Source organism: Sunxiuqinia sp., from assembly GCF_055140945.1.
This window is the reverse complement of the sequence record NZ_JBSQYS010000039.1, coordinates 1-46,134: the sequence shown is the minus strand read 5'-3', so window position 1 is coordinate 46,134 and position 46,134 is coordinate 1. Positions and strand designations below refer to the sequence as shown.

Here is a 46,134-nt window from a genome sequence, read left to right as displayed (position 1 = left end):
CCCCTGCTTCGCCAACAGGCGAAAAGCTCGGCCTACGAAGGTTTTGAACTAGAAAACAAGGGAAGGAAAGTCGCAGTGTACAGTTACAGTATTCAGTAGTGGTTCCCCCACTTCGCCAATAGGCGAAAAAGCGATGGCCGTCAAAACGCCCGGCCGAGGGTTCGGTTTGACTTGATTTTTCTTTGTTTCGTTTCTTTTCATCTAAGGAAAAGAAATGAAATCCCGTCCGGAAGGACAAAACAAAAAGGAACTGGGGCTTGGGGCAACGCCCCAACACATGCAATGAGAACAAGACGTTAGATAGTAGACTTTAGATCCAAGAATAAAGAACCAAGAGCCAAGAGGGTGAGATAGCAGTAATCAGCTGAATGATTGCTTCACTTTGTTCGCAATGACGCAAGTGAAAAACGTCATTGCGATAGAGAAACGACCGAAGCAATCTTCCCCGGACAATATTGGAGCAATTCTTTGAAAGATCCGGAAGCAAGTTCAGGAAAAGGAGTCTTGACAGAAGGACAATAAAACTGGCAGACGGTGACCGAACTTTTACGAATCAATTTGATCAATTCCTGAAAAATCAAATTGCTTGAAAGAATTCTTGGTCAATCAATAACTTCGTCGTTTAAATTCCGAACAACAAATTGCCGTAGCCGTAGCTACATTTAACGACTCGGAGCCATCACCATTTGTAGCAAACGAAGGGATGTGAATTTTGTGTTCAATCTTTCTGGTAATCGCAGGTGAAATTCCATTTCCTTCATTTCCCATAACTAAAATACCTTTGTTTGAAAGACTTGATTGGTAGATGTTTTCACCTTCCAGGAAAGTGCCATAAACAGGCAGTTGAACTTGGTTCGCTTTTTCAAGCCATTCTTCCAAATCAATATAATGAACGTTTACCCGTAAAATAGCGCCCATGCTTGCCTGAATGACCTTTGGGTTGTAGCAGTCTACCGTATCTGTTGAACAGAGGAGGTGTTCAATCCCAAACCAATCGGCCATTCGAATAATGGTTCCCAGGTTACCCGGATCCTGAATAAAGTCGAGAGCAATAGAAAGCTGGTTGGTAAGTTGGTTTATACGCAAGACATTGTTTGGCATGTGCACGACAGCCATTGCCTGCTGAGGAGTTTGGAGCATGCTGGCCTTCTTAAGTTCCTCTGCTGAGCATTCAATGACTTCCTCCGCTAAGTTGCAGTCAAGCTCGGTCAGCTCATAAAAATCGGGAGTAGCAACCAATAGTTTTAGAGGTAGTTTGGAACTAATTGCTTCCAGAACCAATTTATTTCCTTCAACCAAAAATAACTTTTCGTTTTCTCTCGTTTTTTTTCGATTGAGCGAGTGGATGAATTTTATTTTATTTTTACTTAGCATCGCGATTGGCAAACATTTTTGTAAAAATAAAAAGCCTAATCGATTTGTTTGCGTTCGATAGTGTTTATTTTTGTGTAAACTGCGTTAAGGTCACGGACCTATTTGATATTTTCGGTTTCGCTTCTATCACAAATTGTTAAAGACTCGAAACATGACACTAAATTATTCGCACTACTTAGATGGAAAAAATGAGAAAGGAAAAATTGTTTTTATTTTTGATTGAACTGTTGATAACGGTCTCTTTCTTCTCTTGTTCTTCCACTAAATTTGTTCCCGACGACAAGTATTTACTGAATGATACCGATGTTGAAATTGACAATCGGTCAATCAATAAAGAAGAATTGCGGACTCAGATTCGTCAAAAGGAAAACCTCAAAATTTTGGGCTTCCTAAAATTTCACCTCGGCTTGTATAATTTATCATCTGAAAAGAAAGAGGACGGGTGGTTTAAGCGAATTGGTGAAGCTCCGGTAATTTACGACGAGTTTATGATGGAGCGTTCGAAAGAGCAGCTCAAGCTTTACTTAAAGAATAAAGGGTATTACGATGCTGAAGTTAGCTCGAGCGTTCGTTACAAAGAGAAAAAGCAAAAGGTTAACGTTACCTATCACATTGAACCGGGAATTCCTTACCGGATTCGAAACTATACCTATCAAATTCAGGATAAAAATATTGAGTCCCTGATTTTAAGGGATACGACAGATCAGCTGATTGGCGGCGGGAATATTTTTGATGTTGATGTGTTGAACAACGAACGGACCCGCATTGCCAATCACTTAAAGAACTTCGGCTATTACTATTTTTCAGAAAATTATATTACTTACCTGGCTGATACGAGTTTGACAGGAAACCCTAAGTTGGTAGATCTGCTTATTGAAGTTGCCGACAACGATCTGGAGGATGAGGTCGACTCGATTCAACCACACAAAAAATACCGGGTCGAATCGTATTCGATTACTCCTGACTTTGTGCCGGTGCCATTGGGCGGCTCAAAAGAAACAACCGATCAGGATACCTTGCTTGACCCACCTTATACTTTTTTATATCACGATAAACTGAAGCACAAGCCCGAGCTTTTTTACAATATCAATCGAATTGAGGATGATCCTTACTACTCGCTGTCTAACGTGGAAAAAACCTATCGCTCGTTGGTTCAGCTTCGGCAGTTTCGGGTTGTGAATCTTAGCTTCGAAGAGGTTGATACGCTTGTGAATGATACCGTCGGCATATTGAAAAGTAATTTTCAGTTAACTGCACTACCCCGGCAAGGTTTTTCGGTTGACTTGGAAGGTACGAACTCGTCGGGAAATTTAGGAGTAGCCGGAAATTTGAATTACCAACACCGGAATTTATTTCGGGGTGCCGAGATATTTAACCTAAATTTAAAGGGTGCGGTTGAGAGACAACAACGCTTTGGCGATGATGGAAACCTGGACTTTAACACCCGGGAATTTGGTTTGGAAGGATCGTTAACACTCCCGAAGTTCTTAAATCCGCTTAAACGCGGTCGCTTGTTTAGCTATCAGGTTCCTCAAACAATTTTTAGCCTGGGGTTTAATTACCAACGGCGGCCTGACTATACACGAACCATTACTAATTTGAAATATGGCTACAACTGGAAATCGTCGCCCGTTCGGTCGCATTTTCTGAATGTTCTTGATTTCAACTTTGTAAACTTATACGAATTCAACGACGACTTCATTAATTCGATTAGGGATTTATACATCAAAAGTAGTTTTACCGACCACTTGATTTTCGCATTAAACTACACGCAGGTCAACAACAATCAAAACCTGAAACGAAGGTCTGATTATAGCTACATGAAATGGTCGTTTGAATCTGCCGGTAATATGCTTTCTGCTTATTCGAATTTATTAAATCGCACCAAAGAAACTTCAGTAGATACCATTTTTGGTGTGGAAAGAAGCTATCACGAAATGCTGGGAGTGAGATACGCTCAATATCTGAAAGGTGATTTTGAGTATCGGTATGGGCACATGATTGATGATTACAATACCGTTGTTGGACGTGCATTTATAGGAGTTGCTATGCCTTACGGCAATTTTGACGTGTTGCCTTTTGAGAAAAAGTATTTTTCGGGTGGAGCCAACGGTATTAGGGCTTGGCAGGTTCGTTCGTTGGGCCCGGGAACCTACGATGCACCGAGCGATGCTTATCCGAACCAGTCGGGAGATATTAAACTGGAAGCCAATCTGGAATATCGTTATCGTTTTGTTTGGCGAATTGAAGGTGCGTTCTTTCTGGATGCCGGAAATATTTGGGCCATCAATAAAAAGGACAACCGCCCCGGGGCTCAGTTCTATTTTGATAGTTTTTATAAGCAAATTGCCGTTGGAACAGGAATGGGACTTCGGTTCGACTTTACTTATTTCATTTTCAGGTTAGACTTGGGAATGAAGCTTCGCGATCCTTCATTGCAAGCAGGTAAACGTTCCATTATTGGGAATTATCCAATCTCTTCTGAGCATTTTAACCTGACCTTCGCCATTGGCTATCCGTTTTAACCTGCAATTAATATAGCTGCTCCGTTTTTTGTTTTTTTATTCTTAAATTTGCAGCCGATCAAATAATTAAGATTTCAAATTGAAATTATCCCGTTTAATTTTTTAATAAAATAATAGCTATGAGCGAAAAACTTTTTGATAACATCAAGCCAGGTGTAGTAACCGGAGACGACTTGCAATATTTATTTAAAGTTGCAAAAGAAAAGCAATTTGCAATGCCTGCAGTTAATGTAACTACGTCAAGTACGATTAGTGCCGTATTAGAATCTGCTAAGGTTGTTGACTCTCCAGTAATTATTCAATTCTCGAATGGTGGCGCACAATTTTTTGCCGGTAAAGGTTTAAAATTAGAAGGACAAGCAGCACCAATTGCCGGAGCTGTTGCCGGAGCTAAAGCAATTCACCTGTTGGCCGAAGCCTATGGTGTAAAAGTTGTTTTACACACAGACCACGCTGCAAAAAAATTACTTCCTTGGATTGATGGGTTGTTAGATGCCGGTGAAAAGCATTTTGCTGAAACAGGTAAACCTTTATTTTCTTCTCACATGCTTGATCTTTCAGAAGAGCCTCTTGAAGAAAATATCGCAATCTGTAAAGAGTATTTGAAAAGGATGAGCAAAATCGGTATGACCCTGGAAATTGAACTAGGTATTACTGGTGGTGAAGAGGATGGAGTTGATAACTCTGATGTTGATAACGCATTGCTTTACACGCAGCCCGAAGAAGTTTGTTATGCTTACGAGCAGTTGAGCGAAGTTTCACCTAATTTCACTATTGCTGCTTCATTTGGTAATGTACATGGTGTTTACAAACCTGGTAATGTTGTTTTGAAACCAGCTATTTTGGATGCTTCTCAAAAATACATTTCTGAGAAATTAGGCTTGGGCGAAAAACCTGTGAATTTTGTTTTCCACGGTGGATCTGGTTCATCAAATGCCGAAATCCGTGAAGCTATTTCATACGGTGTAATCAAAATGAATATCGATACTGATACGCAGTGGGCATATTGGGATGGCGTTCGTGAATTCGAAGCCGCTAATCGTCCATACTTGCAAGCTCAAATTGGTAATCCTGAAGGGGAAGAAAAGCCAAACAAAAAGTATTACGATCCACGTGTATGGCTTCGTAAAGGCGAAGAAGCAGAGATTGCACGATTGAAAAGTGCTTTCGAAGATTTGAACTGCATTGGAAGAAACTAATTTCTACCAGATAGTTATAAAGGCCCTTCATTTTTGAAGGGCCTTTTTTTATATCATTAATTTCCATTGCCAATACACTTGTTTTTTTTGTGTGAAAGGAAATATTTTGCATTTTTACCGCTAATCAGATTAGTAAACACATACTTCCATTTTATTTATCGTTTATGTCAAAGCAGTCGAAAAAAGGTCGGGCAGAGTTTTCGAGTTCATTTGGAGTAATAGCAGCAGCAGCAGGTTCGGCTGTAGGCCTGGGTAATATTTGGAAATTTCCTTACATAACCGGAGTTTATGGTGGAGCAGCCTTTTTGTTTGTTTATCTCGGGTTTATTTTGGCAATTGGCTTGCCGGTCATGCTTTCCGAGTTCATCATTGGACGTAAGTCACATCGCAATGCATTCGGTGCCTTCAAAAAGCTGGCTCCAAAATCTCTTTGGCAATATGTTGGAATATTAGGTGTTGGGGCTGCTTTCATGATTCTGGCATTTTATGGGGTGGTTGCCGGCTGGAGTGTTGATTATATCGTCACAGCGCTTTCAAATGGGTTTGCAGATCAAAGTCCGGATCAATTGGCTGTTATGTTTACGAGCTTCATTGAATCTCCGGTACAGCCTGTTTTGTATCAACTTCTCTTTATGGTGCTAACTGGCGCTATTGTGATGCTCGGGATTAAAGATGGGATCGAACGCAATGTGAAAGTAATGATGCCTGTTTTAGTGGTGATTATCATCGTTTTAAATATTCGGGCAGTCACTTTACCGGGAGCAGGAGAGGGGCTTCGCTTTTTGTTTCATCCAGACTTCTCAAAATTAACGGGGGAAGGGGTTTTAAGTGCATTAGGACATGCATTCTTTTCGCTCAGTTTAGGGATGGGAACCCTAATCACCTACGGATCTTATATCGACAAGAAGAATAATCTACTCAATACTGCGATTAAAGTTACGATAGCCGATACCTTGATTGCTATTTTAGCAGGAGTGGCTATTTTCCCTGCGGTGTTTGCTTTTGGTATCGAACCCAGCAGCGGGCCGGGACTTGTATTTATAACTCTTCCCAATGTTTTTCAGCAAATGCCGGGTGGCTACATTTTTGCAATCCTTTTCTTTTTATTATTGACGGTTGCTGCCTTAACGTCATCAATTTCTATTTTAGAAGTTGTTGTCGCTTATTTTCACGAAGAACTGAAATTGAAAAGAAAGATTGCAACGATTTTTGCCACAGCACTTATTGCGTTGTTGGGGGTAATTTGCTCTTTGTCGATGGGGATTTTCAAAGATTATACATTTTACGATCTGAACTTTTTCGACCTGTTGGATTGGATTTCGGCAAACTTACTTTTACCATTGGGTGGTCTTTTTATTTCACTGTTTATCGGCTGGAAATTTGGACGTAAAAAGATACGAACTGAGATTGAAAATGGTGGAAGTATTTCTCAATTAATGCTTTCTGGCTTTATCTTTCTCGTGAAGTTTATTGCGCCCATTGCGATTGCCATTGTGTTTCTTAGTGGAATAGGATTACTGAAAATATAGCTTTTATTCTAAATATTTTTATTGTAACTTTTGAAAAGATTTTGTTATTCAGCTGACGAAAGCTAAAGTCTGATCAAAAGAATATCCTAGTGAAACTACACCGCATAATTCTGGAATATTTTACGTTTACCAAAAATGAGCGACGTGGCTTGCTTGTCCTTTTATTTTTGATTTTATTTTTTCTACTGGCCAACCAACTCATCTTTTATTTCGAGACTCCCGGGGAAGCCGATCCTGAAAAGTTTAAGAGGCTCATTGCGATGCTCGAGGAAAACGAGAAAAATGAAATACCGGAAACCGGAAAGCTTTTTCTGTTTGATCCCAATACGATCGATTCTATTCAGTTGGATAGCTTGCGCTTACCGCATCAGGTCAAGCAGAATTTACTGAAGTATCGACAAAAAGGAGGGCGCCTTTATCAAGCTGAAGATATCCGGAAAATATATGGGATGAATGATTCTATTTTTGAGGCAGTTTATCCTTATGTCTCCATTAAAAAGAAGCAAATTGCAAAAAAAGAGAACGCGAATTCCTTCTTTTCTGAGAAGGCTGAGGTTGGCACAGTCGTAAAAGAAGCTCCTCCTATTGTTGAGATTGAAAGAACATTTGAAATAAATTCAGCAACAGCGAAAGATCTCAAATTGTTAAGTGGTATTGGCAGTGTATTGTCGAAACGAATTGTAAAGTACCGGGAACTTCTTGGCGGTTTTTATACGTTGGAGCAACTTCATGAAGTTTATGGCTTGAAACCGGAAACCATTAATAACATACTTCCGTATTTGAAAATAGACACTACGGCTATTCGAAAGATAAACGTTAATTTTGCAGATGCTGCTGAGATTGCAGGACACCCATACGTAAGCTGGGATCAGGCAAACGCCATTGTAGACTTCCGTTCGAGAAACGGATTTATTAAAGATGTTAGAACGATACGATCAAACAATTTGATGAATGAGGAAGACTTCAAAAAAATCACCCCCTATTTGAAAACTAAAAACTGATTGAAGTTGTTTAATTACTAGCCGATTAAGAGCAGTACGATTTAAATGTTTATTTTTTTATGAGATTAATTTGAATACTATCATAGAATTCATAAATTTGCGGCTCGAAATTTAAACAGCTTAAAATTAAAATTATATGATCGTTATTCCTGTTAAAGAAGGCGAAAATATCGAAAGAGCCCTTAAGAGATTCAAGAGAAAGTTTGAAAAAACTGGCGTAATCAAAGAGTTACGTGGAAGACAAGCCTATGTAAAGCCTTCAGTAGAAAGAAGAGCTGAAGTGAAAAAGGCTATCTATATTGAACAATTGCAACGCGAAGAAGACTAGATTACTTTAGCCTGATTCCCTTTGCAATAAAAAAAGACGTTTTTAAATGTCAAATCGGGAATCATTTCTGAAATACTTGAAATTCGAGAAAAGGTGTTCAAAGAATACCGTTGTAGCATATGAAAAAGACCTCGATCAGTTTGAAGAGTTTGTCTTCAGTACGGTCGGGGATTTTGATGTTAAAACGGTAGATACAAAATTGATCAGAAGCTGGGTGGTTTATCAAATGAGTCAAGGGCTAACGGCAAAAACGGTAACTCGAAAAGTTACTTCGCTTAAAGCTTTTTACAAATACTTGCTACGGCAAGAGATTATTCCGGCAAGCCCTGTTGATGGAGTGATAACACCTCGTGTTCCCAAAAAGCTCCCGATTTTTGTTGACGAGAATAGCTTGCACCATTTGTTGGATGACGGTTATTTTTCGAAAGACTTTGAAGGAGTTCGCGACAAGCTTATCCTGAGCTTGTTTTATGGAGCTGGGATTCGACTTTCAGAATTGGTTAATTTAACCCGTGGGCAGATTTTTCTTTCGGAATACCTGATAAAGGTGTTGGGAAAAAACAACAAGGAAAGAATTGTACCCTATCCAAGAAGCTTGAATACCTTGATTGAAGAGTATTTAGTTTTGAGGGAATTGGAGTTCGGCGAAGGAATGTCATATCTCTTCGCAACGAAAAAGGGGAAGAAGGTTTACGAGAAATTGGTATATCGCGTCGTAAAAAAGTACCTAACATTGGTAACAACACTTGAAAAAAAGAGTCCGCACGTACTTCGACACAGCTTTGCAACGCATTTGTTGAATCGGGGAGCGGATCTGAATGCCGTTAAAGAGCTGCTGGGACATAGTAATCTTGCTGCGACCCAGGTTTATACTCATACAACAACGGACAAACTTCAAAGCATTTACAAACAAGCTCATCCGAGAGCCTAAATTAAAGGAGGAAAAAACATGAACATTAATTTGAATGCAGTTCATTTTACACCAGATCAGAAATTAGTCAGTTTTGCAAATAAAAAGCTAAATAAACTGGACACCTTTTTTGAGGGAATTATATCCGCAGAATTAATTTTAAAGGTGACCAAACCTGAGGCAGTCGATAACAAGATGGCAGAGATCAAACTTTCGATACCTTCTAATGGATATTTGTTTGCTAAAAAAGAAGCTGCGACTTTTGAAGAAGCTATTGATTTAGCTGCTGATGCCATTCGTAAACAACTTACTAAATTCAAAGAAAAGAAGAAGGAAAAATAATTTCAAAAAAAGCTTTAATTCTTGTGAGTTTTTTAAAAATATTCATACATTTGCAAACCCTTTTTGGGCAAGTCTCTGGATAGTCAGGGCTTGGACATGATAAACCTCAGTAAACATACGAAATTGATCGTTTGCCGGGGTTTTGATTTGACCAAAAAAATGGGGAGAAGATGTTGCCGAATTAGCTCAGTTGGCCAGAGCACGTGATTTGTAATCTCGGGGTCCTCAGTTCGAATCTGAGATTCGGCTCGTAACGTTCTAAAAATATTGTAGGGGAGATACCAAAGCGGCCAACTGGGGCAGACTGTAACTCTGCTGACTTATGTCTTCGTAGGTTCGAATCCTGCTCTCCCCACAACTCTTTTAATATAGTTTCCGAATAACCGCGGTTTTAATTTGGAATTCTGAATTAGGAAGCTGATATTTACGGGGTTTTTTGCGGGAGTAGCTCAGCTGATAGAGCATTAGCCTTCCAAGCTAAGGGTCGCGAGTTTGAATCTCGTCTCCCGCTCAATTTTTTAAAACGAAATTATTCGTTGCCGGGGTAGCTCAGGGGTAGAGCGCATCCTTGGTAAGGATGAGGTCACGAGTTCAATTCTCGTCCTCGGCTCACTGATAAATAAATAGAAAAAAGATAATTAATAATTATTACGAGTTATGGCTAAAGAACATTTTAATAGGGATAAAGACCATGTGAACATTGGTACTATTGGCCACGTTGACCATGGTAAAACTACCCTGACAGCTGCTATTACAACAGTATTAGCAAAAAAAGGTTTCTCTGAGATTAAATCATTTGATTCAATCGACAGTGCTCCTGAAGAAAAAGAACGTGGTATTACTATTAATACTGCTCACGTTGAGTATCAAACTGCTACGCGTCACTATGCGCACGTAGATTGTCCGGGTCACGCCGATTACGTTAAGAACATGGTAACTGGTGCTGCTCAGATGGACGGAGCTATTATTGTAGTAGCTGCAACTGATGGTCCTATGCCACAAACACGCGAACACATTCTGTTAGCTCGTCAGGTAAACGTACCAAGATTGGTTGTTTTCATGAACAAAGTTGACATGGTAGAAGATCCAGAATTGTTGGAATTGGTTGAAATGGAAATTCGTGAATTATTAGATTTCTATGAATTTGACGGTGACAATGCTCCTGTTATTCAAGGTTCAGCTCTTGGTGCTCTTAACGGAGAACCAGAATGGGAAGAAAAAGTTCTTGAGTTGATGGATGCTTGTGATACTTGGATTCCACTTCCTCCTCGTGATATTGATAAACCATTTTTAATGCCGGTTGAGGATGTATTCTCAATTACAGGTCGTGGTACTGTAGCTACTGGTCGTATTGAAACAGGTGTTGTTCATACTGGTGATGAGCTTCAGTTGATTGGTTTAGGTGCTGAAGGTCGTAAGACTGTTTGTACTGGTGTTGAGATGTTCCGTAAGATTTTGGATGATGGTCAAGCTGGTGACAACGTTGGTTTGTTGCTTCGTGGTGTTGACAAAAAAGAAATCAAACGTGGACAGATTTTGGCTAAACCAGGTTCAATCACTCCTCACACAAAGTTTAAAGCTGAGGTTTATGTATTGAAAAAAGAAGAAGGTGGACGTCACACTCCATTCCATAATAAATACCGTCCTCAGTTCTACCTGCGTACGCTTGACGTAACTGGCGAGATTACATTAGAAGAAGGACGCGAAATGGTAATGCCTGGCGATAACGTAACAATCAACGTAAGCTTGATTTATCCAGTGGCATTGAATACTGGTCTACGTTTTGCAATCCGCGAAGGTGGACGTACAGTAGGTGCTGGTCAGGTAACTGAAATTGTAGAATAATACAAGAAAAAATAAGAAGTAGGATGTCCCGGACCGAAGGGTTCGGGACTCTTTACGGATGAAACTCACTAGGGAGTTTTTTATGCTTTTATAAAGTAGGTTCGATTTCCTGCCATCTGACAACTTAAAACACAATATTGATGAAACTTAAACTATACTTAGAAGAAGCTTATAATGAGCTTGTTCATAAAGTTTCTTGGCCAACTTGGAAAGAGTTGCAAAACAGTGCATTTATCGTTATGGTTGCTTCCTTTATTATAGCACTTGTTGTATTCGTAATGGACATCTCTTTTGAGAACATTATGAACTTTGTGTACAGTTTATTTTATTAATACGATTGGAGAAACTACATGAGCGAAATTGTAAAAAAATGGTATGTTCTTAGGACTATTGGTGGGAAAGAAAAGAAGGTAAAAGAATATATCGAAAGCGAAATTGCAAATGCTGGGCTTCAAGAGTATGTTTCACAGGTACTAATTCCAACTGAAAAGGTCTATCAAATCCGTAACGGGAAAAAGGTGAGCAAAGAGCGTAACTTCTTTCCTGGTTATCTTTTGTTAGAGGCTGCTCTGGTAGGTGAGATTCCACACATGTTGAAAAGTATTACCAACGTGATCGGATTCTTAGGTGACACCAAAGGAGGAGATCCTGTACCAATGCGTCAGACTGAAGTTAACCGTATCTTAGGTAGGGTTGATGAAATGGCTGAAAATGACGAGGAAATGAACATTCCTTATGTTGTTGGTGAAACTGTGAAAGTTACTGATGGTCCTTTTAACGGATTCAACGGAATCATTGAAGAAATCAATGAGGAGAAGAAGAAGTTGAAAGTGATGGTCAAAATTTTTGGACGTAAAACACCCTTGGAACTTAGCTTTATGCAAGTTGAAAAGGAGTAGTTAAATTTTTATTGATTTTATTATGGCTAAAGAAGTTGCTGGATTAATTAAGTTACAAATTAAGGGGGGTGCAGCTAACCCTTCACCTCCGGTAGGACCAGCATTAGGTGCCAAAGGGGTTAATATCATGCAGTTCTGCAAACAGTTTAACGGGCGGACACAAGACCAGGCTGGTAAGGTGCTTCCTGTAATTATTACTGTTTATGCGGATAAATCGTTTGATTTTGTAATTAAACAACCCCCAGTGGCCATTCAATTGCTCGAAGCCGCTAAATTGAAATCAGGATCAGCTGAACCACATGTTAAAAAAGTGGGTAAAGTAAGCTGGGATCAGGTAAAAAAGATTGCAGAATCTAAAATGTCTGATTTAAACTGTTTCACAGTGGAGTCTGCTATGAAAATGGTTGCTGGTACTGCCAGAAGCATGGGAATTAACGTAACAGGTCAATTTCCATCAAATAACTAATTAAAATTTTAAAAATGGGCAGAATTACAAAAAATAGAAAGCTTGCTCAGGAGAAACTTGAAAAGGATAAAATATATTCACTATCTGATGCTGCATCTTTGCTGAAGGAAATTACTTTTACAAAGTTTGATGCGTCAGTTGATATTGATGTCCGTTTAGGAGTAGACCCGAGAAAAGCCAATCAGATGGTTAGAGGCGTTGTATCCTTACCCCATGGAACTGGTAAAGAAGTCCGTGTATTAGCGTTGGTTACGCCTGACAAAGAGGCAGAAGCCAAAGAAGCTGGTGCTGACTTTGTTGGTCTTGATGAGTACATCGAGAAAATCAAAGGCGGATGGACTGATTTCGATGTGGTAATTACCATGCCTCCAGTTATGGGAAAGGTTGGCCCGTTAGGTCGGGTTTTAGGACCCAGAGGCTTGATGCCTAATCCAAAAAGCGGAACCGTGACTATGGATATTGGCAAAGCTGTCGGTGAAGTTAAACAAGGTAAAATTGATTTTAAAGTAGATAAATTTGGTATTATTCACACTTCAATTGGTAAAGTTTCCTTTACTGCTGAAAAGATTGTTGAAAATGCCCATGAGTTTATCAACACCATTGTCAAATTGAAACCGACTGCAGCGAAAGGAACTTACGTTAAAAGTATTTCCCTGTCAAGCACAATGAGTCCTGGAATTCAAGTCGAATTAAAGTCAGTTACTGACTAGTAAAATATTGCAAGATGAAAAGATCAGAAAAATTAACGATTATTGACAATCTGACTGAGCAGATCAATTCTTACAATCACTTTTACCTGGCGGATATTGCTGACCTTAATGCAGAAGACTCTAGTAGTTTAAGGCGCCTATGTTTTACCAAAGATGTAAAGCTGGTTGTAGTTAAGAATACACTATTAAGAAAAGCGTTAGAAAATTCTGAAAAGAATACAGACGAGCTTTTCGACTCTCTCAAAGGTAATACTTCAATCATGTTTTGTGAAGTTGGAAATACTCCGGCTAAACTGATTAAAGAGTTCTCAAAAATACATAAAAAGCCATTATTGAAGGCTGCTTATGTTGAAGAATCAGTTTATGTTGGCGAAAACCAATTAGAAGCATTATCAACAATTAAGTCTAAGGATGAATTACTTGGAGATTTGGTTGCCCTGTTACAATCACCAATGAAAACAGTTATTGGTCAATTGCAATCAGGAGGAAACAAAATTCATGGAATCCTTCAGACACTTTCAGAAAAAGAATAAATTTAGTTACAATTTTATAGCATAAAAATTAAGAAGAAATGGCAGATTTAAAAGCACTTGCAGAAGAGTTAGTAAACTTGACTGTAAAAGACGTCAATGAATTAGCTGACATTTTAAAAGAAGAATATGGAATCGAACCTGCAGCAGCTGCTGTAGCTGTAGCTGGACCTGCCGCTGGTGGTGGTGAAGAAGCTGAAGCTGCTGAGCAAACTGAATTCGACGTAATCTTAAAAGCAGCTGGTGGTTCAAAACTTGCAGTTGTGAAGTTAGTTAAAGAATTGACTGGCTTAGGTCTTAAAGAAGCAAAAGCTGTTGTAGACGAAGCACCTAAAGCAATCAAAGAAAAAGTTTCAAAAGACGAAGCAGAAGCATTAAAAAGTCAGTTAGAAGAAGCTGGAGCTGAAGTTGAACTTAAATAAGAGACTTAAGACCTTTAAGAATGGTCTGAATAATGGTTTAGAACCTCACATAAGTGGGGTTCTAAGCCTTTTTGTATATTGATGTATTAAGTTCACTTAATTTTGTTGATACATGTCGTTAAATACTGAAAATCAGAGAATTAGTTTCTCTTCCACAAAAACTAAATTTGATTATCCTGATTTCCTGGAAGTTCAAGTAAAGTCATTCATCGATTTCTTTCAGTTGGTAACAACTCCTGAAAACAGAACCGTTGAAGGCCTATACAAGGTTTTCGAAGAAAACTTTCCAATCACGGATACTCGAAATAATTTCGTTCTTGAATTTCTAGACTACCAGGTTGACCCGCCAAGGTACGCGATTGAAGAATGTATTGAACGAGGTTTAACCTTTAGCGTTCCGCTTAAGGCAAAATTAAAGTTGTACTGTACTGATCCTGAGCACGAAGATTTTGACACGGTTATTCAGGATGTGTATCTGGGAACTGTTCCTTACATGACTGAAAGAGGAACTTTCGTTATTAACGGAGCCGAACGTGTTGTTGTTTCGCAGCTACATCGTTCTCCGGGGGTTTTCTTCGGGCAAAGTTTGCACGCTAACGGTACAAAGCTTTATTCGGCACGTATTATTCCATTTAAAGGGTCATGGATCGAGTTTGCAACCGACATCAATTCGGTGATGTTTGCTTACATCGACCGTAAAAAGAAATTACCTGTAACCACATTGTTGCGGGCCATTGGATACGAAAGCGATAAAGATATTCTCGAAATATTCGGATTGGCTGATGAAATTAAAGTATCCAAATCCGGTTTAAAGAAAGTAGTAGGAAGAAAGTTAGCAGCCCGTGTTTTGAAAACCTGGGTTGAAGACTTTGTTGATGAAGATACCGGTGAGGTTGTTTCGATTGAACGGAATGAAGTGGTCATCGACCGCGAAACCGTCATTGAAAATGATCATATTGAAGAAATTCTGGACTCTGGCACCAAAACAATTTTGTTGCATAAAGAAGATCAGAATCTACAAGACTTTGCGATTATATATAATACGCTTCAAAAAGACCCGTGTAACTCGGAAAAAGAAGCAGTTTTACATATTTACCGTCAGTTGCGTAATGCTGAACCGCCAGACGAAGCAACTGCACGCGATGTAATTGATAAATTATTTTTCTCTGAAAAACGTTACGACTTAGGAGAAGTAGGACGTTACCGTATCAACAAGAAGTTGGGCTTGAATATCGAGATGGATACTCAAGTACTGACCAAGGAAGATATTATAGAGATTATCAAATATTTAATCAAGCTGGTTAATGCAAAAACTGATGTCGATGATATTGACCACTTGAGTAACCGTCGTGTTCGTACAGTTGGCGAACAGATGTATAACCAATTTGGTGTTGGATTAGCACGTATGGCCCGGACTATTCGTGAGCGAATGAATGTTCGAGATAATGAGGTTTTTACTCCAATTGATTTGATCAATTCAAAAACCTTGTCATCGGTTATTAATTCATTCTTCGGAACCAATGCCCTATCTCAGTTTATGGATCAAACGAATCCATTGGCGGAGATGACACACAAACGTCGTATGTCTGCTCTGGGACCTGGAGGTCTGTCGCGTGAGCGTGCAGGTTTCGAGGTGCGTGACGTTCACTTTACTCACTACGGACGTCTTTGTCCGATTGAAACTCCAGAGGGACCAAACATTGGTCTGATTTCTTCATTATGCGTTTTTGCTAAAGTAACTGACTTAGGATTTATTTCTACTCCGTATCGTAAGGTCGAGAACGGACAGGTTGATTTATCTGAAGATGGTGTTGTTTACCTGACAGCGGAAGAGGAAGAAGGAAAAATAATTGCACAGGCAAATGCACCGATCGATGACGAAGGTTACTTCGTCAATCAGAAAGTTAAATCACGTCTTGAAGGTGACTATCCTGTTGTTGAAAAAGAAGAAGTTCAGTTGATGGACGTTGGTCCTAACCAGATTGCATCAGTTGCAGCTTCGTTGATTACTTTCCTGGAGCATGATGATGCGAACCGTGCATTGATGGGATCGAATATGATGCGCCAGGCAGTACCATTGTTGAGACCTGAAGCTCCTATTGTAGGAACAGGTTTAGAGGGTAGTGCTGCTCGCGATTCACGCGTTCTCGTTTCAGCTAAAGGTGAGGGAGTAATTGAGTATGTTGATGCTAATGAAGTGATTGTTCGATATGATATGAGCGATGACGAGAAGTTCGTTAGTTTCGAGCCGGAAGTCGTTTCATACAAATTACCAAAATATCAAAAAACGAACCAAGGATCAACGCTTGATCTTAAGCCAATTGTAGGTAAAGGACAGCGTGTAACTAAAGGTCAGGTGCTGACTGAGGGATATGCTACCCAAGGTGGTGAATTAGCTCTAGGACGTAACCTGAAAGTTGCCTTTATGCCATGGCAGGGATATAACTACGAGGATGCAATTGTGATTTCGGAGCGAGTAGTTCGCGAAGATATTTTTACTTCAATTCACGTAGATGAGTATTCTCTTGAAGTTCGTGATACAAAACGTGGTGTTGAAGAATTTACTTCCGATATACCAAATGTTAGCGAAGAGGCCACTCGCAACCTCGATGAAGCTGGTTTGATTCGCGTTGGTGCGAATGTTAAACCGGGAGATATCATGATTGGTAAGATTACCCCAAAAGGAGAATCAGACCCTTCACCTGAAGAAAAATTACTTCGTGCTATCTTTGGTGATAAAGCCGGTGATGTAAAAGATGCTTCGTTGAAAGCTTCTCCGTCATTAAAAGGTGTTGTTATCGATAAAAAGCTATTCTCGCGAGTTGTAAAAGATAAAAAGGGTAAAGCGGCTACTAAGCCATTGCTTGATCAAATTGATGAAGAACTTGAACGCGCAGTAAGTGCATTGAGAGCGAAACTGGAAGATAAGCTTTTCAGCATGGTGAATGGTAAAACCAGCCAAGGTGTAAAAGATTATTACGGGGGTGATATTATTGCGAAAGGTGTTAAGTTCACTTTGAAACAAATTCAGGAAATAGACTTTTTGACAGTTAACCCTAGCAAGTGGACTACCGATCAGTCGAAGAATGATTTGATTTTCAGACTAATTGTTAATTATATCCAAAAATACAAGGAACATGAGGCCGTTGCTCGTCGTAAACGTTACAACGTAACCATTGGAGATGAGCTTCCAGCCGGAATTATTCAATTGGCAAAAGTTTACGTTGCGAAAAAACGTAAACTGCAAATTGGAGATAAAATGGCGGGACGACACGGTAACAAGGGTATTGTATCACGTATTGTTCGTGATGAAGATATGCCTTTCCTTGCTGATGGTACTCCTGTTGATATTGTTCTGAATCCATTAGGTGTACCATCGCGTATGAACCTTGGACAGATTTACGAAACTGTTCTTGGATGGGCAGGTAAAGAACTAGGATTGAAGTTTGCCACTCCGATTTTCGATGGTGCAAGTCTTGAAGAAGTAACTGCATACACCGACAAAGCAGGTGTACCAGCTTACGGAAAAGCATATTTGCATGATGGGGAAACCGGAGAACGATTTGACCAGCCAGCAACCGTAGGAATTATCTATATGTTGAAACTGGGGCACATGGTTGAAGATAAAATGCATGCTCGTTCCATCGGACCATACTCATTAATTACGCAGCAGCCTCTCGGTGGTAAAGCACAATTTGGAGGGCAGCGTTTTGGAGAGATGGAAGTTTGGGCACTTGAAGCCTTTGGTGCTTCTCATATCCTTCAGGAAATTCTGACCGTGAAGTCGGATGATGTACTGGGTCGTGCTAAAGCATATGAATCAATTGTAAAAGGAGAACCAATGCCACAAGCAGGCATTCCTGAATCATTGAATGTATTGCTCCACGAATTACGCGGACTTGGCTTGAGTGTTACATTGGATTAACTTCTGGTGTACACCGCAGTCCTATTATTAACTTGATTTAAATATACATCGATATATGGCATTCAGAAAAGACAATAAAGTTAAAAGTAATTTTGCCAAAATAGCGATTAGTCTTTCTTCTCCTGAAGAGATCTTAGAACGTTCGCACGGAGAGGTACTAAAACCCGAAACCATTAACTACAGAACTTATAAACCAGAGAGAGATGGTTTGTTCTGTGAGCGGATTTTCGGGCCAGTAAAAGACTATGAGTGTCATTGTGGTAAATATAAGCGTATTCGTTACAAGGGGATCGTATGTGACCGTTGTGGAGTTGAAGTAACTGAAAAGAAAGTACGACGCGAGCGCATGGGCCACATCTCATTAGTTGTTCCTGTGGCGCATATTTGGTATTTCAAATCATTACCAAACAAAATTGGTTACTTACTTGGATTACCAACTAAGAAGCTAGATACGATTATTTATTACGAAAGATATGTTGTAATCCAACCGGGAATTAAAGGCCAGGATGGAATTAAGAAATTGGATTTCCTAACGGAAGAAGAGTATCTGGATATTTTGGATACGCTTCCAAAAGAAAATCAATATTTGGATGATGACGATCCTAATAAGTTCATTGCCAAAATGGGAGCTGAAGCACTTTATGGTTTGCTTGAGCGTATCGAGCTGGATGAACTTTCGTATGATTTAAGACATAAAGCCAGCACCGAAACATCGCAACAACGTAAAAACGAAGCTTTAAAACGTTTGCAGGTTGTTGAAGCTTTCCGTGCGAGCAAAAATATCAACCGTCCGGAATGGATGATTGTAAAAGTTGTTCCTGTAATTCCACCGGATTTACGTCCGTTGGTGCCATTGGATGGTGGCCGGTTTGCTACTTCCGATTTGAATGACCTATACCGTCGTGTTATTATCCGTAATAACCGGTTGAAACGATTAATCGAAATCAAAGCACCCGAAGTAATTCTTCGTAATGAGAAGAGGATGCTTCAGGAAGCAGTTGATTCATTATTTGACAACTCGCGTAAATCGAATGCTGTTAAAACGGAAAATAATCGTGCCTTGAAATCACTTTCTGATTCGTTGAAAGGAAAGCAAGGTCGTTTCCGTCAAAACTTGTTGGGTAAGCGTGTTGACTATTCTGCTCGTTCTGTAATCGTTGTAGGACCAACGTTGAAACTGCATGAGTGTGGTCTTCCAAAAGATATGGCTGCAGAGCTTTACAAACCATTTATCATTCGTAAGTTGATTGAACGTGGTATTGTAAAAACTGTTAAGTCTGCTAAAAAGATTGTTGATCGTAAAGATCCGGTGGTTTGGGATATCCTTGAAAACGTATTGAAAGGACACCCGGTGATGCTTAACCGTGCACCCACCCTTCACCGTTTGTCAATCCAGGCATTCCAACCTGTATTGATCGAAGGAAAGGCGATTCAATTACATCCATTGGTTTGTAGCGGTTTCAATGCCGACTTCGATGGTGACCAGATGGCGGTTCACTTGCCATTGGGGAATGCTGCAATCTTGGAAACACAGTTGTTGATGTTGGCTTCTCATAACTTACTAAACCCTGCGAATGGTGCTCCTATTACCGTACCTTCTCAGGATATGGTTTTGGGTCTGTATTATATGACAAAACCACGTGAGGGTGCTATCGGTGAAGGAATGACTTTTTACTCATCAGAGGAAGTTATTATTGCTTACAACGAAGGCCGTTTAGAAAAGCACACCATTATTAAAGTAAAAGTGGAAGATGTTGATGATAATGGTGAGTACTTCAAACATATCGTTGAAACCACTGTAGGACGTGTGTTATTTAATCAGGTGGTTCCTCGTGAAGCTGGTTATATCAACGAGTTGTTGACAAAGAAGTCATTACGTACAATTATTTCCGATATTTTCAAAAAAGCTGGAAACGCGACTACTGTACGATTCCTGGATGATATGAAAGATTTGGGTTATAAGGCTGCTTATCATGGTGGTCTGTCGTTCAACCTAAACGACGTTATTATTCCGGAAGATAAAGTTGGTATTGTTGAAGCCGGTTATCAGGAAGTCGAAGAAGTGATGGCCAACTATAACATGGGATTCATTACCAATAATGAAAGATACAATCAGGTGATTGATGTCTGGACCCATGCCAATGCCAAGCTGACTAGCTCGGTAATGAAAACGTTGAGTACTGATAGACAGGGTTTCAACTCTGTGTATATGATGCTTGACTCCGGTGCCCGTGGTTCTAAAGAGCAGATTCGTCAGCTTTGTGGAATGCGTGGACTGATGGCTAAACCTCAAAAGTCCGGTTCTACAGGAGCGCAGATTATTGAGAATCCGATTTTGGCAAACTTCAAAGAAGGCCTTTCCGTATTGGAGTACTTTATTTCTACTCACGGTGCTCGTAAAGGTTTGGCGGATACCGCCCTGAAAACAGCCGATGCAGGGTATCTGACTCGTCGTTTGGTCGATGTTTCGCAAGATGTGATTGTGGCCGATGAAGATTGTGGCACGTTGCGTGGACTGATCGCTTCTGCTATCAAGAATAACGAAGAAATTGTCGCATCGCTTTCTGAGCGTGTTATCGGTCGGACTACGGTTCACGATGTTTATCATCCTCTTACCGGAGATTTAATTATTTCTTCAGGAGAGATAATATCTGAAGAAATTTCGCAGAAAATTGAAGACTCGCCAATTGAGAGTGTTGAAATTCGTTCAGTATTAACATGTGAGGCCAAAAATGGTGTCTGTAGTAAATGTTACGGACGAAATTTGGCAACAGGTAATCTTGCTCAACGCGGTGAAGCTGTTGGTGTAATTGCTGCACAGTCGATCGGCGAGCCTGGTACTCAGTTGACACTTCGTACTTTCCACGTTGGTGGTATTGCTGGTAACATTTCATCTCAGTCGATGGTTGAGTCTCGTTATGACGGTATTGCTGAAATCGAAGAGCTTCGTACAGTGGAAACGAAGGACGAAACCGGAGATAAGACCTCAATCGTGATCGGACGTTTGGCAGAATTGAAAATTATTGATAAAAATACTCGAATCCCACTGTCAAATCATAGCATTCCTTATGGTTCGAAATTGTACATCGAGAATGGACAAGAAGTAACTAAAGGACAAAAGATTTGTGAATGGGATCCATATAACGGGGTAATTATTTCTGAATTTAAAGGTAAAGTTGCATTCGAAGCTTTGATCGACGGAGTTACTTTCCGCGAAGAGTCGGATGAACAAACCGGTTATAAAGAGAAAGTAATTATTGAAACCCGTGATAAAACGAAAAACCCATCATTAAAAGTCCTTGACGAAAGTGGTGACGTGATTCGTACTTATAACTTGCCGGTAGGCGGACACATTTCAGTAAGTGATGGAGATACCATTACAGCCGGTCAGGTATTGGTTAAAATACCTCGCGCTTCAGGAAAAGCAGGTGATATTACCGGTGGTCTTCCACGTGTAACCGAGTTGTTTGAGGCTCGTAACCCATCTAACCCAGCTGTTGTTTCTGAAATTGATGGAGAGATCTCATTCGGTAAAATTAAACGTGGTAACCGCGAAATTATCGTAACATCACGAGGCGGCGAAGTGAAAAAATATCTGGTACCACTCTCTAAACAGATTCTGGTGCAAGAGAATGATTACATTCGAGCTGGTATTTCATTGTCTGATGGTGCAATTACGCCTTCTGACATCCTGGCGATTAAAGGACCTACTGCTGTTCAGGATTATATTTTGAACGAAGTACAGGACGTTTACCGGATGCAGGGTGTGCGTATTAACGATAAGCACTATGAGGTGATTATTCGTCAAATGATGCGTAAAGTTGAAATCATTGATTCTGGTGATACTCGCTTCCTCGAGAAGCAAATTGTTGACAAGAACGAATTCGCTCATGAAAATGACTGGATTTACGCCAAGAAGGTTGTCGTTGATCCGGGTGATTCGGAGTTGCGTGCTGGGCAGATTGTTACTGCACGTCGTTTACGAGATGAAAACTCAGTTCTACGTCGTAAAGACAAGAAAATCGTTGAATCTCGTGATGCGATTCCAGCAACATCAAGTCAAATTCTCCAAGGTATTACACGTGCCGCACTTCAAACACGCAGTTGGTTGTCTGCTGCATCATTCCAGGAAACAACCAAAGTATTGAACGAGGCAGCTATTCAGGGAAAAGTTGATTACTTAGACGGATTGAAAGAAAACGTTATTTGTGGTCACCTGATTCCTGCAGGTACTGGATTGAAAGAATACAAGAATTTGGTAGTTGGATCTCGCGAAGAGTATGATCGAATCGTTGATGTGAAGGAAACTGAACGTCAAAATTAGGAGAATTAATTATGTCAGAAAATAAGAATAAAAATCAGATGAACATTGAGTTGAGTGAAGAAGTGGCTCAGGGAACATACTCGAACCTGGCTATTATTACTCACTCCAGTTCAGAGTTTGTTCTCGACTTTGTACGCATAATGCCGGGAGTTCCAAAGGCGAACGTTAAATCCAGGGTGATTCTCACTCCGGAACATGCAAAACGTCTTTTGTTAGCTTTGCAGGACAATGTTGACAAGTTTGAGAAACAACATGGGTCAATAAAAGTTAGCGGTGGCAATCCAATGGTTCCACCGATGAACTTTGGAGGACCAACAGCTGAAGCTTAATTCTTACTTATAATATTTAAAGCCGTTTCGATTTTTTCGAAGCGGCTTTTTTTTGCCTTTAACTGTTGGAAATCGAGGACTTTTGTTAATCTTTGACAAGATCTGCAATACGGAATTACATTAAAGGCTTAAGGTCACGGACCTATTTGATATATTCGGTTTCGCTTCTATCACAAATTGTTAAAGACTCGAAACATGACACTAAATTATTCGCACTACTTGGATGGTTGAGAACTGATTTTTAGCTTCATTTTTCTCTCCGTATGCTTACAGGATGAAAGTTGTTCTTCCATCCTGTAAGCAGATTTTTAGATCTGTTGTGATTTTTAATGATGTCCGTCAAACTTGAACGACACCTTCACTTTCGTACGATAGCTTTCAATTTTGCCGTCGTTGATGTGCATATCCATAGCGGATACTTCTGCTATACGCAAATCACGTAGCGATCCAGCTGCTTTGGAAATAGCATTTGCAGCTGCTTTTTCCCATGATTCACTGCTGGTGCCAACCAGTTCTACAATTTTATAAACGCTTTCAGACATAATTACCTCCTTTTTATTTGTGGTTTTCTTTTATGTACTCTCAATTATGACCTGTGGTTTCGTAAAACTTTGTGCTTGATAATAGGTTCGATTTTTTTTTTGCGTAAAAAAAAGCTGCCTTATGCAAGACAGCTTCAAGAAAGAAATATTTAAACACTACAGTAAATTCCATCCATCACGATAATGGTAATGCAATTTAGCAGTTGCCTCTCCATCTTCATCATCTACAAAGGTTTCAGTTTCGGGATTCCATTTAATTGTGCGTTTTAGGTCACAGGCAATATTGCCTAATGTACAAACGGTACACGAACTGTGTCCAATTTCTACCGGAACGATTGGGTCAACCCGGTTTTTGACAGCTTCGATGAAGTTGATTTGATGAGGAATTTTAGTCTCATAGGGAGTGTCATCATCAACGGCACTTGCTGATTCGGGAGGTAATAATGAGTCATCAGAAGCCAAATAATGACCACGTGATACCTCAATCCAGCCATCTTCTCCCCAAAACTTCACCCCTTTGGTTAATTTCTCATCAAATGGTTCCGAGGTCATAACAACCCCATCTGCATATTTAAACATCATGAATTCAGTGCCATCACCTATCGGAGATATTTCTACCGGTCCGCTTCGATCCATTCCGAGTCCCCATTGAGCAATGTCAAACATATGAGCTCCCCAGTCGGTTGTGAAGCCGCCACCCATTTCTTTGTACCAGCGCCAAGCACCCCATATTTTTTCATTTTCGACCGGATCAAGCGAAATTGGTGGATTCAACTCATTATTGAAATGAATATCGTCAGGTAGTGGTCCCAACCAACGATTCCAATTTAAATCTTCCGGAACAGATTCCTTCGGTAGATCGTAAGGTGTTGGCGGAGCACCAACATAGGCATTTACTTTTTGCATTTTTCCTAACCTGCCGGACTGAACCATTTTAACAGCATGCTGAAATCTAGGGTCTGACCGTTGCTGGCTTCCAATGCCTAAGATCCGGTTCGTTTCGCGAACTACTCGTTTTAGCTCCTGTCCTTCTTTAATGGTAAAGGTCATTGGCTTTTCCAAATAAACATCTTTTCCTGCTTGGCAAGCAGCAATGGCTATCATTGCATGGGCATGGTCGGGTACAGCAATTACAACGGCATCAATGTCGTCACGCTGAGGTAAATCTTCGTATCTCTCGTAGGTTTTTACTTCCTCTTCAATGCTATTATTTGTGTTGAATTCATTTACGATGTTTTCAAAACGCTGACGTTTGCGTCCGTACACGTCGCACCCTGCAACAACACGAACTTTCGGAACTTGCATGAATCCATTTAAAAGGAATATAGATTGTCGTCCCATACCAATAAAGCCAAGGCGAATACTGTCATCTGCCGCATTTTTTGATGTACACGCATTTATTGAAGGTAAAAAAGTAATGCCGGCCATTCCAATGGCTGCCGTGTTAAGAAAACGTCTTCGTGAAATCGAACGTTTAGTCTGATTCTTCATTTTAGTTGATTTAATTAGATTGATAGTGAATATAGTTAAGTTTTAAGAATAAAACATGTTGGTTTGTAAAGTAAAAGCAGCCCTAAAAGAAGAGTGATGATATTCAACGTATTTGTCGTGGATAAGTTTAACTTTATGGAGGCTGAGAAAAGCAGGTCTAAAAAGCGATAAAAAACTATTATTTTCTGAAAATTATTAAATGATAAAATCCCCTGGCTTCGTCTCTGCTATTGGGATTTGAGAATGTTTGTTGCTTGGCTGTATGCTTATATGTATTGATGGATTTCGAAATGATAAAAATCAATGTTAATTAATTAATAATTGTATTTCGCATATATTTTTAAACATTTTTGTTCGGTTAAAAAATTGGTATCATTGTTATCGATCCATATCATGGGAAGAATTTTTTAAAAAAATATTGAAAAGATGAGTGACTTAGGATTTGCATTGCAATTGATGGGAATAGGAATGATTACCGTGTTTCTAATTCTGTCGTTAGTTGTTTTAATTGGTAATTTGATTATACGTTTTGTCAATAAATACCTCCCCGAAGAAGTAAGTAAGAAAGTTCAACAAGTAGCCAGCCAGGCAACTGAGTTCAATCGCAAAAAAGTTGTAGCTATTGTTTCAGCTGTAAAGACAGTTACTGAAGGGAAAGGACATGTTACAAAAATTGAAAAGCTTTAAGCGTTTTTCAATCCAAACTTTGTAGCAAACCAATAAAAAACCATATAAAATTATTATAGCCTTATGGAAAAGAGAAAAATCAAATTTTCTTTGCTCTACCGGGATATGTGGCAGTCGTCAGGAAAATACCTGCCACGGGTAGATCAATTAGTAAAAGTCGCACCGCACATCATTGAAATGGGATGTTTTGCCCGAGTGGAGACAAATGGTGGTGGTTTTGAGCAAATTAATTTGCTTTTTGGAGAGAACCCAAATAATGCAGTCCGTAAGTGGACCCAACCATTTAATGATGCCGGTATCCAAACACATATGTTGGATCGATCGTTAAACGGCCTTCGCATGAGCCCCGTTCCGGCTGATGTTCGAAAAATGATGTACAAGGTGAAAAAGGCTCAGGGAACAGATATTACCCGCCCTTTTGATGGATTGAATGACGCCCGCAACATTCTTGATTCAATTAAATATGCCAAAGAAGGTGGAATGATTGCGCAAGCCGCGCTAAGTTTAACTTATTCTGAAGTTCATACGGTAGATTATTACGTGAAATTGGCTGATAAGTTGATAAAAGGTGGTGCCGATGAAATTTGCTTGAAAGATATGGCAGGAATCGCACGCCCGGCATGGCTGGGTAAAATTGTCACAGGTATCAAAAAGAAATATCCTGAAATCCCAATCCAATATCACTCTCACTCGGGACCAGGCTTTGCCATGGCATCAATCCTGGAAGTTTGTCGTGCAGGTGTTGAGTACATAGATGTTGCCATGGAACCACTTTCATGGGGAACAGGACATGTTGATTTGTTAGCTGTTCATGCAATGTTAAAAGATGCGGGCTTTGACGTCCCGGAGATCAATATGGACGCCTATATGAAAGTGCGTAGCTTAACTCAAAGTTTCATAAATGATTTTCTTGGATACTACATTAATCCAAAAAATCGCTTCATGAACTCACTGTTGATCGGACCAGGTCTTCCTGGAGGAATGATGGGATCATTAATGGCTGATCTTGAAAATAACCTTGCAAGCATTAACAAGTGGAAAACGAAGAACAATAAACCAACATTGACACAAGATGATTTATTGGTTAAACTGTTCAACGAAGTTGAATTCATTTGGCCAAAAGTAGGTTATCCTCCGTTGGTAACTCCGTATAGCCAATATGTCAAAAACCTTGCGCTAATGAATGTTATGCAGCTTGAAAAAGGCAAGGAACGCTGGACGATGATTGCTGACAATGTTTGGGACATGCTAATGGGCAAAGCTGGCGAATTGCCTGGCGAATTGGCTCCGGAACTTAAAGCATTAGCAAAAGAACAAGGAAAAGAAAAATTTACAGATACGCCACAGAGTTTATTTCCTGACGCATTGAATACATTCAAAAAGGAAATGGACGAAAAGGGATGGGATTATGGTAAGGACGATGAAGAATTGTTCGAATTAGCCATGCATCCGGAGCAATATCGCGCGTACAAGTCAGGTGAAGCTAAAAAAGCTTTTGAAGCTGATTTGGCTAAAAAACGAGAAGAAGGTGCTGGCTTGTTGGAAGGAACGAAAAAAGAAGAAGCGCCTGCAGCATCTCCTGCGGCTAATTTCAATCCATCATCAATGATTGTGGACGTTGACGGAGAAAAATTCAAAGTGTCAGTTGCCTATGGGGAGAATGGAACAGTTGAATCGGCTGCGCCTGCGTCACCAGAAAAAGCACCTGCTTCGGCGCCCGCGCCAACCGTTAATGGAAGCGCAAAAGAGATTTTGGCCCCACTTGAAGGAAAGTTCTACCTAACAAAAGAAAGCTCGGAAACGGCTATTAAAGTCGGCGATGAGATTAAAGTCGGCGATTTGATTGGTTACGTTGAAGCAATGAAAACTTTTAACGCTATAAAATCCGATGTGTCAGGTAAAGTAGTTGAAGTTGCATTTGCCACTGGTTCCGAAGTTGAAGAAGACGACGTTTTAGTAAAAATCCAATAACAGAAAATCCTGAATATGTCTATAATAGAGAAACTCTATCAAATGACTGCCATCCAGGAGATTGTTAATGGACCCGGAACAATTTTGATGTTAGTAATCGGAGCTTTGCTTTTATACCTGGGTATAAAGAAAAAGTATGAGCCTCTGTTGTTAATACCAATTGCGTTCGGATTAATTTTAGCAAACCTTCCTGGAGGAGGTATGGCAGTTGTTTCAGCGGAGAATATCCAAATTGATGAACATCACTATAAAAACCTTTTTGAAATTGCGCATGATCATGGAATTATGAATTTCCTGTATTATTCGCTAATAAAAACGGGATTTTTACCGCCTATTATTTTTATGGGAGTCGGTGCTTTAACCGACTTTGGACCGATGTTGAGAAACCTGCGTCTGGCTTTCTTTGGAGCTGCAGCTCAAATAGGAATTTTTTCGGTGTTAATTACCGCCATTGCTATTGGGTTCACTCCTGCAGAAGCAGCTTCGCTGGGTATTATTGGTGGTGCTGATGGGCCGACGGCTATTTATACAACCATTATGCTTGCTCCTCATTTACTGGGACCTATTGCAATTGCCGCGTATTCGTACATGGCTTTAGTGCCCGTAATTGTTCCTCTGGTTACCCGGGTATTATGTTCCGAGAAGGAATTGCGAATTAATATGAAGGAGATGGATAAACTATATCCTGCCAAGCGGAAGATTAAGAACCTGAAAGCAGTGAAAATTGCATTTCCTATCGTGTTGGGAATTGTGATCTCCATATTTGTGCCATCCTCCGTGCCACTGCTCGGCATGTTGCTTTTTGGTAACCTGATAAAAGAAGTCGGTGTAACTGTTGCTCGTTTGTCAGATGCAGCAACAGGTTCCATTATGAACACAGCAACCATCTTCCTTGGGCTTACTGTGGGAGCGACGATGTCGGCTGAGGTATTTTTGAATACGCAGACGATTATGATCATCGTAGGTGGTTTTATAGCTTTCGCGATCTCAATTGCAGGCGGAATCTTTGCTGTGAAAGTTTATAACCTGATCGCAAAGAAAAAGATCAATCCGCTAATTGGAGCTACCGGATTAAGTGCTGTTCCAATGGCATCTCGTGTGGCCAATGAAATTGCACTGAAGTACGATTCAAAGAATCACGTACTACAATATTGTATGGCCAGTAATATTTCAGGAGTAATTGGTTCGGCCGTTGCTGCTGGTGTTTTGATCTCGTTTTTGGGATAGAAAAAATTACTGCATTAAGAGAAGAGGCTGTCCATTTGTTTTTGGACAGCCTCTTCTCTTTAGTCTCAAAAGGATCCTGTTTATTTTAGGGAACTGAATTTAAATGATTAACACTTTTGTTCTTAGTGGGTTTCTTTGCAGCAGATAATTTCGGGGTTTAATTCAGGATATAATTGTTAATTTTGGGCGACCTTAAAGTAAATAATTTCTTGACTTTCCTTTTAACAGAACCTGAAGGACTGAGGATATCAAGATATTGCCAATTATTGAGCAGTTGACGGGTGTCTTAATGTATTTTTTTTCTTGAAATTGAATGCACGCCGGTGTGTGATATTTTAAAATTTTTAAAGGGAAGGGTAGAGGAATTGATTGTAGTGCCTTTTAAAACGTTAGTATGATATTGAGTGAGAAATTTTTAAAAAAGACAGACTTCGACACGCTCTCTGACTTTAATAATAAGCTGGAAATTCAAGTTCCGGGTAATTTTAACTTTGGATATGATGTTGTTGACGAATATGCTCGCATTGAGCCTGATAAATTAGCTTTGGTATGGACAAACGATCGGGGCGAGCACCGAGATTTTACGTTCGCTGACATGAAAAAGTACAGTGACCAAACAGCGTCGTATTTTCAATCGTTGGGAATTGGGCGGGGCGACAAAGTGATGCTGATTTTGAAACGAAGATTTGAGTTTTGGTTTTCGATTATTGCATTGCATAAGCTGGGAGCAGCATGCATTCCGGCTACTCACCTGTTAAAAAAGAAAGATATCGTTTATCGAAATAATTCTGCCGAAATCAAGGCAATTGTGGCTGTTGGAGATCAAAGCATTTTGAAAGAAGTCGATCTGGCGATGAGCGAATCTCCAACCGTGAAAACGCGAATTTCTATTGGACCTCAAGTCGAAGAGGGATGGGAGAACTTCACAACAGGGATTGAGCAGGCTTCTCCGTTTCAATCAGGGGAACGCCCTTCAAAAAATACGGATATTTCATTGCTCTATTTTACATCGGGAACTACCGGTAATCCGAAAATGGTGGCACATGATTTTACCTATCCTTTGGGCCATATCACTACCGCATCGTATTGGCACTGTATTGAAGAAAATGATTTGCACCTGACCGTGGCTGATACCGGATGGGGAAAAGCTGTTTGGGGGAAACTCTACGGACAATGGCTGGCAGGTGGAGCCGTGTTTGTTTACGACCACGAAAAATTTAGTCCGGCGGATATGCTGAGGGTGATTAGTGACTATAAAATTAATACGTTTTGCGCACCCCCAACGGTTTATCGATTTATGATCCGTGAAGATTTTTCTAAATACGATCTGTCATCGCTCCGGTATTGCACAGTGGCTGGTGAGCCGCTGAATGCCGAAGTTTATAACCAGTTTCTTAAACTCACTGGCATCAAGCTGATGGAAGGTTATGGGCAAACGGAAACCGTTTTGGCAATTGCTACTTTCCCGTGGATGGAACCAAAACCCGGCTCAATGGGAGTTCCGAACCCAACTTATGATATTCAACTTCTTCATGCTGAAAATCGACTGTGCGAGACGAATGAAATTGGTGAGATTGTGATTCGAACTGATAAAAATACTCCAGTAGGACTTTTCAGCGAGTACTATCGTGATAAAGAACTTACCGAGCTTGTTTGGCACGGCGGGTTTTACCATACCGGAGATCTGGCCTCGCGCGATGAGGATGGTTATTTTTGGTTTGTGGGGCGCACCGACGATGTGATTAAAAGCTCTGGTTATCGCATTGGACCATTTGAAGTGGAAAGCGCTTTGATGGAGCATCCGGCAATTGTTGAATGTGCAGTTACTGCTGCTCCCGACGATGTGCGTGGACAGGTGGTAAAAGCAAGCATCGTATTGGCGGACGAATATCATCCGGGAACTCCGGAATTAGCTAAGGAAATTCAGAATCATGTAAAAAATACGACTGCTCCGTATAAATATCCTCGAATTATAGATTTTGTAAAAGAGCTTCCAAAGACAATTTCAGGGAAGATCAGGCGGGTTGAAATTCGTGGTGAGGACTAGATATTAGAAATGCTCCACAAGTTTGGGGCGCAACAAAATTATAGTTGAGAGCGGAATGATTCTAACGCTAAGAAAAGGTACTTAAAAGAAGGCCACGAACTTAATTAAGTTCGTAGCCTTCTGATTTAGGTCAGCAGATAACTGATCACTAATTATTTTGTGGAAATAAACTTCGCGGAGTAATTCTGTTTTTTCTCATCTTGTACGCGAGTAATATAAATACCTTTCCTGATTGTTGGAAGCTGAATGCTTACCTCTTTTCCCTCAGGTTGATAAGATAGAATCAACTGACCAGCTATTGAGTAAATCTCAACCTTTGTGATCTTATTCTCATGTGAGATTTGCAGTGTTCCTGTTGATTCATCATAGAATAATTCCAGATTGCTGTCTGACCTGTTTATTTCTATTGATGCTGTTGGTTTTGAAAAAACTCCTCCTTCATATTGATCGTTGGAGATATTGCTTACCAAGCTGTTGAGATAGACTTCCAAATTAGGATATTCGCCATCTACCGTTGTTAACTTTGCATCGCCAGCATCTGTTTTATTTAAGCCGTTCGAGTCTTCCCAAGTGTCAGGCATTCCATCATTATCGGTATCTGTTGGAGCTTCTGTTGAGTTTAGAACAGGCCATCCGCCAACTGCAGATTGAGTGTCAATTAATCCGTTGGAGCTACCATTTCCTCCATCCATAACTGTTGCAGTACCTGTTTCAACGTCATATACAATCCGGCTGTCAACCGTATCTCTTACAAGGCTTGCTCCAACGTACTGTAATACTTTTTCATAGGCTTTTTCGGCGTCCTGGGTAATGCATGATGCAATTTGGTACGCCGTATCCGATTTTAAATCATCTTTGCTAACACCATAGTCTGAAAAGGATGCGTGAGGATCGATTCCGAGCCAGTTGTTATTTGTTGTTTGGCTACTCGCTGTAATGTAATTTCCATCAACATAAAAGATCCCATAAACGCCCGCCGGCTGATTATTTCCTCCATTATCCGGATAAGGTTGCATGATCCGGTCGGCTTTAGATGAGGAGGTTGCGGGACCCGCTTTGTAGTAGTTGTTTATAATATTGTAGCTACCGCCTTCGCCGGCATAGGCACTGTTTCCTCCCCAGTTGTAGATGACATTATTTCTATAATCCACTTTTTCTAATTCCGGTTGATTAGAGTACCTGCTGCCATTGAATCGTGGATTGCGGCTGTCGTGATGGGCGAATAAATTATGATGGAAGGATGCTTTTTTTCCTCCCCAAATTCCACCATAGCCATGTGTCCCTTTGTCATGAACAGATATACGCAAGCTTTCAGCGAGAAGGCACCATTGCATCGTGAAATTTTCATTGTCGTAAAATGACGCACATTCATCAGTACTCCAGCTCATGGAGCAGTGGTCAAGAATGATGTTTTTATGTTTGCGTCCCCAAATGGCATCATTTTGTTGATTGGTCTCGTCGCCCAATCTAAAACGCAAATAACGGATGATTACATTGTCAGTTTCAACAACCACAGGATAATCGCGTATGCAGATTCCATCGCCGGGAGCCGTTTGACCGGCAATCGTAATATTGGGACGGCTAATTTTTAGTTGCGATTTCAATTTAATCGTTCCAGACACTTTAAACATGATAATCCGTGGTCCTGATAAATTTTCAACTCCAACTCTAAGTGTTCCTGCTGTTCCATTGTCTTCCAAACTTGTCACATAGTAAACTTGTCCTCCACGTCCTCCGGTTGTATATTTGCCGCCACCTTCGGCACTAGGGAATGCAGGCAGGTTTTCTGTCTGAGCAATTGAAATTAAACAAAAGGCAAAGACAAATAGAATACTGAGAATTTGATTTTTAAATTTCATTGTATAAAAAACTTTTTAGTATATAATTTATTTTCGTTGTCTGATAAGCAAACTACATAAATTCCTTTATGAATCCCGGTCAGACCTAAATCAACTTCTTTTTGATTGAAGTCGCTAGCTGTAATCAGTTTTCCGGTAATAGAATAGATCTTAATTTGTTTGATAATGTTGGAGTGCCCGATATGTAATTCGCTACTCATTGCATTATAGTAAACATTTAAAGAGTCATTATCTTTCTTAATTTCAATTGAAGCGGTTGATATTCCTCCTTCGTTCTGGTTTTCGATAATTGTAGCCACCAAACTATTCAAATAAACCTCCAGGTTTGGATAGGTTTCATCAACAGTTTTTAATTGAGCGTCGGCCGGATCGTTGCTGTTTAGTCCGTTTGAGTTTTCCCACTCATCGGGCATACCATCAGCGTCTGTGTCAGCGGGTGCTTCTGTCGATTTTAATTCCGGCCATCCACCAACGGCAGTTTGCGTGTCAATAATTCCATTGGTACTTCCATTGCCTCCATTCATGAAGGTTGCAGTTCCGGTTCTTACATCGTGTATGATGCGTTTGTCAACAGTATCACGAACCAACGAAACTCCAACATATTCCATCACTTTTTCATACGCCATTTCAGCAGTATGGGTTGTAATCTCTCCTGTTGGATGAGGAGAATCAATACGCATTCCAGTTTTGTCTTCTTCCGAAACTGTTCCATATGAACCATGAAACTGGTTATATACGCCGTAAGTCCAATTATCGTTTGTTGCTCGGGCAGATTCAGTTAGTACATTTCCACTAATGTAAAACTTACCCCAAATTTGATAGGTTGCTTTGTCCGATTCTTTTTCATAGTCGATAGATACGATACGCTCCTTCTTTGTGGTGCTAGGTCCTGGTTTATAGTAACAGTTAACAATGTTTACATTCATAGCTTCACCTCCATAGCAGCTATTGCCTCCCCAGTTATAAATGACATTATTTCGTAAATCAACATTGTCAGTTAATGCAAAGGGGTCGCCATTGTATTCACCAAGTCTGGGATTACGACTATCGTGACTGGCTAATAAATTATGGTGGAAAGAAGCATGTTTGCCACCCCAGATTCCTCCGTAGCCATGATTCCCTTTTTCATGAACCGAGTTCCGGAGGCTTTCTGAAATCAAGCTCCATTGTAGGGTAAAGTTCTCGTTCTGGTAGAATGACACGCACTCATCGGTTGACCAACTCATTGAGCAGTGGTCAATAATGATATTCTTACGGAAGCGACCACCTATTGCATCGTCTTCTTGCTGGGCTGCATCCCCCATCCGAAAGCGCATAAACCGAACAATAACGTTATCGGCATTCATTTTCACCGGATAATCGCGCAAACAGATTCCATCTCCCGGGGCAGTTTGTCCGGCAATTGTGATGTTATTATTTTCTATTTTCAAATCCGATTTTAGTTGGATGGTTCCGGAAACTTTAAATATGATTATTCGAGCTCCTGACATTTCAACTCCTTTTCGAAGTGACCCCATGGTTTTGTCATCATTCAGGTGGGTTACATAATAGACTTGTCCTCCGCGTCCACCGGTTACATACTTCCCGTGTCCTTCTGCTCCCGGAAATGCGGGGAGTGGATCTTGTGCGAAAGAGCTAAAACTTGCCATCCATAGTAAAAATAGAGGCAATAATATTTTGATCTTCTTCATTTGGTTTGTCCCTGTTATTTTGAAAGTTTCATCGCTCCTGTGTTTCCATCAATACTATATCTGACAATATAAATGCCTTTTTTCAAACTATTTAGGCTAATTGTCTTTTTATTTTTGATATTCATAACAGGCGATCCTAAAATGGAATAGATTGTTACTTCCGATTTGTCCCCGTGGACTAGAATCGAATTTTTGAGTAATTCAATCCGGTTGGTTTGCTGAATTTCGTTGGTTCCTACCGGCCAACTCACGGTAATAGATCCTGTTCCTTCAAAATATTCAGGATTTGTAGTCGCGGAATAAGTTCCCTGCCCGAAATTCTGATCATTGATTGTAAGGCTTTTCACATCCATATCAACATTTAGAACAGCTCTGGCAGAACCAGTCAATTGCATGTTAATATCGTCAGCAACAGCATCAATATGGCTAAAAATGATTTTATTGTTTAATCCCGCAGCGATTAGTCCCTGTCCAAATGCATTGGCAGATTGCCCGTCAATAGCTGTAATATAACTGTTGTCGCCGGGGTATCTTTCACTTGGCGAGGTCAAATCCCAGACACCGCTGAATCCACTGTTGTCGCCCTGAAGAACAACAGTGCCAGAATTAACCGTTCCTCTTCCGTTGTTGATTACTGTAACGGTATGTTCTCCGGTGATTGGACCTCCAAGAACCATTGAACTACCACTAGAATTTCCACTAGCCATGGTCATTTTTACATCGCCGGCAAGTGTAATTGGAGCGGTCAGTGTAAATCCTGTTCCTCCGGTACTATAGGTAAAGTAGGTTCCCTCCTCCATCGTAATTGTTCCGGTGCTGGAATGTTCTCCACGCAAGCGCATATTTCCCGGGCTCATCAAATGGATGTCAGCTTCAAAAACGGTAGATGTTGTTTCCATTTCAATTGAGACGTTCACCGTTTCTCCGGCTTCAGGCATTAGCGCAGGAACAAAGTGTGCCGGATTGTCCCAGTTACCATTTGCACCACCAATAAATGTGAATTCAGAAGGTCGGCCGATTATTATTTGCCCGGTTCCGGTTATTAGTCCCGGGTTAGTAACTGCGGTGTAGGTCCCCACCTCCTGAATAACTCCATCAATGTAAAATTCACTTGTAGTTACCTCGGTATTCAGGTTTAAGGTTGCTCCGGTTTCTACCAGTAATTTAGAAGTTGGCTGGAGTGCAGTATTATTGCTAATTGTTAATGTCGAACCACTTTGAACCGATACTTTCCCTTTTCCCAGCGAGTTGGCGACAGCGGCATCAAGCTCTCCGGTATCAACACGGATATCTCCTGAAAAACTTGTGTTGTCTTCATTTAAGATAAGTTTTCCGTCTCCTTTTTTGATTAGTTCGTGAACCCCGGTTAACTGTGCATCCAAGCTTAGTGTGCCAGTAATATTAAATACAATCGTATCTTTTGTAGTAATTTTTCCATCGAAACTGGCAGTGGTAGCCGCTTGGATTTCTGTTCCGTAGGTAGCCAAATAATTGGCCGAGCTATTTGCGGTGATATTTAATTTTGCTGAGTTTTTTAAGTTTAAGTCAGCTAAAAAGTCACCACCGTCAGCATCAACAATATAATTACCATCAACTACGGCAGCTTCACCGGTTGTTGGGGCTGTTTCTGTACCCCAGTTTGCGGCATCCATCCAACCGTTAGCGGTTCCGGCACCGATCCATTCGTAAGTTGTAACCAATGGCGCTTCAGCGGTTGGGTCCCAATTGTCGTTACCGCCCAATACATTCTGAACAGTATAATTTAATGCTTCTTCAGCCGTTAGAGCTCTCAGCCCGGCCCAGTTTGCACGACCACTCATATCTGCTCCTGCTCCGGTGTTGCCATATTCATACAGATGCAAATCGGTGCTGGTTGCAGCATATTCCATATTCCAGGTGTCGCCCCAACCTTCAGGATGAATTTTTTCGGTCATCTCGCAATACAGCCATGCTACTTTGGGGTACTCGTGCCATGGCCGGCCGAAGCGAACCAATGCACCATCATCGCCTGCCCGCGGGCTATTTTGAGCATAAGTAAGTTGACATTCATTAAAAACAAAACCGTAATCGAATTCCCGATTGGTGGAAGGTGCAGTAATCCAACCGCCACCCCAACTGCGGATTTCGCAAGATTGGAAGAATGCAATTCCGCCGCCATAGATGTAATCCGTTCGACCAACGACCAAACAGTTTTCCATGTAGCATCTATTTCCATCAGACCAGAAATAAATTGTATCCTGGTAGCCAGTGAGGTTACAATTGATAAAAACAACTTTATCGGCTTTTACGGTAATAGCCTGTGCTTGTCCCACGGGACCTGCCGTATTTTCAATCGTTAAATTTTCGGCTCTGAAACCATTTCCAATGATCGTTAATGTTGCCGATGTTCTTATATTTTCGCCAGTCCACAATGCTGCATCTTCCGTCGGGCATTTGCCATCAGGGCAATCGTAGATGTGGTAGCTGATAATGGTCTCATCGCGACTTTCTCCAATGAGGTAGACATTCTTTTTATCAGCAGGAACGATTAATTTTTCAGATGAATAGAGTCCTCTTTTGATATAAATAATTGTTTGCCGATCACTATTTGATTCAACGGCATTGATTGCGTCCTGAATTTTTGTAAAGTCGCCACTACCATCTTTTGCAACCACGATATCGGCATCGATTGATCCTGGTTGAGCAAAGCCGGTCAGCGAAAAAATAAGTAGCGTGATAAATGTTACTAAAGAATTTCGGGTCATAGCTTTATTCCTTTTGTTACTAGTGTATTAAAATGAATATTTGTCAATTTTATTTTCGTCTAAAACTGAAGATCGGTGTCCTGTCAAGAACACCGAATCTTCAATTCATAGTTTAACCTTTAAGTATAATCGTTCGATTGTGAAAATTGAACCTTTTTTTAAAGAGTAATTCTCCATCGAGGATCGCCACTGTCAGCTTTACCTGAAAATCCAGTGTCCAAGAAGCTGAAATCCAGGGTGAAATATGGATCTGTCCATAGTTCGGCAGCAGTCCCCGGGTATGTAAATGTTGTTAATCCGGGGATTTCATCTTTTCCTTCGCCATAGCCAAAGTCACTTGTAACATATGTGTTGACAACATTGAAGGTTGTATTGGCCATTCCATCATAACCATCAATTAAATAATCTTCTCCGCCATCTTTATTCCAGCCATGTCCGATAATCGAATTGGATATTGTTACTCCGTTTAACACCTCATCCTGACCGCTTTCTCTCCAACGTAAAAGTTGTCTTCCTTTTTCGGGAACTTCATTAAGAGTACATGCATCAATTAGGATAGAATTTGAATTATTACGGCTAACCAGAAAATAAATGACTTTAGATAATGTCGAATTTGTAATTGAAATGTCATTACACTTCCAGCTATTTTTGTCTACAGCCAAAACGCCATAACCATTGATACTATCGATAACACAATTGTCAATAGTGAACTTGTCAAGAACGCCTTCTCCTCCTTTTATTCTAGATATTCCACGGAGTGTTCTAATTTCGCATGATTCAAATTTAATTTCTCCAACTGAACCACTTACGTCAATGTTGAATACATATCTACCACCAAATCCATCAGCTGCAGTTAACTTTACGGATTTGAAAGTTACGTAGCTAACGTTACTTCCTTCAACAATATTGAAGTTTGAACCACAATCGATTATTGGTAATGCAGGGGTAAAGCTATACCCGGCAATAAATGAAATTGATTTGTCGAATGCGTAACCTCCGGCTTCATAGGTTTTACCACCTTCGAGTCTGATCACACTTCCATCAGCAACATCAGCAAGCGTGTCAGCGAGTACAAAACCGTCTTCAAGACCTGATAAGTCGATAATGTGATCTCCTGTTTCTTGCGCCACTTTTGTTGTGTAGATTTCCCAACCTCTGAGATTGCCTTCACTGAAAATGGCCATTTGATACTCTGTTTCGGCTTCCAGTCCATTAACAATTTTCATTTGTGCTTCGCGATCTTCATCAGTAACATCAAATGTTGAGAGTGGATTAGCAAGTCGTTCATCCTCTATGGAGTATACCTTAACGGCAGTAATTGGCGCACCTGATGGCGTCCAAAATACCCGAGCTCGTGTGTCTGTAACATCAAACAAGCCGGGAGCTCCCTGATTGGATGGAAACTTATCAGTTCTGATACTTCCCAACAACGAAGGTAAACTATTGTATTGCGCCTCATCGGCATGAGCAGTTGCTCTCACCTGGTAAATGGTGAACCACAATAGTTCTTCGCCAATTACAGATTCATCGATGATGAATTCGTTTGTGTCAACTGCAAACGAGTATATGGGTTCGGTTGCAAAAGAATCTCTACTAACCTCGATGGTATAGTTTTCCGCTTGTTTCAATTTGGCCAGATTAACATGGATCGTGTTGTCAAACGCTTCCAGGTCTTCGTTTAATACAGGCTGGAACAAACGGGTTCTTGGAAAGACCTCTTCATTATCTTTACAGGCGTTAAAAAGCAATAAGCCGACAACAAAGATTAATAGAAGTGTCTTTATATTGAATTTGTTTATTTTCATGATTCAAAAATTTTACATTAAACGTTTTGGATTAAAAATTGAATCCGTAACCATTGTTCGGTTCTAATTCTTCACTGCTATCAATGGCAATACGTGGGATTGGGAAAATGTATCGGATTACACCATCAGGTACGCCAATATTCGAGGGATTTACATAGTTATTCCAATCGTAGGTAATCCATTCAGCATATCCATCAGGCTGTGTTTCGTCATACATATTGATTAACCAGGATTGTCGTTCCCATGTTTCATCTGGGGCCGCCAGTACTTTCTCAAATTTATTGTAAATAATCAGGTCTCCATTTTCAGCCAGTTTGGTATATACGTAATCTGGCAAATCACTGGTTCCTTCAAAAGCTTCAACGGCCATTTTTTTGCAGCCCCCAACTGTTTCTTCGACTTTGTCATAATACAGGTTCCATCGAATCAGTTCATATTTACGGATCATTTCGCCTCCAAATTCCCAAGCTCTTTCATCAACTATTGCATCAAAGAAGTCTTCTTTACTTCCAGAAACATTGGCAACATATTGATCTACTTTTTCAGACCATGCAGATTCATCAAATGCGCGTTGGCGAACTCTTTTTAAGGCATCTTGTGCAGAGGCAGTAGGGCCATTCAGCTCATTTTCAGCTTCAGCGTACATCAATATTACGTCAGAATACCGCAACATGGGCCAGTTGATACCTGTACCTTTATTGGTAGATGGCCCTGGAGGCGTATCAAGAAATTCACGACTCCATTTTCCTTGAGAGATATTCATATTACCGGTACTAACCAATTGCTGAACGAAGTCTTTGTCAATTGTGTAAAGTCCGCATGTTACATCCAGACGTTGATCCAATGTATCGAATGAATAGAAGTATGTTGGTGGCATAGCCATGTAATTGGATCCACTTCCGTATGGATGGGTTCCTGCATCAACACGTATACCAATATTCCAACCGACGTCACCTTCACCAATGGCGAATGGAACTTCAAATAAGATGTCACTATTTACCGGTGAAATAAATTTGCACTGATTCAAAAAGACTTGTCTAAAGTCAGTAGGCAATTCACGATCTTTTAAATCCATTAGTTTTTTCGTATACTCTTTGGCTATTTGATAATAGTCCAAATAGTCTGATTGACGCTCCATGCTAAGTTGTGGAGTCAGGTAGTATCCACCACGTTGCAGTGCTAAACGTGCAATCATTCCAAGAGTATATTCGCGGTTGATTTGCTCAATTCCGAATTGCACTTCATCGGCCCACATCATTTTTTCTTCGATATCAATCATATCCTGTATGACATTTGTTAAAATGACATTGCGGTCTTCTTTTGGCAGATCAAATTCTACATCTACTTTAGGAGCTTCTTGTGAAAATGGAACATCCCCAAAATAATAGATTAACATACTATACCAATAAGCTCGCATGGTATATGCTTCACCAAGGAGATGAGACATTTTTCTAGAAAGAGCAGCGTCATCGGAATTTAATGCATCACTAGCCATGATTCCTTCAATTGCAATATTGGCATCGCGAATTGCTTGATAGCCAATATCCCAAACGTATTTTAAGTCACCATTGTTTTCCTGAGCATCTAAGCGCCAGATCTGGTAACGGGCTCCATCGCTGGATCCTCCAGCGTGTTCAATATCTGTGTTGCCAGTCATGTTGTTTGACAATCGAGAACGGAATCCATCATGGCTGAAGTGCACATACATTGCATTCACAGCTTTTCTGGCATCTTCAGCATTGGAATAGATGTAGCTTGAGTCGAAAGTTGATAGAGACTCTGGCTCAAGGTAATCGTCACAGGAAGTAAAGGCGAATACGACCAGTGTATATAGAAAATATTTAAGTTTCATATTCATATGTTTAATCATCATTACAATTTGTTAAAAGGTAACATTTACACCAAATGTAAACGAACGACTCCTTGGGTATGAAGAGTAATCGACACCCGGAGTAAGGGCAGCATAACTACTACTTCTTGTTGTACTTACTTCAGGATCATATCCTGAATACTTAGTCCAAAGCCACAGATTATTGCCAGTAGCATATACTCTAAATTGAGAAACCCCAATGCGCGAAGTAAGTGTTTTGGGAACTGTGTAACCTAATGTTAGGTTATTCAGACGTAAGAATGAACCATCTTCAACAGCCCAGTCGCTAATTACGGTTGTGGCTTGACCAAAAGAGTTGCTACCACTCCAAATTTCTTTGTCGGCATTTAACTGTCCTAATTGTTCCAGATCGGTAACTACTTCTCCAGCGGTACCTGTATAGGTTCCATCAACATCAATATAAGTGAATCGGTTATCAGGACCCATCGTAGTTAACATGTTTCCGTAACGTGTTCTGTACAGTTGGTTATAATCAATTTTACCAGTGTTATAAACGTCATTTCCAATTGACCAGTTAAATAATATAGATGCATCAAATCCTTTGAAGGTAGCATCAAATCCAAATCCACCAGTAGCATCAGGCAATGCACTTCCAATTACCTGACGGTCCTGGCTGTTGATTTCTCCATCATCGTTTAAGTCTTTCAGTTTCATATATCCCGGGCGAACATCACTAACTCCTAAGGTGTTTTTATTATCAGGGATGCCATCTTTTAAAGCATAGGTGTTTGAAACTTCATCATAACCTGAAAAATCATCTACCGTATACATTCCGTCATTGACATATCCGTATATCAAACCAATGGTTTGGTCAACTTCCAGATAAAAGTCATCACGATCTTTTAAGTCAGTACTTGACCAGTTCGATTGGTAGAAGCGACTAGCAGGAACAAGATTCCCGTTTTCGTCTTCTAAATAATCATATTCTAATTTGTCAATGTTTGCTTTGTTGATCCCAAAGTTTAGATTGGCAGTCAAGGTGAAATCACTTTTGTCAATAATGTAGCCACTTAGCAGTAGCTCAATCCCCTTGTTTGAAGTACTACCAACGTTATTCCACTGTGTGGCAAATCCGGAAATAGGGGAAATAGCCTGAGCAAGCAGAAGGTCTTTCGTTTTGTTGTAATAGAGATCGAGGGTTCCTCGAATTGCTCCATTATAGACTACCCAGTCTAAACCAAGGTTTTGATTGATGGTTGTTTCCCATACAATATTTGGATTAAATAAGGTTGAACCTTCAGGAGAATAGTATGCATTATAGGAGTTCGTTCCCATCCCTGGTCCATTGCTGGTAGATGCATCAAATAAAAATTTCGTGGCATTAGCAGGGATACGGTCGTTACCGGTTGCTCCAAAGCTATAACGCAATTTTAACTCATTCAGATTCGTAAACCCATTCATGAAGTATTCTTCATTGATTTTCCATCCCAGTGCTACAGCTGGAAATACTCCCAATCGGTTTTCTTTTGAAAACTTACTTGATGCGTCGGTTCTTAACGTGGTTGTAATTAAGTAACGATCTTTAAATTGGTAATTAGCACGTCCAAAGAACGAAATTCTCGTTTGATCAGTTGATTGACTTGTAGAATAAGAATCAGTAGTTCCAAGAGCCATGTTTGCAAACATCTCTTTTGGTTGCATAGACTCTCTGAAATTTTCAGCTCTTACAACGCTTCTTTTTCCGCCATTTGAATAAATTTCATTACCTACCAGCAGATCTAAAGCATGTTCTCCCATGTCGTCAAAGGTGTAGCTCGCTGTATTTAGTAAACGATAAGATTCATTCTCCCGATTTTCCATCGTTCCAAGTGGCAAGCTGTTTCCTTCTTGTCTGGATTGGCTGGTTAGTGGACCATAATATCTCTGTTGCTCTTCAAACGTTTTACTACTTGTAACTGTTGATCTTAAGATCATATTGTCAATAGGGTACCAGCTTAAACCTGCTTGGAGAACATAGTTCATTGTATTTTTCTGTCTCCAATCCTGCTTCGCCAGTTCAATCGGGTTAATTAAGCTAAGCAAAAAGGATTGATAGTCATCTGATGAATCAATACTGGTTAAGTCAATGTCCAACTCATCGGCAATACCGTTAACAGGGCGCGCGGTTATCACATTTTTCACTCGAATATTTGCACCTCCGGAAGTTCCAGCACCATCTACTTTAGTATCAGTAATTCTGGCCGATGTCTCCAACCTGAGTGATTCCGAGATGCTATGATTTAATTTAAAGTTGATCACATTCCTTCTGTAGCCATTGTTTACCATAAGGCCATCATTGGTGTCGTTGGTTAGGCTTAGGCTTACTTTCGTTTGCTGTGTACCACCGCTGACACTTATATTGTGTGACTGCGAAAGGGCTGCATTTTGCCCAAAGATATCAGTTTGGCCGCCAAATAATTCTTCTTGCCAATCAGTACCAGGCTTGTTTTTGTACAATTCTAGGTCATCATATTTGCCATAGTACTTTTCAAAATTTCTTAAATCTGTTTCACTTCTCACTTTGGCATGCTCATACTGCATCATCACAAAATCATATGGTCCTAAAACGTCATACTTGCGTTCCGATGGAAGTGTTTTGACTTGAAGGTAACCATTGTAACTTACTGTCGTTTTTCCAGCCTTTGGGCTTTTGGTTGTAATCAGGATTACACCATTCGACGCTTGAGCTCCATAAATAGCAGTTGCAGCGGCATCTTTTAGGACGTTAATACTTGCAATATCGTTTGGTGGAACATCGCGGATGCTGGATACAATAAAACCGTCAACAACAAACAACGGTGAGTTATCTTGGGTTACAGAACCACCTCCACGGACACGGATAACAACTTCTGCGTCAGGAGAACCATCAACAGTTAGTACATTTACCCCCGGAAGGCGACCTTTAATTGCTTCTGCAGCATTGGCAATTGGGATTTTTTGTAAATCTTCACCAGACATAGAGGAAATAGAACCAGTTAAATTTCCTCTTTTCACAGTTCCATATCCAACAGCAACGACTTCATCCAAACCAATTGATGATTCTTCCATGGTAACGTTAATAGTTGACTTTCTAGCTGGAACTTCTTTGGGTTTCATTCCAACAAAAGAGAAAACTAAAACGGCATTGTCGGGTAGATTGCTGATCGTATACTTTCCATCGAGGTCAGTAACTGTGCCTTGTGTAGTCCCTTTTACGACAACGGTAACACCGGGTAGTGGGCCTTGCGAATCGCTTACAACTCCGGAAACCTCGCTGACTTGCTGGTTCGTCAATGATTGATTCGGATTTGTGGACTGATTCTCGCCTTTTGGATAAAGAACGATTTGGCGATTTTTAATTACATATTTCGTGTTCGTACCTTCAAAAAGGGCATCCAACACCTCGTCGATTTTTTCGTCTTCTACATCAAGATTAACTTTACGCTGAACGTCAATTTTTGTGTCGTTGTACATAAAGAAATAATCACTTTGATCTTCAATTTGACGAAGCACATCTTTTACCGATTGCTCTTGAACCTTTAGGTTCAGATCGGCTGTCTGCGATAGGCCTCTTGCCTGAGCCCCGATAAACGCGACAAGTAAGAGAAAGGTTGTTAGTTTCATAATGCGAATTAATCGGGATAGGCCACAAAATGACCCACCGTCGTTACACAACAATTTTTTTTTCATAAGTTTGTCTTACTAAGTTAAACATGCCCTTTACGGGTTTTAATTTGACTAAAGGGGAGAGTGTGCCAGCACTTTTCCCTTTTTTCTAGTGCATTTACATTACATTTTTTGTCATTAATAATACCTAATTCACTTTTTGAGATATTTCTACATGGTCTTCTTTTATTGAGTACTCGATAGGAGCGGTTATTGAGAGTAGTTGAAGCATCTCTCGTAAACTCTCTGTCTTTATTGTTAAAGTATAATTTTCTCCATGGAATAGTTCCCGATCAAGCTTGATATTCACGCCGTACCAACGCTCCATTTTTTTTACAACTTCATAAAAAGTTGCGTTGTCAAATCTTAAAATTTGCTCTTTCCAGGATGTATAAAGCTTTGTATCGACATTACTAGTAACCATCTCTCCAGTTTGTATATTTAAGCGGTTTTGCTCTCCCGGTTGTAAAGTTGCTTTTTGTTTGTCTTGTGCGCTGGTAATCTGAACCTCGCCTTCTTCAAGCGTAGTTATTACTTCGTTGTCTTTTGGGTAAGCGCAAACGTCAAACTTTGTGCCGAGTACCTGAATTTTTGCATGCTCAGTCTCAACGGTGAATGGATGGTCTTTATCTTTTTCTACTTCAAAATACCCTTCGCCTGAAAGAATCACGTTCCTTTCCTTCGTGAAGTTGGTGGAATATTTCATCTGTGAACCTCCATTTAAATAACCGATACTCCCATCTGGAAGAGAAAAATGCACTCTTGAACCCCTCGGGGCTTCAATCTGTGCATAGGTATGTGCTTGGGTATAGTTTTGAACAACCAAGTAGAGACTCGCTATAAACAAGGGAATTAACAGCATTGCCGCAGCTCGATAATACGTCTGTAGGAATTTGGTTTTGGTAGAAGTTTGATTCGATTTGGAATTGATGTAGAAATGGACACTGTTAAGTACGTGTCGTAAATCTATCTTTGAAGATGAAGATTTCTCCCAGTGTTCTTTGGCGATGTTTTTAAGATTATCCTCATTCTCTGAATCGAGATAGGAGTCTAACACGAATTCTTCATCCAGACTATTTGAAGCGCGGACATATTCGTTAATTCGTTTTTTTAGTGAGTCGGACATTGTGTTGTATAAAAGAATGTATACAAGGAATATCCTTAATGAGCGATTTGCACCTAAGCAAAATACGAAAAAAATACTACTGGATAAACAGTGAAAAGAAAAGAGCTGCTGTAAGGTGCTCGCTTCCAATATTGTTGCGGAGAAATCTCAATGCCAGATTTAAGTGGTTTTCAACCGTACTTTTACTAATATTTAATTCTTCGGATATGTCTGAATTGCTTTTTCCCTCAAAGCGACTTTTGATAAAAACGGCTCTCCGTTTTTCCGGCATTTTTTCAACAAGAGTGTCCACGAAGTTTCTGAGTGAGGGGTAATTGACATCATCTTCCATAAAACTCGTTTTTGTAGCGGAAGTATAATCCATATATCTGTTGATGATAGCCTTTGAACGAAAATGTTTCTTGATATAGTTGAAGGCAATTGTAAAAAGGTAAGCTTTGAAATCATGATGCTCCTTGATCAGTTTTCTATTATCCCAAAGCTTACAGAAAATATCCTGAACCAGCTCTTCCGAATCCTCTCTCGATTTCAGGTAGCCCAAAGAAAAATGATACAGTTTTGAACTGTATAAATTAAAAAGCTTATTAAAGGCTTCAATATCACCTTTATTCAATTGCCGTATAAGAAATTTATCCTCAATATATTTATCCACTTCAAATGCTTACGGAATGGTACAGGACAAAAATAGAAATACAAAAATTAAAGTTCGAATTTTGAAAGAAGAATTTTTTCTGAGAGTGTATGAATGTCAAAAGTATTATTTTCATCGTT

Annotated in this window: 32 protein-coding genes and 4 tRNA genes; 25 read left to right on the top strand and 11 right to left on the bottom strand. The window is 40.2% G+C overall.

Going from position 1 to position 46,134, the window contains the following annotated elements; genetic code table 11:
* Window positions 1–606 precede the first annotated feature (606 nt).
* Window positions 607–1,374 carry a TrmH family RNA methyltransferase gene (locus ACTB00_RS15995; protein ID WP_463300914.1) on the bottom strand — a complete coding sequence of 256 codons (768 nt, stop codon included), beginning with the start codon at window positions 1,372–1,374 and terminating at the stop codon, window positions 607–609.
* A gap of 188 nt (window positions 1,375–1,562) precedes the next feature.
* Between ACTB00_RS15995 and tamL the strand changes: the two genes are divergently transcribed.
* From tamL to ACTB00_RS15890, 21 genes are all read left to right on the top strand, one after another.
* The gene (gene tamL / locus ACTB00_RS15990; RefSeq protein ID WP_463300913.1) at window positions 1,563–3,899 is read left to right on the top strand and encodes a translocation and assembly module lipoprotein TamL; all 2,337 of its coding nucleotides are present in this window, start codon (window positions 1,563–1,565) and stop codon (window positions 3,897–3,899) included.
* Between the two features lie 119 nt (window positions 3,900–4,018).
* Entirely contained in the window at window positions 4,019–5,098 is a 1,080-nt protein-coding gene (gene fbaA, locus ACTB00_RS15985) for a class II fructose-bisphosphate aldolase (RefSeq protein ID WP_159523131.1), read from the top strand.
* Window positions 5,099–5,262: 164 nt separating this feature from the next.
* On the top strand, window positions 5,263–6,627 hold the full coding sequence (locus tag ACTB00_RS15980; protein ID WP_463300912.1) for a sodium-dependent transporter: 1,365 nt from the start codon (window positions 5,263–5,265) through the stop codon (window positions 6,625–6,627).
* Window positions 6,628–6,716: 89 nt separating this feature from the next.
* Complete coding sequence (locus tag ACTB00_RS15975; protein ID WP_463300911.1) at window positions 6,717–7,628, top strand: helix-hairpin-helix domain-containing protein; 912 nt, start codon at window positions 6,717–6,719, stop codon at window positions 7,626–7,628.
* A 136-nt stretch (window positions 7,629–7,764) separates the two neighbouring features.
* Complete coding sequence (gene rpsU, locus ACTB00_RS15970) at window positions 7,765–7,956, top strand: 30S ribosomal protein S21 (protein WP_159523125.1); 192 nt, start codon at window positions 7,765–7,767, stop codon at window positions 7,954–7,956.
* A 46-nt stretch (window positions 7,957–8,002) separates the two neighbouring features.
* Window positions 8,003–8,887: a tyrosine-type recombinase/integrase gene (locus ACTB00_RS15965; protein ID WP_463300910.1), complete on the top strand. Its 885-nt coding sequence runs from the start codon at window positions 8,003–8,005 to the stop codon at window positions 8,885–8,887.
* An 18-nt stretch (window positions 8,888–8,905) separates the two neighbouring features.
* The gene (hpf, locus tag ACTB00_RS15960) at window positions 8,906–9,208 is read left to right on the top strand and encodes a ribosome hibernation-promoting factor, HPF/YfiA family (protein ID WP_159523121.1); all 303 of its coding nucleotides are present in this window, start codon (window positions 8,906–8,908) and stop codon (window positions 9,206–9,208) included.
* Between the two features lie 175 nt (window positions 9,209–9,383).
* Window positions 9,384–9,457, top strand: a tRNA-Thr gene (locus ACTB00_RS15955).
* Between the two features lie 23 nt (window positions 9,458–9,480).
* A tRNA-Tyr gene (locus ACTB00_RS15950) sits at window positions 9,481–9,563 on the top strand.
* Window positions 9,564–9,646: 83 nt separating this feature from the next.
* Window positions 9,647–9,719 (top strand) — tRNA-Gly (locus ACTB00_RS15945).
* A 27-nt stretch (window positions 9,720–9,746) separates the two neighbouring features.
* Window positions 9,747–9,818: transfer RNA gene (locus ACTB00_RS15940), tRNA-Thr, on the top strand.
* Window positions 9,819–9,865: 47 nt separating this feature from the next.
* Window positions 9,866–11,053, top strand: coding sequence for an elongation factor Tu (tuf, locus tag ACTB00_RS15935; protein WP_463300909.1), 1,188 nt, complete (start codon window positions 9,866–9,868; stop codon window positions 11,051–11,053).
* A 140-nt stretch (window positions 11,054–11,193) separates the two neighbouring features.
* Window positions 11,194–11,385, top strand: a complete 192-nt coding sequence (secE, locus tag ACTB00_RS15930; RefSeq protein WP_235934501.1) for a preprotein translocase subunit SecE — start codon at window positions 11,194–11,196, stop codon at window positions 11,383–11,385.
* A gap of 18 nt (window positions 11,386–11,403) precedes the next feature.
* Window positions 11,404–11,952, top strand: coding sequence for a transcription termination/antitermination protein NusG (nusG, locus tag ACTB00_RS15925; protein WP_159523115.1), 549 nt, complete (start codon window positions 11,404–11,406; stop codon window positions 11,950–11,952).
* 22 nt (window positions 11,953–11,974) lie between these two features.
* Window positions 11,975–12,418: a 50S ribosomal protein L11 gene (gene rplK / locus ACTB00_RS15920; protein ID WP_159523113.1), complete on the top strand. Its 444-nt coding sequence runs from the start codon at window positions 11,975–11,977 to the stop codon at window positions 12,416–12,418.
* Window positions 12,419–12,432: 14 nt separating this feature from the next.
* A complete protein-coding gene (gene rplA / locus ACTB00_RS15915) occupies window positions 12,433–13,128 on the top strand; it encodes a 50S ribosomal protein L1 (RefSeq protein ID WP_463300908.1) in 696 nt (231 codons plus the stop codon).
* A 14-nt stretch (window positions 13,129–13,142) separates the two neighbouring features.
* Window positions 13,143–13,661 carry a 50S ribosomal protein L10 gene (rplJ, locus tag ACTB00_RS15910; RefSeq protein WP_463300907.1) on the top strand — a complete coding sequence of 173 codons (519 nt, stop codon included), beginning with the start codon at window positions 13,143–13,145 and terminating at the stop codon, window positions 13,659–13,661.
* A gap of 38 nt (window positions 13,662–13,699) precedes the next feature.
* Window positions 13,700–14,080: a 50S ribosomal protein L7/L12 gene (gene rplL / locus ACTB00_RS15905; protein ID WP_463300906.1), complete on the top strand. Its 381-nt coding sequence runs from the start codon at window positions 13,700–13,702 to the stop codon at window positions 14,078–14,080.
* 112 nt (window positions 14,081–14,192) lie between these two features.
* The gene (rpoB, locus tag ACTB00_RS15900) at window positions 14,193–18,005 is read left to right on the top strand and encodes a DNA-directed RNA polymerase subunit beta (RefSeq protein ID WP_463300905.1); all 3,813 of its coding nucleotides are present in this window, start codon (window positions 14,193–14,195) and stop codon (window positions 18,003–18,005) included.
* A 55-nt stretch (window positions 18,006–18,060) separates the two neighbouring features.
* Window positions 18,061–22,329 carry a DNA-directed RNA polymerase subunit beta' gene (gene rpoC, locus ACTB00_RS15895; RefSeq protein ID WP_159523103.1) on the top strand — a complete coding sequence of 1,423 codons (4,269 nt, stop codon included), beginning with the start codon at window positions 18,061–18,063 and terminating at the stop codon, window positions 22,327–22,329.
* A gap of 11 nt (window positions 22,330–22,340) precedes the next feature.
* Window positions 22,341–22,658, top strand: coding sequence for a DUF3467 domain-containing protein (locus ACTB00_RS15890; RefSeq protein ID WP_159523101.1), 318 nt, complete (start codon window positions 22,341–22,343; stop codon window positions 22,656–22,658).
* A gap of 326 nt (window positions 22,659–22,984) precedes the next feature.
* Here the strand turns inward: ACTB00_RS15890 and ACTB00_RS15885 are convergent, their stop codons facing one another.
* Complete coding sequence (locus ACTB00_RS15885; protein ID WP_463300904.1) at window positions 22,985–23,200, bottom strand: dodecin family protein; 216 nt, start codon at window positions 23,198–23,200, stop codon at window positions 22,985–22,987.
* 156 nt (window positions 23,201–23,356) lie between these two features.
* Window positions 23,357–24,691: a Gfo/Idh/MocA family protein gene (locus tag ACTB00_RS15880; RefSeq protein ID WP_463300903.1), complete on the bottom strand. Its 1,335-nt coding sequence runs from the start codon at window positions 24,689–24,691 to the stop codon at window positions 23,357–23,359.
* Between the two features lie 426 nt (window positions 24,692–25,117).
* Here ACTB00_RS15880 and ACTB00_RS15875 point away from each other — a divergent pair, with 426 nt between their 5' ends.
* The 4 genes from ACTB00_RS15875 (at window position 25,118) to ACTB00_RS15860 (ending at window position 30,623) form a co-directional block, all read left to right on the top strand.
* The gene (locus ACTB00_RS15875; RefSeq protein WP_463300902.1) at window positions 25,118–25,378 is read left to right on the top strand and encodes an OadG family protein; all 261 of its coding nucleotides are present in this window, start codon (window positions 25,118–25,120) and stop codon (window positions 25,376–25,378) included.
* 63 nt (window positions 25,379–25,441) lie between these two features.
* Window positions 25,442–27,349, top strand: coding sequence for a biotin/lipoyl-containing protein (locus ACTB00_RS15870; protein ID WP_463300901.1), 1,908 nt, complete (start codon window positions 25,442–25,444; stop codon window positions 27,347–27,349).
* Between the two features lie 15 nt (window positions 27,350–27,364).
* Window positions 27,365–28,576, top strand: a complete 1,212-nt coding sequence (locus ACTB00_RS15865) for a sodium ion-translocating decarboxylase subunit beta (RefSeq protein ID WP_463300900.1) — start codon at window positions 27,365–27,367, stop codon at window positions 28,574–28,576.
* A gap of 394 nt (window positions 28,577–28,970) precedes the next feature.
* Window positions 28,971–30,623, top strand: a complete 1,653-nt coding sequence (locus tag ACTB00_RS15860) for an AMP-binding protein (RefSeq protein WP_463300899.1) — start codon at window positions 28,971–28,973, stop codon at window positions 30,621–30,623.
* A gap of 152 nt (window positions 30,624–30,775) precedes the next feature.
* On the opposite strand, the gene ACTB00_RS15855 is transcribed toward ACTB00_RS15860, so the two are convergent.
* The 8 genes from ACTB00_RS15855 to ACTB00_RS15820 form a co-directional block, all read right to left on the bottom strand.
* Window positions 30,776–32,482, bottom strand: a complete 1,707-nt coding sequence (locus tag ACTB00_RS15855) for a T9SS type A sorting domain-containing protein (RefSeq protein WP_463300898.1) — start codon at window positions 32,480–32,482, stop codon at window positions 30,776–30,778.
* Window positions 32,479–34,173, bottom strand: a complete 1,695-nt coding sequence (locus ACTB00_RS15850; protein WP_463300897.1) for a T9SS type A sorting domain-containing protein — start codon at window positions 34,171–34,173, stop codon at window positions 32,479–32,481. The genes ACTB00_RS15855 and ACTB00_RS15850 overlap by 4 nt, the downstream gene beginning before the upstream one ends.
* 14 nt (window positions 34,174–34,187) lie before the next feature.
* Window positions 34,188–36,917: a pectinesterase family protein gene (locus tag ACTB00_RS15845; RefSeq protein WP_463300896.1), complete on the bottom strand. Its 2,730-nt coding sequence runs from the start codon at window positions 36,915–36,917 to the stop codon at window positions 34,188–34,190.
* A gap of 158 nt (window positions 36,918–37,075) precedes the next feature.
* Window positions 37,076–38,722, bottom strand: coding sequence for a DUF4957 domain-containing protein (locus ACTB00_RS15840; RefSeq protein ID WP_463300895.1), 1,647 nt, complete (start codon window positions 38,720–38,722; stop codon window positions 37,076–37,078).
* A 31-nt stretch (window positions 38,723–38,753) separates the two neighbouring features.
* Window positions 38,754–40,574: a RagB/SusD family nutrient uptake outer membrane protein gene (locus ACTB00_RS15835; RefSeq protein WP_463300894.1), complete on the bottom strand. Its 1,821-nt coding sequence runs from the start codon at window positions 40,572–40,574 to the stop codon at window positions 38,754–38,756.
* Window positions 40,575–40,604: 30 nt separating this feature from the next.
* Window positions 40,605–44,195: a TonB-dependent receptor gene (locus ACTB00_RS15830; RefSeq protein ID WP_463300893.1), complete on the bottom strand. Its 3,591-nt coding sequence runs from the start codon at window positions 44,193–44,195 to the stop codon at window positions 40,605–40,607.
* 190 nt (window positions 44,196–44,385) lie between these two features.
* Window positions 44,386–45,363: a FecR family protein gene (locus ACTB00_RS15825; protein WP_463300892.1), complete on the bottom strand. Its 978-nt coding sequence runs from the start codon at window positions 45,361–45,363 to the stop codon at window positions 44,386–44,388.
* Between the two features lie 76 nt (window positions 45,364–45,439).
* Window positions 45,440–46,015 carry an RNA polymerase sigma-70 factor gene (locus tag ACTB00_RS15820; protein ID WP_463300891.1) on the bottom strand — a complete coding sequence of 192 codons (576 nt, stop codon included), beginning with the start codon at window positions 46,013–46,015 and terminating at the stop codon, window positions 45,440–45,442.
* Window positions 46,016–46,134 lie beyond the last annotated feature (119 nt).

Excerpts from the sequence above, each read along its gene's own strand:
- ACTB00_RS15995 (WP_463300914.1), bottom strand. The coding sequence starts at position 1,374 with ATGCTAAGTAAAAATAAAATAAAATTCATCCACTCGCTCAATCGAAAA.
- tamL (WP_463300913.1), top strand. The coding sequence starts at position 1,563 with ATGAGAAAGGAAAAATTGTTTTTATTTTTGATTGAACTGTTGATAACG.
- fbaA (WP_159523131.1), top strand. The coding sequence starts at position 4,019 with ATGAGCGAAAAACTTTTTGATAACATCAAGCCAGGTGTAGTAACCGGA.
- ACTB00_RS15980 (WP_463300912.1), top strand. The coding sequence starts at position 5,263 with ATGTCAAAGCAGTCGAAAAAAGGTCGGGCAGAGTTTTCGAGTTCATTT.
- rpsU (WP_159523125.1), top strand. The coding sequence starts at position 7,765 with ATGATCGTTATTCCTGTTAAAGAAGGCGAAAATATCGAAAGAGCCCTT.
- ACTB00_RS15965 (WP_463300910.1), top strand. The coding sequence starts at position 8,003 with ATGTCAAATCGGGAATCATTTCTGAAATACTTGAAATTCGAGAAAAGG.
- hpf (WP_159523121.1), top strand. The coding sequence starts at position 8,906 with ATGAACATTAATTTGAATGCAGTTCATTTTACACCAGATCAGAAATTA.
- tuf (WP_463300909.1), top strand. The coding sequence starts at position 9,866 with ATGGCTAAAGAACATTTTAATAGGGATAAAGACCATGTGAACATTGGT.
- secE (WP_235934501.1), top strand. The coding sequence starts at position 11,194 with ATGAAACTTAAACTATACTTAGAAGAAGCTTATAATGAGCTTGTTCAT.
- nusG (WP_159523115.1), top strand. The coding sequence starts at position 11,404 with ATGAGCGAAATTGTAAAAAAATGGTATGTTCTTAGGACTATTGGTGGG.
- rplK (WP_159523113.1), top strand. The coding sequence starts at position 11,975 with ATGGCTAAAGAAGTTGCTGGATTAATTAAGTTACAAATTAAGGGGGGT.
- rplA (WP_463300908.1), top strand. The coding sequence starts at position 12,433 with ATGGGCAGAATTACAAAAAATAGAAAGCTTGCTCAGGAGAAACTTGAA.
- rplJ (WP_463300907.1), top strand. The coding sequence starts at position 13,143 with ATGAAAAGATCAGAAAAATTAACGATTATTGACAATCTGACTGAGCAG.
- rplL (WP_463300906.1), top strand. The coding sequence starts at position 13,700 with ATGGCAGATTTAAAAGCACTTGCAGAAGAGTTAGTAAACTTGACTGTA.
- rpoB (WP_463300905.1), top strand. The coding sequence starts at position 14,193 with ATGTCGTTAAATACTGAAAATCAGAGAATTAGTTTCTCTTCCACAAAA.
- rpoC (WP_159523103.1), top strand. The coding sequence starts at position 18,061 with ATGGCATTCAGAAAAGACAATAAAGTTAAAAGTAATTTTGCCAAAATA.
- ACTB00_RS15890 (WP_159523101.1), top strand. The coding sequence starts at position 22,341 with ATGTCAGAAAATAAGAATAAAAATCAGATGAACATTGAGTTGAGTGAA.
- ACTB00_RS15885 (WP_463300904.1), bottom strand. The coding sequence starts at position 23,200 with ATGTCTGAAAGCGTTTATAAAATTGTAGAACTGGTTGGCACCAGCAGT.
- ACTB00_RS15880 (WP_463300903.1), bottom strand. The coding sequence starts at position 24,691 with ATGAAGAATCAGACTAAACGTTCGATTTCACGAAGACGTTTTCTTAAC.
- ACTB00_RS15875 (WP_463300902.1), top strand. The coding sequence starts at position 25,118 with ATGAGTGACTTAGGATTTGCATTGCAATTGATGGGAATAGGAATGATT.
- ACTB00_RS15870 (WP_463300901.1), top strand. The coding sequence starts at position 25,442 with ATGGAAAAGAGAAAAATCAAATTTTCTTTGCTCTACCGGGATATGTGG.
- ACTB00_RS15865 (WP_463300900.1), top strand. The coding sequence starts at position 27,365 with ATGTCTATAATAGAGAAACTCTATCAAATGACTGCCATCCAGGAGATT.
- ACTB00_RS15860 (WP_463300899.1), top strand. The coding sequence starts at position 28,971 with ATGATATTGAGTGAGAAATTTTTAAAAAAGACAGACTTCGACACGCTC.
- ACTB00_RS15855 (WP_463300898.1), bottom strand. The coding sequence starts at position 32,482 with ATGAAATTTAAAAATCAAATTCTCAGTATTCTATTTGTCTTTGCCTTT.
- ACTB00_RS15850 (WP_463300897.1), bottom strand. The coding sequence starts at position 34,173 with ATGAAGAAGATCAAAATATTATTGCCTCTATTTTTACTATGGATGGCA.
- ACTB00_RS15845 (WP_463300896.1), bottom strand. The coding sequence starts at position 36,917 with ATGACCCGAAATTCTTTAGTAACATTTATCACGCTACTTATTTTTTCG.
- ACTB00_RS15840 (WP_463300895.1), bottom strand. The coding sequence starts at position 38,722 with ATGAAAATAAACAAATTCAATATAAAGACACTTCTATTAATCTTTGTT.
- ACTB00_RS15835 (WP_463300894.1), bottom strand. The coding sequence starts at position 40,574 with ATGAAACTTAAATATTTTCTATATACACTGGTCGTATTCGCCTTTACT.
- ACTB00_RS15830 (WP_463300893.1), bottom strand. The coding sequence starts at position 44,195 with ATGAAACTAACAACCTTTCTCTTACTTGTCGCGTTTATCGGGGCTCAG.
- ACTB00_RS15825 (WP_463300892.1), bottom strand. The coding sequence starts at position 45,363 with ATGTCCGACTCACTAAAAAAACGAATTAACGAATATGTCCGCGCTTCA.